48 protein-coding genes and 3 tRNA genes (1 of these 51 cut by a window edge) are annotated in these 52,247 nt (G+C 44.2%); 20 read left to right on the top strand and 31 right to left on the bottom strand.

Annotated elements, in window-relative coordinates; all coding sequences use genetic code 11:
- Positions 1-1,113 carry the 5' portion of an amino-acid N-acetyltransferase gene (argA, locus tag AACR09_RS00600; protein WP_193835876.1) on the bottom strand. It extends 225 nt beyond the left edge of the window, so the window shows 1,113 of its 1,338 coding nt (coding positions 1-1,113); it begins with the start codon at positions 1,111-1,113; its stop codon lies beyond the left edge, outside the window.
- 163 nt (positions 1,114-1,276) lie between these two features.
- Between argA and AACR09_RS00605 the strand changes: the two genes are divergently transcribed.
- The 4 genes from AACR09_RS00605 (at position 1,277) to csdE (ending at position 4,369) form a co-directional block, all read left to right on the top strand.
- Positions 1,277-1,750, top strand: a complete 474-nt coding sequence (locus AACR09_RS00605; protein ID WP_108086533.1) for a DUF2850 domain-containing protein — start codon at positions 1,277-1,279, stop codon at positions 1,748-1,750.
- A gap of 81 nt (positions 1,751-1,831) precedes the next feature.
- On the top strand, positions 1,832-2,944 hold the full coding sequence (gene mltA / locus AACR09_RS00610; RefSeq protein WP_017093429.1) for a murein transglycosylase A: 1,113 nt from the start codon (positions 1,832-1,834) through the stop codon (positions 2,942-2,944).
- 113 nt (positions 2,945-3,057) lie between these two features.
- On the top strand, positions 3,058-3,867 hold the full coding sequence (tcdA, locus tag AACR09_RS00615; RefSeq protein ID WP_193835877.1) for a tRNA cyclic N6-threonylcarbamoyladenosine(37) synthase TcdA: 810 nt from the start codon (positions 3,058-3,060) through the stop codon (positions 3,865-3,867).
- 73 nt (positions 3,868-3,940) lie between these two features.
- Positions 3,941-4,369 (top strand): cysteine desulfurase sulfur acceptor subunit CsdE, encoded by a 429-nt coding sequence (gene csdE, locus AACR09_RS00620; protein WP_017087709.1) that lies wholly within the window; start codon positions 3,941-3,943, stop codon positions 4,367-4,369.
- Between the two features lie 69 nt (positions 4,370-4,438).
- On the opposite strand, the gene csdA is transcribed toward csdE, so the two are convergent.
- From csdA to AACR09_RS00635, 3 genes are all read right to left on the bottom strand, one after another.
- Entirely contained in the window at positions 4,439-5,650 is a 1,212-nt protein-coding gene (gene csdA, locus AACR09_RS00625; RefSeq protein ID WP_193835878.1) for a cysteine desulfurase CsdA, read from the bottom strand.
- 87 nt (positions 5,651-5,737) lie between these two features.
- Positions 5,738-6,631 carry a 2-dehydropantoate 2-reductase gene (panE, locus tag AACR09_RS00630; protein WP_193835879.1) on the bottom strand — a complete coding sequence of 298 codons (894 nt, stop codon included), beginning with the start codon at positions 6,629-6,631 and terminating at the stop codon, positions 5,738-5,740.
- A 110-nt stretch (positions 6,632-6,741) separates the two neighbouring features.
- Complete coding sequence (locus AACR09_RS00635) at positions 6,742-7,668, bottom strand: nucleoside-specific channel-forming Tsx family protein (RefSeq protein WP_372209771.1); 927 nt, start codon at positions 7,666-7,668, stop codon at positions 6,742-6,744.
- Between the two features lie 513 nt (positions 7,669-8,181).
- Between AACR09_RS00635 and AACR09_RS00640 the strand changes: the two genes are divergently transcribed.
- Positions 8,182-9,528: a DUF4397 domain-containing protein gene (locus AACR09_RS00640; protein WP_193835880.1), complete on the top strand. Its 1,347-nt coding sequence runs from the start codon at positions 8,182-8,184 to the stop codon at positions 9,526-9,528.
- Positions 9,529-9,604: 76 nt separating this feature from the next.
- Here AACR09_RS00640 and AACR09_RS00645 read toward each other — a convergent pair whose 3' ends face one another.
- From AACR09_RS00645 to AACR09_RS00660, 4 genes are all read right to left on the bottom strand, one after another.
- Positions 9,605-10,963: an AmpG family muropeptide MFS transporter gene (locus AACR09_RS00645; RefSeq protein ID WP_017079927.1), complete on the bottom strand. Its 1,359-nt coding sequence runs from the start codon at positions 10,961-10,963 to the stop codon at positions 9,605-9,607.
- Positions 10,964-11,017: 54 nt separating this feature from the next.
- Positions 11,018-11,566, bottom strand: a complete 549-nt coding sequence (locus AACR09_RS00650) for a peptidylprolyl isomerase (protein WP_017092170.1) — start codon at positions 11,564-11,566, stop codon at positions 11,018-11,020.
- Complete coding sequence (locus AACR09_RS00655) at positions 11,566-12,135, bottom strand: YajG family lipoprotein (protein WP_004735204.1); 570 nt, start codon at positions 12,133-12,135, stop codon at positions 11,566-11,568. Before AACR09_RS00655 ends, AACR09_RS00650 begins: the two co-directional genes overlap by 1 nt.
- A 66-nt stretch (positions 12,136-12,201) precedes the next feature.
- A complete protein-coding gene (locus tag AACR09_RS00660; protein ID WP_193835881.1) occupies positions 12,202-13,353 on the bottom strand; it encodes a methyltransferase in 1,152 nt (383 codons plus the stop codon).
- Positions 13,354-13,528: 175 nt separating this feature from the next.
- Here AACR09_RS00660 and bolA point away from each other — a divergent pair, with 175 nt between their 5' ends.
- The 9 genes from bolA to nqrM all read left to right on the top strand — a co-directional run bounded on the left by bolA (position 13,529) and on the right by nqrM (position 21,648).
- Positions 13,529-13,837 carry a transcriptional regulator BolA gene (gene bolA, locus AACR09_RS00665; RefSeq protein ID WP_017079929.1) on the top strand — a complete coding sequence of 103 codons (309 nt, stop codon included), beginning with the start codon at positions 13,529-13,531 and terminating at the stop codon, positions 13,835-13,837.
- A gap of 521 nt (positions 13,838-14,358) precedes the next feature.
- A complete protein-coding gene (locus AACR09_RS00670) occupies positions 14,359-15,699 on the top strand; it encodes a Na(+)-translocating NADH-quinone reductase subunit A (RefSeq protein WP_017080319.1) in 1,341 nt (446 codons plus the stop codon).
- A 5-nt stretch (positions 15,700-15,704) separates the two neighbouring features.
- Positions 15,705-16,949 carry an NADH:ubiquinone reductase (Na(+)-transporting) subunit B gene (locus tag AACR09_RS00675; protein WP_004735208.1) on the top strand — a complete coding sequence of 415 codons (1,245 nt, stop codon included), beginning with the start codon at positions 15,705-15,707 and terminating at the stop codon, positions 16,947-16,949.
- A complete protein-coding gene (locus AACR09_RS00680; protein ID WP_004735209.1) occupies positions 16,939-17,706 on the top strand; it encodes a Na(+)-translocating NADH-quinone reductase subunit C in 768 nt (255 codons plus the stop codon). The genes AACR09_RS00675 and AACR09_RS00680 overlap by 11 nt, the downstream gene beginning before the upstream one ends.
- Positions 17,706-18,338, top strand: coding sequence for an NADH:ubiquinone reductase (Na(+)-transporting) subunit D (locus tag AACR09_RS00685; RefSeq protein WP_004735210.1), 633 nt, complete (start codon positions 17,706-17,708; stop codon positions 18,336-18,338). The genes AACR09_RS00680 and AACR09_RS00685 overlap by 1 nt, the downstream gene beginning before the upstream one ends.
- Before the next feature lie 7 nt (positions 18,339-18,345).
- On the top strand, positions 18,346-18,942 hold the full coding sequence (gene nqrE / locus AACR09_RS00690; protein WP_004735211.1) for an NADH:ubiquinone reductase (Na(+)-transporting) subunit E: 597 nt from the start codon (positions 18,346-18,348) through the stop codon (positions 18,940-18,942).
- 29 nt (positions 18,943-18,971) lie between these two features.
- Positions 18,972-20,198: an NADH:ubiquinone reductase (Na(+)-transporting) subunit F gene (nqrF, locus tag AACR09_RS00695; protein ID WP_004735212.1), complete on the top strand. Its 1,227-nt coding sequence runs from the start codon at positions 18,972-18,974 to the stop codon at positions 20,196-20,198.
- Positions 20,199-20,372: 174 nt separating this feature from the next.
- The gene (locus AACR09_RS00700) at positions 20,373-21,377 is read left to right on the top strand and encodes an FAD:protein FMN transferase (RefSeq protein WP_193835882.1); all 1,005 of its coding nucleotides are present in this window, start codon (positions 20,373-20,375) and stop codon (positions 21,375-21,377) included.
- A 16-nt stretch (positions 21,378-21,393) separates the two neighbouring features.
- A complete protein-coding gene (nqrM, locus tag AACR09_RS00705) occupies positions 21,394-21,648 on the top strand; it encodes a (Na+)-NQR maturation NqrM (protein WP_004735214.1) in 255 nt (84 codons plus the stop codon).
- A gap of 111 nt (positions 21,649-21,759) precedes the next feature.
- On the opposite strand, the gene AACR09_RS00710 is transcribed toward nqrM, so the two are convergent.
- Positions 21,760-23,001, bottom strand: coding sequence for a diguanylate cyclase (locus AACR09_RS00710; protein ID WP_017092172.1), 1,242 nt, complete (start codon positions 22,999-23,001; stop codon positions 21,760-21,762).
- Positions 23,002-23,164: 163 nt separating this feature from the next.
- Here AACR09_RS00710 and dinB point away from each other — a divergent pair, with 163 nt between their 5' ends.
- The gene (gene dinB, locus AACR09_RS00715; RefSeq protein WP_108338866.1) at positions 23,165-24,241 is read left to right on the top strand and encodes a DNA polymerase IV; all 1,077 of its coding nucleotides are present in this window, start codon (positions 23,165-23,167) and stop codon (positions 24,239-24,241) included.
- A 176-nt stretch (positions 24,242-24,417) separates the two neighbouring features.
- Here dinB and AACR09_RS00720 read toward each other — a convergent pair whose 3' ends face one another.
- Positions 24,418-26,352 carry a RecQ family ATP-dependent DNA helicase gene (locus tag AACR09_RS00720; protein WP_193835883.1) on the bottom strand — a complete coding sequence of 645 codons (1,935 nt, stop codon included), beginning with the start codon at positions 26,350-26,352 and terminating at the stop codon, positions 24,418-24,420.
- A gap of 145 nt (positions 26,353-26,497) precedes the next feature.
- On the opposite strand from AACR09_RS00720, the gene AACR09_RS00725 reads away from it, so the two are divergent.
- The 3 genes from AACR09_RS00725 (at position 26,498) to AACR09_RS00735 (ending at position 29,471) form a co-directional block, all read left to right on the top strand.
- A complete protein-coding gene (locus AACR09_RS00725; RefSeq protein ID WP_193835884.1) occupies positions 26,498-26,971 on the top strand; it encodes a GreA/GreB family elongation factor in 474 nt (157 codons plus the stop codon).
- Between the two features lie 86 nt (positions 26,972-27,057).
- Positions 27,058-27,834, top strand: coding sequence for a YggN family protein (locus tag AACR09_RS00730; protein WP_032546364.1), 777 nt, complete (start codon positions 27,058-27,060; stop codon positions 27,832-27,834).
- A 275-nt stretch (positions 27,835-28,109) separates the two neighbouring features.
- Positions 28,110-29,471 carry a sodium-dependent transporter gene (locus AACR09_RS00735; protein WP_193835885.1) on the top strand — a complete coding sequence of 454 codons (1,362 nt, stop codon included), beginning with the start codon at positions 28,110-28,112 and terminating at the stop codon, positions 29,469-29,471.
- A 159-nt stretch (positions 29,472-29,630) separates the two neighbouring features.
- Here the strand turns inward: AACR09_RS00735 and lipA are convergent, their stop codons facing one another.
- From lipA to leuS, 12 genes are all read right to left on the bottom strand, one after another.
- Complete coding sequence (lipA, locus tag AACR09_RS00740) at positions 29,631-30,596, bottom strand: lipoyl synthase (protein WP_004735240.1); 966 nt, start codon at positions 30,594-30,596, stop codon at positions 29,631-29,633.
- Between the two features lie 4 nt (positions 30,597-30,600).
- Complete coding sequence (gene lipB / locus AACR09_RS00745) at positions 30,601-31,260, bottom strand: lipoyl(octanoyl) transferase LipB (protein ID WP_193835886.1); 660 nt, start codon at positions 31,258-31,260, stop codon at positions 30,601-30,603.
- Positions 31,261-31,455: 195 nt separating this feature from the next.
- Positions 31,456-31,731 carry a DUF493 family protein YbeD gene (gene ybeD / locus AACR09_RS00750; RefSeq protein WP_017079938.1) on the bottom strand — a complete coding sequence of 92 codons (276 nt, stop codon included), beginning with the start codon at positions 31,729-31,731 and terminating at the stop codon, positions 31,456-31,458.
- 235 nt (positions 31,732-31,966) lie between these two features.
- A complete protein-coding gene (locus AACR09_RS00755; RefSeq protein ID WP_017079939.1) occupies positions 31,967-33,148 on the bottom strand; it encodes a serine hydrolase in 1,182 nt (393 codons plus the stop codon).
- A gap of 93 nt (positions 33,149-33,241) precedes the next feature.
- Positions 33,242-34,081 (bottom strand): septal ring lytic transglycosylase RlpA family protein, encoded by an 840-nt coding sequence (locus AACR09_RS00760; RefSeq protein WP_193835887.1) that lies wholly within the window; start codon positions 34,079-34,081, stop codon positions 33,242-33,244.
- Positions 34,082-34,084: 3 nt separating this feature from the next.
- Complete coding sequence (gene rodA, locus AACR09_RS00765) at positions 34,085-35,206, bottom strand: rod shape-determining protein RodA (RefSeq protein ID WP_004735244.1); 1,122 nt, start codon at positions 35,204-35,206, stop codon at positions 34,085-34,087.
- The gene (gene mrdA, locus AACR09_RS00770) at positions 35,206-37,098 is read right to left on the bottom strand and encodes a penicillin-binding protein 2 (RefSeq protein WP_193835888.1); all 1,893 of its coding nucleotides are present in this window, start codon (positions 37,096-37,098) and stop codon (positions 35,206-35,208) included. The genes rodA and mrdA overlap by 1 nt, the downstream gene beginning before the upstream one ends.
- 6 nt (positions 37,099-37,104) lie before the next feature.
- On the bottom strand, positions 37,105-37,575 hold the full coding sequence (gene rlmH / locus AACR09_RS00775; protein WP_004735246.1) for a 23S rRNA (pseudouridine(1915)-N(3))-methyltransferase RlmH: 471 nt from the start codon (positions 37,573-37,575) through the stop codon (positions 37,105-37,107).
- 3 nt (positions 37,576-37,578) lie between these two features.
- Positions 37,579-37,896 (bottom strand): ribosome silencing factor, encoded by a 318-nt coding sequence (rsfS, locus tag AACR09_RS00780; RefSeq protein WP_004735247.1) that lies wholly within the window; start codon positions 37,894-37,896, stop codon positions 37,579-37,581.
- 64 nt (positions 37,897-37,960) lie between these two features.
- The gene (gene holA, locus AACR09_RS00785; protein ID WP_054548033.1) at positions 37,961-38,986 is read right to left on the bottom strand and encodes a DNA polymerase III subunit delta; all 1,026 of its coding nucleotides are present in this window, start codon (positions 38,984-38,986) and stop codon (positions 37,961-37,963) included.
- Positions 38,987-38,995: 9 nt separating this feature from the next.
- Positions 38,996-39,637: an LPS-assembly lipoprotein LptE gene (locus AACR09_RS00790; RefSeq protein ID WP_193835889.1), complete on the bottom strand. Its 642-nt coding sequence runs from the start codon at positions 39,635-39,637 to the stop codon at positions 38,996-38,998.
- Positions 39,638-39,817: 180 nt separating this feature from the next.
- Positions 39,818-42,394 carry a leucine--tRNA ligase gene (leuS, locus tag AACR09_RS00795; RefSeq protein WP_004735250.1) on the bottom strand — a complete coding sequence of 859 codons (2,577 nt, stop codon included), beginning with the start codon at positions 42,392-42,394 and terminating at the stop codon, positions 39,818-39,820.
- 265 nt (positions 42,395-42,659) lie between these two features.
- Between leuS and AACR09_RS00800 the strand changes: the two genes are divergently transcribed.
- Positions 42,660-43,130 carry a zinc ribbon-containing protein gene (locus tag AACR09_RS00800; protein WP_004735251.1) on the top strand — a complete coding sequence of 157 codons (471 nt, stop codon included), beginning with the start codon at positions 42,660-42,662 and terminating at the stop codon, positions 43,128-43,130.
- A gap of 118 nt (positions 43,131-43,248) precedes the next feature.
- On the opposite strand, the gene lnt is transcribed toward AACR09_RS00800, so the two are convergent.
- The 5 genes from lnt to miaB all read right to left on the bottom strand — a co-directional run bounded on the left by lnt (position 43,249) and on the right by miaB (position 48,982).
- Positions 43,249-44,766 (bottom strand): apolipoprotein N-acyltransferase, encoded by a 1,518-nt coding sequence (gene lnt, locus AACR09_RS00805; protein ID WP_193835890.1) that lies wholly within the window; start codon positions 44,764-44,766, stop codon positions 43,249-43,251.
- Between the two features lie 32 nt (positions 44,767-44,798).
- A complete protein-coding gene (corC, locus tag AACR09_RS00810) occupies positions 44,799-45,689 on the bottom strand; it encodes a CNNM family magnesium/cobalt transport protein CorC (protein WP_004735253.1) in 891 nt (296 codons plus the stop codon).
- A gap of 120 nt (positions 45,690-45,809) precedes the next feature.
- A complete protein-coding gene (ybeY, locus tag AACR09_RS00815; protein WP_004735254.1) occupies positions 45,810-46,271 on the bottom strand; it encodes an rRNA maturation RNase YbeY in 462 nt (153 codons plus the stop codon).
- On the bottom strand, positions 46,272-47,393 hold the full coding sequence (locus tag AACR09_RS00820) for a PhoH family protein (RefSeq protein WP_193835891.1): 1,122 nt from the start codon (positions 47,391-47,393) through the stop codon (positions 46,272-46,274). It abuts the gene before it with no gap.
- A gap of 164 nt (positions 47,394-47,557) precedes the next feature.
- Entirely contained in the window at positions 47,558-48,982 is a 1,425-nt protein-coding gene (miaB, locus tag AACR09_RS00825; protein WP_004735256.1) for a tRNA (N6-isopentenyl adenosine(37)-C2)-methylthiotransferase MiaB, read from the bottom strand.
- A gap of 308 nt (positions 48,983-49,290) precedes the next feature.
- Between miaB and AACR09_RS00830 the strand changes: the two genes are divergently transcribed.
- On the top strand, positions 49,291-50,466 hold the full coding sequence (locus AACR09_RS00830; protein WP_102497394.1) for a 2-octaprenyl-3-methyl-6-methoxy-1,4-benzoquinol hydroxylase: 1,176 nt from the start codon (positions 49,291-49,293) through the stop codon (positions 50,464-50,466).
- 71 nt (positions 50,467-50,537) lie between these two features.
- Here the strand turns inward: AACR09_RS00830 and AACR09_RS00835 are convergent, their stop codons facing one another.
- From AACR09_RS00835 to AACR09_RS00850, 4 genes are all read right to left on the bottom strand, one after another.
- The gene (locus AACR09_RS00835; RefSeq protein WP_193835892.1) at positions 50,538-51,584 is read right to left on the bottom strand and encodes a lactonase family protein; all 1,047 of its coding nucleotides are present in this window, start codon (positions 51,582-51,584) and stop codon (positions 50,538-50,540) included.
- 157 nt (positions 51,585-51,741) lie between these two features.
- Positions 51,742-51,826 (bottom strand) — tRNA-Leu (locus AACR09_RS00840).
- A gap of 108 nt (positions 51,827-51,934) precedes the next feature.
- A tRNA-Gln gene (locus tag AACR09_RS00845) sits at positions 51,935-52,009 on the bottom strand.
- 29 nt (positions 52,010-52,038) lie between these two features.
- A tRNA-Leu gene (locus AACR09_RS00850) sits at positions 52,039-52,123 on the bottom strand.
- Between the last annotated feature and the right edge of the window lie 124 nt (positions 52,124-52,247).

Genomic DNA, 52,247 nt, shown 5'->3' on the forward strand with positions numbered 1-52,247 from the left:
GATAGCAACACAGGCCATCTCTGCCATGTGGTCTTCTGGATACGCGTATAGCGCAGCGCAACCAATAATTAGGCCGTCTTTTTCGATAATGGTAAAGCGATAGATCTCTTGCTCTAACTGCTCTCTTGAACGGCGAACTAAGATGCCTTGTTCTTCCAGTGGACGAATGAGGTCAAAGATGCCCCCGATATCATCAATCTGAGCTTGTCTTACTTGCTCGGCACTTGCCATGACCACTTGGGTGCCAATACCATCAAAAGAGAATAGCTCTTGGATTAATGCGCCATCCACTTTGTAGCTGATTAGATGACAACGAGGTACCCCAGCACGACAAGCAGAGATAGCACCTTTTAAGAAGCGTAATGTACCAGTGCTCATATCTTCTTTAGGGTTCTGAGATTCCGTTAAGCGTTCTAGAATTTGCTTGGCGTCTTTAGGGAAGAGTTCAGCGAGCACATTACCGCTTTCATCGGTTACCCCTTGCTCTGAGCAAAAACCAATCAGCTTGTCGGCCGTTAAACGAATAGCAACTTGGGTTGCGACCTCTTCAGAAAGCAGATTAAAGCTTTCGCCAGTCACGGAGCTAGCAATAGGCCCAAGAAGGACGATAGAACCTTGGTCAAGTGTGCGATTAATCCCTTCGATGTCTATTCTACGAATACGCCCGCTGTGGCAATAATCCGTACCATCATCGACACCTAGCGGCTGAGCGGTAATGAAGTTACCACTCATCACATTGAGTTGAGTGCCTGCCATCGGGGTGTTGTTTAGGCTCATTGAAAGTCGAGCTGTGATGGCAAGTTGTAGTTGGCCAGCAGCCTGCATCGCGACACCTAAAGAATATTCGTCAGTAACTCTAATATTCTTATGGTAAGGCGTGTGGCAATCTTGCCTTGCTAATAGTTGGTTGATCTGTGGTCTTGCTCCGTGAACGAGAACAATTTTTACCCCAAGGCTGTGGAGTAAGGCTATATCGCTAATTATGTTGCCAAAGTTTCTATCGGCAACGGCTTCGCCACCAAGCATAATAACCATGGTTTTGCCACGGTGAGCGTTCACGTAAGGGGTTGATTGTCTGAAACCTTTTACTAGCGCTGTACTTCTTAATTTCACAGAACAAGTCCATTTGTGTTTATTTATTCGCTAATTTAGCATTTAAATTCAAATATAAACAACACCTTTTTTGGAATAAAGCGCAAACTATTCTCATCTAGGGTTCATTATATAAACTGTCTCAGTGTAGAATGCATATAGCATCTTTATGAGTCGTAACCGAATGCAACAAGCTCCAGCAACAAAGAACAAAATCGATGAGATTACCCAAGGCCTCTACAGTGAAGTTGAGCAACGCAATCAATCTAAGTTGAAGCGTAAGATTATTGAACGCTGTTTAATGGTTTTAGCTTTGGTGGGATCGTTTGCTGTGGTTTCCTTGTTCGGTGATGTGCTTTCCCGAGTACAAGATGCGGCAACGCCCGACAATCTGATATACGGTACGTGGGTAGAGCAGGACGTTGCACATTATGCGACAGACGAATTTCGACTAAATACTAATGGCGTGTCAGTGCGTGGGTCTGTTGTTTCGACGAGTTTTGACTTTGATGGTAACTACTTCGAATATAAAGCGGGTGATAAAACCTATCGCTTCCGCATGACCAATTCTGACAACACAGAAATGGTGCTCGATTCTGATAATCACTACAATCCCGTCTTCCGCCTTAAAGGCCATATCGAGAACTCAGTCCGATAGGTTATCTTATTGTAAACTCTTACAATCTACGATTGTGTTATCTGACTGTTTTTGTCATCCTCGATGCATAGAATTTTTAGGATGACTCTTGTGATTAAAAAATGGCTTCCCCTTGTCGCTGCCTCTTTCTTATTTGGCTGTGCTCAACCGACTGATCTTGCTCAACAACACCTTGATGACGAATTTCCCCGCACCTTAAATAAGGTCGATCAGGTTGAATCCAATAAACCAAGAGACTACACCGCATTTGCAGAGCAAGCTGAAATGGTGGTTTCTAAATCCCCTTCGATGGCTAAAATCTATGAGCCGCTTTATCAGCAACTCAATGAGTGGGCGATGCAAAGTGGAGATCCAAGCGAGCTCGCTAACTTTGGCGTTCAAACTGCTCAATTGGGTGGTGGTGATAAGCAAGGCAACGTTTTGTTCACGGGGTACTTTTCTCCCGTAATGGAGCTACGCCACGAAGCGAGTGAAGAATACCGTTTCCCTGTTTATGGACTTCCAGAGTGCGATAAAGAGTGTCCAACCCGCGAAGAGATCTACAACGGTGCATTAGAAGGTCAGGGCCTTGAGTTAGGTTACTCGGCGAACCGTATCGATCCCTTTATGATGGAAGTGCAGGGCAGTGGATTCGTGCATTTCGGTGATGACGATACGTTGCAGTATTTCGCATACGCGGGTAAGAACAATAAAGCTTACGTGAGCATTGGCCGTGTTTTGATCGAGCGAGGCTTAGTTCCACGCGAAAAAATGTCACTGAAAGCAATCAAAGAGTGGGTATTGGCAAACGATCCTGAAGTAGTCAAAGAGCTGCTTGAGCAAAACCCATCTTTCGTGTTTTTTGAAGCGAGAGACGACCTATCAGTAATGGGCAGCGCGGGCATTCCTTTATTACCTATGGCGGCAGTCGCGGGCGATCGCTCTATATTGCCTATGGGGACGCCAATCCTGGCTGAGGTTCCATTATTGAATGCAGATGGTACTTGGAGCGGTGCGCACCAACTAAGACTGTTACTGGTTTTGGATACCGGTGGCGCAGTTAAGCAAAACCATTTAGATCTCTACCACGGTATGGGGCCAAGAGCGGGAACTGAAGCGGGTCATTACAAGCATTTTGGTCGTGTATGGAAGCTTGGCTTAGATGGCAGTGCAACCGAAGCGCCTTGGGCTTTGCCTCCTGAAAAGGTCGAGTAAACAACAATAAAATAGGGCATTGAAAGCGAATCGCTAATCCCCTAGACTTTTAATTCAAGAGTGCGTATAAAACGCACTCTTTTCTTTTTCTCAGAAATAAATTGGCGGCAACAATGCGTGAATTGACCACTCCAGCTTCAGAAAACTATGACCAACGATTTGGTGGCACTCGTCGCTTATATGGCAATAGTGAAGTCGACATACTTAGAGCAGCACACGTGTGTGTGATCGGTATTGGCGGTGTAGGTTCATGGGCTGTTGAAGCGCTTGCTCGTACCGGCTTAGGTGAGCTGACTTTGATCGATATGGATGACGTGTGTGTAACTAACATCAACCGTCAGATCCACGCAATGTCGGGTACCGTCGGTAAGAGTAAAATCGAAGTGATGGCCGAGCGCGTCAAACTGATTAACCCTGAGTGTAAAGTGAACCTGATTGACGACTTTATTGGCCCTGATAATCAGGCTGAATACCTATCGAAAGAGTTCGACTTTGTGTTAGATGCGATTGATAGTATGAAAGCTAAGGCTTCACTGTTGGCATATTGTCGTAGCAACAAAATCAAGGTGATCACCACCGGTGGTGCTGGTGGGCAAGTCGACCCGACTCAAATCAAAGTGGCCGATCTGACTAAGACGATTCAAGATCCGCTCGCGAAGAAGCTAAAAGATACCCTTCGTCGTCATCATAATTTCCCTATGAACCCTGCGCGTAAGTTTGGTATCGATTGTGTGTTCTCAACTGAACAGCTGAAATACCCTCAAGCCGATGGCAGTGTATGTGCTGTGAAAGCAACAGCGGAAGGTCCAAAACGCATGGACTGTGCGACGGGTTTTGGTGCGGCAACGGTTGTAACCGCGACGTTTGGTTTTGTGGCTGTTTCGCGTATTGTAGAAAAGCTGATTCAAAAGCACTCTAAGTAGTTCTCTATTATTTGCTTGAGAACACTAAACCATTGTCACCTGTACATTTAGTCATAATTTATTGGATATTAAAATGATGTCATTCCCAAGCTCTCCATTCGGCACTGAAATTACCAGTGATGATATTGTCGCGAAGATGCAGACATTCAGCGGCTGGGAAGATCGTTATCGCCAAGTGATTCAATGGGGTAAGAAATTACCTAGCATGCCTGATGAGCTGAAGAGTGAGCAGGTTGTAGTTTCTGGTTGTGAAAGCCAAGTCTGGCTAGTTTCTCAGAACATCGACGGTGTTTGGTATTTTTGTGCTGATTCTGATGCTCGTATCGTGCGTGGTCTGATTGCATTAGTGATGGCTGCGTATGATGGAAAAACATCAGAGCAGGTTCAAGCGTTCGATATTGATGGTTACTTTGAACAAATCGGTTTAATTACCCACCTTAGCCCATCTCGCGGTAATGGATTAAAAGCGATCGTTGCTCAAATCCAAGAGCTAAGTGCTTAATATCTCTTAGATACACAGAAAAGAAAAGGGTTGACGCTAAACGGCAACCCTAAATAATCTCGCCACTCCCTAAAGCATATCAACGGCTTTTTCTATCGCCGCTACGAGCTTTTCAACATCATCCATGTTGTTGTAAATACCAAATGAAATTCGAACCGTGCCTTTCACATTAAGCGCATCCATTAATGGATGAGCACAATGATGTCCTGCACGCACTGCAACACCTTGCTTATCCAGTAGGGTCGCTATATCTTGATGGTGAACACCATCCATCACAAAAGTAATCACGCTTGCGTTGGGCTGATACCCCAAAACCTGAATATCATCCAGTTTACTGAGTGCACGGTAGGTTTCGTGCTGAAGCTGGTGGATATGATTTTCGACATCTTGCTGTGTAAAACCACTCAACCATTCTATCGCGGTGCTTAATGCAATCGCGCCGGCCACATTTGGCGTACCCGCTTCAAACTTCCCAGGCAGCTGTGAAAAAGTAGTGCCAGAAAAAGAGACGCGATCAACCATTTTGCCACCACCGTGCCAAGGTGGCATCGCTTCGAGCAATTCAAGCTTGCCGTAAAGTACACCGATACCCGCAGGGGCATAGAGTTTGTGCCCAGAGAATACGTAGAAATCCGCACCTAAAGCAGCAACATCAATAGGCTCATGAACGATCCCTTGCGCGCCATCAACCACCACAACCGCATTCATCTTGTGTGCTTTCTTGATGACGGCTTCAATCGGCTGACGAGAACCCGTTACGTTGGTTATCTGAGCTAATGCAACAATCTTGGTTTGTTCATTTAAAAGTGCATCAAACGCTGTGGGGTCAAATTCGCAATCCGATGTCATCGGTACTTTAACGACTTTAGCGCCGGTTTGTTCTGCAACAATTTGCCAAGGCACAATGTTGGCGTGATGCTCCATTTCGCTAACCAAGATCTCATCGCCAGGCTGAAGGGTACTTCTTGCGTAGGTTTGAGCGATCAGGTTAAGTGCTTCGGTGGCACCGCGAGTCCAAATGATCTCTTTTGAAGATCTTGCACCAATAAACTGAGCGACCTTATCTCTTGCCGCTTCAAACTGACTGGTCGCGTTCGCTGTTAAGCTATGACTACCACGGTGAACATTGGCATTTTGTTTGGAGTAATATTGGCTAATGGCATCAATAACCACCTGAGGTTTTTGTGTCGTTGCCGCGCTGTCTAAATAAATCAACGGCTGTTGATTGATGATTTGTGATAGCGCAGGAAACTGCTCTCGGATGTGATTGATATCAAGCATCTATTCTTACCTAAAATCTTGGGAATTGGTGCTAGCGTTGTGCTTAGCGGTATTGTTATTTTATCGCGACTTGTTAACCGTTGCTGACTAATCTTGATGATTCCAGCGATTTTCTTGCTCTTTGACTTGAGCGAACAGTCTTTGGGTAACGGGAACGTCTATATGATGCTTGAGTGCAGTCTTAATAAGGTAGCCGTTAATGAAGTCGATCTCGGTCTTGCGCTGGTAAAACATATCCTGCTTCATGGATGAGTTGTTCTGCGCCGTGGCTTGGATAACCTGTTTGACGCTTGCTTCTAATTCATCGAATGAACAAACGATCCCTTCGGCTTGCATAACCTGCGTGAGCTCTTTAACGATAGAACTCAAAATATCCTCAAACCTTTTATCTGCAAGTTCGCCATTCTTGATCTGTTCAAGGCCCGTGAGTGGGTTGATCGCACAATTGATGGCGAGCTTAGTCCAAAGTGCGGTTTCTATTTGTGGGTTCCAACGCACAGCAGGGAGAGCATCATCTAAGACATCAACTAAAAACGTACACTGTTGGCCAGTTTGGTTGAAAGCACCCAACTGGGTTTGTCCGATTCCTGTGTGAGATACATTATTGCGGTCGGGTTTGAATGCAGCTTGAGTAGTCGTCGCCAATATTATTGGGTAAGCATCAATTTGAGTAGCTATCTCATCAACCGCGCCCATTCCGTTATGCATGAACATGAGAATGGTGTCGGGATCGAGATGTTGAAGTAACGGAGTAGTGGCTTCTGCCACTTGCCAAGCTTTGACCGTGAAAATAACCAAGTCACTCGCTGATAGCTTTTCGATATTGTTGTTACTGAAGGAAAGGGAAGCTTGTCCATCAAGTGATAAGTCAATTGAGTTATCAGTGGAACGACTCCACAACGACACATTATGACCAGCTTGAAGTAGTTTTATTGCCCATAAAGAGCCGATGGCCCCTGGCCCAACAATAGTGATGTTCACAGCAATACCGAGATAAGAAAGTGATGCTGCAAGGATAGCGAGGCATTAAATGAAAGCAATAAAAAATGGCACCCGAGGGTGCCATTTAGGAAACTTTCTTAGAAGTTCGATTAGAACTTGTAAGTAGCTGCTACGTAATGAGCAAAGCCAGAAGTTTTGCCAGCTAAACCGCCATCTTTAAGGCCGTATACGTCGTTGTAAGCTTTTAGACCGTAACCTAGAGCAAAACGATCGCTATGCCAGTAAAGACCGTTGTACATTTGACCACCATGAGAAGAGTTCAATGCAGCGAAATCATCGTTAACACCAAATTGGTAATCAATGTAACCTTGGTAAGATACAAATGAACCATTTTCGAAGAAGTAGAATGGTTTGAACCAGTTAGCTGAAATTTGGTAACCATTCCAGTCTTTAGCGTTTAGATCGTACATACCGTATAGGTTTAGACCAACTTTACCTAACCATGGCACTTCTACATCAGAACCAAGACCAATGAATGTTTGGTATAGAGGCTCATTGGACTTAACTACAGGATTACCGTCTTGGTCTAATTCAGTAGTCTCGAAAGAGTACTCAGCGCCGCCATTGATTACAGTTTGGTTCGCGATGTATAGCTCTTTTACTGGGCCAAAAGACAGGTCTTTACCTGTAAGGCCATCTAGAGACATACGAGGTGCAAATTTTGCAAAGATACGGTCAGAACCAGCTTTGTCACTGCTGTCATTATTTAGAACATTAAAGAAATCAACGTAACCATATAATTCCCAAATTCCTGAACGGCCACCAAACTCCATTTCAATGTAGTCGTGTGAAGATTCACCTGGTAGCTCGTCGAATGCGCCCATTAGGTTGAACTGCATCCATTTGTAATCGTTCTTGTGAGTATCGCCGTCAGTATAGTCAGCTGCCATTACTGGAGCAGATGCTGCTGCAAGTAGGCCAAGAGTTAAAAGTGATTTACGCATAATGGAACTCTCTATGTTTAAAATAAGTAACCCGCTAATCCGTGCGTGTTTGTATGTCCGAATGCCGAGCATAATAGCGATTTTGTTCTCAAATAAAAGTGAGACAGAGTGAAAACTATAATTATTATGGTGAGCTTGATCACACTAACGATCTAAATGATGGAACTTTAATGTGTCAATGCATCTTGATGCACCTCTAATTCTATTGATTTTGTGAAACTCGATTATTTTGTGGATAAATAGGTGAAATACTGTGCTAAGCAAACGATTCTACTAATTAGAGTGACATGCATATCAAAATCAACAGTATTCCTTTCTAAGCGTTTTCTCTTTAAAAATGACTCATTCAAACCTCCTTTCAATCTTGTCTTTGATCTATTTTTGACCAACTTCGTAATGATGTTGGAATCAATTGATGAACAACTCATGTGATAAGTGACTAGGAATTTGAACCTAGATACTTTTTGAATCACGGAGAATCAAAGACAGTTCACTGCACTAGATTTTGAGACAATTTTTAAAGGTTAGTTATTGGACTAATCATTTGTGTGACGAGCTGGTCTAACTTTTTTGGAGAGAAGACCGATGAAATATTCACCAATACTCGCGGTAACGATATCAGCCCTGTTCATTGTTGGGTGTGATGATGACGATGAACCAACAACTCAACTTCAAGCTGTACATGCATCGCCAGATGCCCCGTTGGCTAACGTTTTAGTAAATAGTCAGGCTCGTTGGGGCGGTGTCGATTATGCTCAAGCATCCGGATATGCCTCAGTAGATCAAGGCCAAACCACTCTGCAAGTCGATGTCCAACTCCCAGGTGATGCAGTAGCGACTGTGATTCCGCCAAGCCAATTCGATTTGAGCGGTAACCTAGATTACACCGTAATGGTGGTCGGCGATGCTGATGGTTCTAATAACCCGGTTGAGGCTTTAGTTGTTACAAGGCCTGCTGAGGGAACGGCAACAAGTTCAAGTTTAGATGTGCAAGTTGTTCACGCGGCAACAGGGGTTGGGGATGTGAACTTATATGTAACGGCACCGAATGATCCATTGGGCGCTCCGCTTGGTACTCTCGGTTATAAGGACTTTACTGACGTACTCAATATCCCAGAAGGGCAATACCGAGTGAGATTAGAAACCGTGAGCGGTAGTGCTATTGCTTTTGACTCTGGAGAAATCACTCTTTCTGGCGGTAGCGAGCTAACGATTGCGGCGGTGCCAAGAGCTGATTCAAACAGTGCATCTCCGGTGAAGTTGATGGTGATGGATGGTCAGGGTTCATCTTTAATCTACGATATGGCAGAAAAGGCAGAAGTGAGAGTGGGGCATTTGGTTGATGGTGCACCTGATGTCGATGTGTTCGTTAACTCTACTAAGTTTGCTCCTCTTGATGCTCTGATGTTTAAAGAGATTCGCGGCTTCCTAGACTTGGCTGCAGGTAGCTACGATATTGATATTTACGAAACTGCAACGACGACTCCAACATTTATCGATGTTGATGGTTTAGCTGTATTTGCTGGGATGGATTACAGCATTTATGCCGTGGGTATGGTAAGTCCACTCAATTTGGAACCACTCGTTGTCCCTGAAAACCGTCGCCCGGTTGCGACCAGTGCGGTGTTAAACATTACCCATGCTGCGGCAAACCCAGTTGCAGCATCGGTTGATATCTACTTGACTGAGAACGTGGGAATATCTGGTAGCACTCCGGCATTAAGTGATGTGAAGTTCAAAGATTACGCGAATGGTATTTATGTTGCAGCGGGATCTTACTACGTGACAATTACAGTAGCAGGAGACCCAACTACTGTTGCCATTGACTCTGCGCCTGCAACTTTGGCTGACGGTGTTGTTTATCAAGTCGTCGCGATTGATGACTCGACGGGAACTGGTTTTAACTTAATCGTAAGTGATACAACAGATTAGCGTTTAAGTCTCTGCTGGCAGAAAGTAAAAGAGGGTAGCACTGGGCTACCCTCTTCTCTTTTGTTTTCTTTTACTCTTATTCGTGGTTGTTTTTGGCTTTTTCTAATAAATCAGTGAAAAAGTGGCGTAACGAGTAGAGCATGATCAAACTTGGAATCACCATTAACGACGTTAGTATAAAGAAGGTTGACCAATCATTGAGGAAGTCGACCAGCTCACCGCTAAATGAAGCCAGAGTTGTACGACCGAAATTTCCAAGTGATGCTAGCAAGGCATATTGCGTTGCCGAGAAAGCTTGCCCGGTTAGTAGCGTTAAGAAGGAAACGAATGCCACTGTCGAAAAGGCGGTTGTGAAGTTATCGACAATAATCGTTGCAAGGAATAAGTTTTCATTGGGTCCTACTTGAGCAATCCATGCAAACATTAGGTTGCTAGCTGCCATGGCTACGCCGCCAATCATTAGCCCACGTACAATACCAAATTTCACATTGAAGACACTGCCTAGCAAGGTGAAAAATATGGTTGCACCCCAACCAATTAACTTGGAGTAGTGGCCGATTTGTTCATTGCTAAAGCCGATCTCTTTATAGAAGGGAATCGACATTCTGCCTAAGAAGGCCTCACCTATCTTAAACAGGAATACGAACAGCAGAAGCGTAATAGCAACTTGAACACCGTTTCTCTTAAAGAAATCGTAGAAAGGCTCCAACACTGTAACGCTTAGCCAGGCCACAACTTTAGAGCCCACAACTTTATTATGGCGCTGTTGTGCTTCTTTTTGTAATGCTTCACGTTGTGTTGTTGGTTCTCCGACAAACAGGGTGAATAGCATCAGAATGATGACGACACCGGCCATGCCGTAATAAACACCATTCCAACCTATTGTATCGGCATTGATAAATGCGAGGTAACCAGGAAGAGAGTAGCCAGTCCACCATCCCATCACTGCCATTGCGGATGCTTGCGGCAATTTGGTAGATTCAGATTTAGGAAATGAATCAATACGGAAGGCATCAATGGCTATATCTTGGGTTGCAGACGCAATCGCAATTCCGAGAGCCAGCATTGAGGTGAACATCAAGTCATTGGCAGGGTTAACTCCGGCAATGAACAGCGTGCAGATCAATACAAAGCTTTGGCATAGAAATATCCAACTGCGTCGTTGGCCCAATATCGCATGTAGAATCGGCAGTTTGACTCGGTCTACCAGTGGTGCCCAAAGAAAGTTAATGGCATAGACGGCGAACACACTACCGAAATAACCGATAGCAGCACGAGTTAATCCTGCATCTTTTAGCCAGCCTGACATGTTAGAGCCGATAAGAACCCAAGGAAAGCCACTCGAACAACCCAACATAAACACCCAAAGTAGACGTTTATCTAGGTAGCTACGGAAGGTCTGCATCCAAGAAAGAGAGGGAGTGCCAGATGACATGGGGCGTCCTTGTATAGAAAAACGCCCTTAAGAGGTTAAGGGCGCTGTATGAGATTACTTAAGAAGTGTTACTTTGTTGATGATGATAGGGTCGGTTGGGATATCTGACATGCGGCCCATTCGCTTAGTTGGAATGGTTGCCATCTTTTGTACGACATCAAACCCTTCAGTTACCGTGCCAAAAACAGCGTAGCCCGGGTTACCACCTTTTGCATTCAAGAAGTCGTTATCCGAAAAGTTGATAAAGAACTGACGAGTTGCAGAGTCTGGCGCGTTAGTGCGAGCCATTGCGATCGTTGCTGTATCATTCTTTAGACCGTTACTGCCTTCATTTTTGATTGGGGCATAAGTCGCTTGTTGATTCATGTCTTGATCGAAGCCGCCACCTTGCGCCATAAAGCCAGGAATAACACGGTGGAAGATAGTGCCTTCGTAGCTGCCGTCAGCTACGTATTTTAGGAAGTTTTCAGTACTAACCGGAGCTTGCTCTTGGTTTAGCTCAATCGTGAAGTCACCTAATGTTGTTTCAACGTTCACTTTAGGGCCTGCCCAAACGCTCACGCTCACCAGCATTAATGCAATAGAAGTTAGAATACGGCTCATTAGAAACGTTCCTTCATGTAGTTTTGTAGTTCAGGGTCGTTCGCAATTTCAGTAAGAACCAAGTTGATCACATCGTTAAGAACCATTGAGATGTCGTCGTTTGAAGCACTTAGCGCTCCAGTACGAGTTGCGGTACCGTTGAATGTTTTAACGAGCTTACCTTCAGGTGTCTCGGCCGTTACTTCAAGCGTTACTTTACCGTCCATTTTGTTTTCCATAATGGTGTGTTCTACGGTAACAAGTGCTTCTTGAATCTCTAAAACAATTGAGTTTTCACTGTTTACGCTTGCTCGGAAACCTTGAGACTCTAACTGTTGAGCTACTGCGTTCTCTAGCGAAATACGCATGTTTTGTTTAGCGTGAATTGGCTGAATGTTTGAACGGCCACTATCAACCAAGGCTACATATTGAGCGGCACGAACATCTTTACTGGTTAGTGTGTATGTTTTGCCTTGTACAAGGTTGCTTGAGCTTAGTGAAGCTTCTGGCATTACATTGATCTGTTCTTGCTGAGGGGCAGAACATGCTGTCAATGCCATAATAGAAGCAGCCAAAATCAGTTTTTTCATTCCTTTATCCTTTCTAAATTCACACCAGAAGCTCGGTATCTTAAATTCTTGTGAAGTCGTTTCTGCTTATTTATTAAAATTCGCAGGCTCTCTTGTTGCTTGTAATATCTCAAATTTTTGGTTTAGTTCAAGCGTTTCAACGTTAGCTTCACCAAATAGTCTTGCTAGTTTGACATCGTATCCGAGGTGTCGGTTGCCAATAACAATTAATTTGCCTCCGTTGCTAAGAACATGCTTTGCATCACAGAACATTTGCCATGCAATGTGGTCTGTAATCGCTTGTTGCTGGTGGAACGGAGGATTACACATAACTAAGTAAGTGCTGTTCTTCTTGAAGCCATCTAAACAGTTGTTGGCGATGAACTGGAAGTTGCCTTCTTTACCAAGGTTATCCTTGACGTTTTGGCGCGCCGATTCCACCGCCATAAAGCTTTCATCCACACAGGTGATACGAGCTTGTGGGTTCAATTGCCCTGCTTTTACACTCAATACACCGTTGCCACAGCCTAAGTCGATGATATGACGTAGTTCAGGATCTTGAGGGATGTGCTCTAGCATATAACGAGCGCCTTGATCGAGTGCTTCCCCTGAGTAAACATTTGGTAAATTTTTCAGGCGGATATCTTCACCGTCTACGTCCCATTCAACATAAGGCTCTACTGTTTGAATCGGTTGGCAGTTTGGAGAAGAGAACACAAGGCGGTGCTTTTTCTTAGCCAGAGAGGTTTTGGTTTCACCGAGATATTTTTCAAACAGGTTCAGTGTTGAAGTGTGAATCTCTTTTACTTTATTCACACCAATCACTTGGCAGCCTTCAGACAATGCTTGGCGCAACTGGCTCAATTGCCATATTAGGTGGCGGTTGGTTTTTGGCAATTGCATGATCACAAGGTCGATACCGTGTGGGATATCATCCATCGTGTTCAAGAAGTTCACTCGGTTACTTTGATTGCGCTGTAAGTTTTTTAGCGTTCCGCGATGAGAAATGAAAGAGTCACTCATCATGGTCACGTCATGATCTTTGGAGAACCAAGCGGATAGGGCACCAAAACTGTCGTTCATGATCAGGATGTGTTTACCAGGTTCAAGATTCATCTCTTCAACATGGCTAATCAGATATTCGTCGCCGGCATCCCAAGCTTGAAGGGTTTCATTTGAACGGTTGGGGAAACGATTTAGGGTTAAAGTTCTATCGTGAAGGGTAAGTTCAGTTTTCATTGCTTGAGATACTTATGTAAGAAATAACAAAGATATTGTCTCAAATGCAGCCTGAACAAGATATAAAAAACTCGACTAAACCCCTCGAGTCAGCGATGAAATACTCAGACAGTCGGTTAGTTAGGGTTTATACTGGAGCGACAGATAATGCCAATACGCTATTTAAGGAATCACAATGATCCAAGAAGTTATCGAAACAAAATTGCACAATGAGTTTTCACCAAGTCATTTAAACGTGGTGAATGAGAGCTATATGCACAATGTTCCGGCTGGTTCTGAGAGTCATTTTAAAGTGATTGTTGTCAGCGATGTGTTTGAAGGTTTGCGTCTTATTGCTCGTCATAGAGCGGTAAATAAAGCACTATCAGAAGAGTTAGCGAACAATATTCACGCACTATCCATTCACACTTATACAAAAGATGAATGGATGAAGCAGCTAAATAACGTGCCAGATAGCCCGATGTGTATGGGTGGTGGTAAGTAAGATAATTAACCCATATAGAAGAGGCGGCTAGACCGCCTCTTTTGTCTCAAAATCTATCTGTTTTCTGTTGTTATATCACTCAAGCTGATGGTAAGTTGACCGACCAAAAATACCTACAATGAGTAATGTTTTTATTAACAGTGTTTCAACATAACACGTAAAATATTAGTTTGTGACAGAGTATTAATCTCTTGTTTAAAACACGTTCTAAAAGCCATTCTATCTGTGCGGCTCGTCAAATTTATACATATTTGAGAGTCCATATGCTTCAAATCTCACCAAATAAAGGCCGTATTCAAGTTATTGGTCATGGCATCAAGTTGTCAAAAAATGCTAGAATATGGCACCTGATAAATCTCACATAATTCTTGTGATGAGTTTATTAATGTATTGTTGCGATTTTGGTATCTCAAATTTACCAAAACCGGACACTGTAATGTCGTGTCTAAGGGCGATTTTAAAACGTCCTGAATTTACGCAATTAAAAGAATCTTTTTCCCGATAAAGTAGTGCAAGTGCGTATGATTACAATAAAGAAGGGTTTGGATCTTCCTATCGCAGGAACTCCATCCCAGGTGATTAATGATGGTAAGTCCATCACTAAAGTCGCCTTGCTTGGCGAAGAGTACGTTGGTATGCGTCCTACGATGCATGCTCGCGTTGGTGATGAAGTGAAGAAAGGCCAAGTTCTTTTTGCAGATAAAAAGAACCCAGGTGTTGTATTTACTTCTCCAGCAAGCGGTAAAGTTATTGAAGTGAACCGTGGTGCTAAGCGTGTTCTTCAATCAGTAGTGATTGAAGTAGCAGGCAATGAGCAAATCACGTTCAATAGCTATGAAGCTAACCAACTAGTAGGCCTTGACCGTGAAACGGTTAAAGCTCAGTTAGTTGAGTCTGGCGCATGGACCGCTTTGCGAACTCGTCCGTTCAGCAAGGTTCCAGCAGTTGATTCTGAAACTCAGGCTATTTTTGTTACTGCTATGGATACTAATCCGCTAGCAGCTGAGCCAGAATTAATCATTAACGAGCAGTCTGATGCTTTCGTTGCTGGTTTAGATCTTCTTTCAACTCTGACTAACGGTAAAGTGTACGTTTGTAAAAAAGGTACTAGCTTACCTCGTTCAGCTCAGTCTAACGTTGAAGAACATGTTTTTGATGGCCCACACCCTGCAGGTCTTGCAGGCACGCATATGCATTACCTGTATCCGGTAAATGCACAAAATGTAGCGTGGAGCATTAACTACCAAGACGTGATCGCATTCGGTAAGCTTTTCCTTACTGGTGAGATTTACTCTGAGCGCGTTGTTTCTCTGGCTGGTCCAGTAGTTAACAACCCTCGTCTAGTTCGTACTCAAATTGGTGCTAGCCTTGAAGAGTTGACGGACAGCGAGTTGATGCCAGGTGAAGTTCGCCTGATCTCAGGTTCAGTGCTATCTGGTGTTCACGCTTCAGGTCCACATGCTTACCTTGGCCGTTACCATCAACAAGTTTCGGTTCTTCGTGAAGGTCGTGATAAAGAGCTATTCGGCTGGGCTATGCCTGGTAAGAACAAGTTCTCTGTTACTCGTTCATTCCTTGGTCACGTGTTTAAAGGTCAGTTGTTCAATATGACAACGACAACGAACGGTAGTGATCGCTCTATGGTTCCAATTGGTAACTACGAGAAAGTAATGCCATTAGATATGGAGCCTACTTTGCTGCTTCGCGATCTATGCGCTGGTGACGTTGATAGTGCACAAGCACTTGGTGCGCTAGAGCTAGATGAAGAAGATTTAGCACTGTGTACCTTTGTATGTCCTGGTAAGTACGAGTACGGTCAGTTACTTCGTGAATGCCTAGATACAATTGTGAAGGAAGGGTAATTTTCATGGGCCTTAAAAAGTTTATTGAAGACATCGAGCATCATTTTGAACCAGGTGGTAAACACGAAACGTGGTTTGCGCTTTACGAAGCAGCAGCAACACTTTTCTACACACCAGGTACTGTTACAAAGAAAAGCTCGCATGTCCGTGATAGCGTTGATTTAAAACGTATCATGATCATGGTTTGGCTTGCGGTATTCCCAGCAATGTTCTGGGGTATGTACAACGCAGGTGGTCAGGCTATCGCAGCACTAAACCACATGTATTCAGGTGCAGAACTAGTTTCTATCATTGATGGTAACTGGCACTACTGGCTAACCGAAATGCTTGGAGCCTCCTTAGGGGCCGATGCAGGTTGGGGCAGTAAGATGCTCTTGGGTGCGACTTACTTCTTACCTATCTACGCAACGGTATTTATCGTTGGTGGTTTCTGGGAAGTACTGTTCTGTATGGTGCGTAAGCACGAAGTCAACGAAGGTTTCTTTGTTACTTCTATCTTATTTGCGCTTATCGTTCCGCCAACGCTTCCTCTATGGCAAGCAGCACTAGGTATTACCTTTGGTGTTGTTGTTGCGAAAGAGATCTTCGGTGGTACGGGTCGTAACTTCTTGAACCCTGCTCTTGCTGGTCGTGCGTTCCTGTTCTTTGCATACCCTGCACAGATTTCAGGTGACGTAGTTTGGACTGCTGCAGATGGCTTCTCTGGTGCAACTGCTCTTAGCCAATGGGCTCAAGGCGGCGGTAGTGCACTAATGAACGTAACATCAGGTGAAGCAATCACTTGGATGGACGCATTCATTGGTAACATTCCAGGTTCTATCGGTGAAGTTTCAACGCTTGCACTTATGATTGGTGCAGCAATGATTGTTTACATGGGCATTGCTTCATGGCGCATCATTGCGGGTGTAATGATCGGTATGGTTGCAGTATCAACACTATTTAACGTGATTGGTTCTGACACTAATGCAATGTTCAGCATGCCTTGGCATTGGCACCTAGTTCTAGGTGGTTTCGCATTCGGTATGTTCTTCATGGCGACTGACCCGGTATCAGCTTCATTTACCAATAAAGGTAAGTGGTGGTACGGCATCCTAATCGGCGCAATGTGTGTAATGATTCGTGTAGTTAACCCTGCATACCCAGAAGGCATGATGCTTGCGATTCTATTCGCAAACCTATTTGCTCCTCTGTTTGACCACGTTGTAATCGAGAAGAACATTAAGCGGAGACTAGCGCGCTATGGCAAGTAATAACGATAGCATTAAAAAGACGCTGTTTGTTGTTATCGCATTGAGCCTAGTGTGCTCAATCATCGTTTCAACAGCTGCAGTTGTTCTTAAACCTAAGCAACAAGCTAACGCAGTTCTGGATCAGCAAACTAAGATCCTTGAAGTTGCGGGCATTGAACTTGCGGGTAATATCCCAGCACTGTACGCAGAGAACATCGAACCTCGTCTAGTTGATTTCGCTACTGGCGATTTCGTTGACGGCGACGCTGCTGCATACGACCAACGTAAAGCGGCAAAAGATCCGGCTCAGTCAATCAAGCTTTCAGCTGAAGATGACATCGCTAAGATCATTCGTCGTGCTAACACGGGTACGGTATACCTAGTGAAAGATGGCGCTGAAACTTCTAAAGTTATCATCCCTGTTCACGGTAACGGTCTATGGTCAATGATGTACGCATTCGTTGCGGTAGAAACTGATGGCAACACAGTTTCTGGTATCACTTACTACGAGCAAGGTGAAACTCCTGGACTTGGTGGTGAAGTTGAGAACCCAACTTGGCGCGCTCAATTCGTTGGTAAGAAATTATTCGACGAAAACCACAAACCTGCTATCCAGGTTGTTAAAGGTGGCGCTCCTCAAGGTTCTGAGCACGGTGTAGATGGCCTTTCTGGTGCAACACTGACCAGCGTTGGTGTTCAACATACATTTGACTTCTGGTTAGGTGATATGGGCTTTGGTCCGTTCCTAGCAAAAGTTCGTGACGGAGGTCTGAACTAATGTCTAGTGCAAAAGAAATTAAAAAGAGCATCTTAGCGCCTGTGTTGGATAACAACCCAATCGCGCTACAGGTTCTTGGTGTGTGTTCTGCTCTTGCGGTAACCACTAAGCTAGAAACTGCATTTGTTATGACTATCGCGGTAATGTTCGTTACTGCTCTGTCTAACTTCTTCGTTTCTTTGATCCGTAACCACATTCCTAACAGTGTGCGTATCATCGTTCAGATGGCAATTATCGCATCATTAGTAATCGTGGTAGACCAAGTGCTTAAAGCATACTTATACGATATCTCTAAGCAGCTATCTGTATTCGTTGGCCTAATCATTACTAACTGTATTGTAATGGGTCGTGCTGAAGCATTCGCAATGAAGTCTGCGCCAATCCCATCTTTCATCGATGGTCTTGGTAACGGTCTTGGTTACGGTTTCGTTCTTATCACTGTTGGTTTCTTCCGTGAGCTTCTAGGCTCTGGCAAACTATTTGGTATGGAAGTACTACCTCTAGTGAGCAACGGTGGTTGGTATCAGCCAAACGGCTTGATGCTTCTAGCACCTTCTGCATTCTTCCTAATTGGTTTCTTGATTTGGGCAATTCGTGTGTTCAAACCAGAACAAGTAGAAGCGAAGGGGTAAGGTAGTCATGGAACATTATATTAGTCTGCTAGTTAAATCGATTTTCATCGAAAACATGGCGCTTTCTTTCTTCCTAGGTATGTGTACATTCCTAGCGGTTTCTAAGAAAGTTAAAACTTCTTTTGGTCTTGGTGTTGCGGTAGTTGTAGTACTTACAATCGCTGTTCCTGTAAACAACCTTGTTTACACACACATCCTAAAAGAAAATGCACTTGTTGCCGGTGTCGATTTAAGTTTCCTTAACTTCATCGCATTCATCGGTGTTATCGCTGCACTTGTACAAATCCTAGAGATGGTTCTAGACCGTTTCTTCCCACCTTTGTACAACGCACTAGGTATCTTCCTTCCATTGATCACAGTTAACTGTGCAATCTTTGGTGGTGTATCTTTCATGGTAACTCGTGACTACAACTTTGCTGAATCTGTTGTTTACGGCTTCGGTTCTGGTGTGGGTTGGATGTTAGCTATCGTTGCTCTTGCGGGTATCCGTGAGAAGATGAAGTACTCTGACGTACCTCCAGGTCTACGTGGCCTTGGTATCACGTTCATTACTGTTGGTCTGATGGCGTTAGGCTTTATGTCTTTCTCTGGTGTTCAACTGTAGGGTAAGCACCCAGTAATAAGGAATAACAAATGCAAAGCATTATTCTTGGCGTAGCGATGTTTACCATTATTGTATTGGCTCTAGTACTAGTGATTCTTTTCGCTAAGTCTAAGCTAGTACCATCAGGTGACATCACTATTGCTGTAAACGGCGACCCTGAAAAGGCGATCGTTACTCAACCTGGTAGCAAGCTACTTGGCGCCCTAGCTGGCGCTGGTATCTTCGTATCGTCTGCTTGTGGTGGCGGTGGCTCTTGTGGTCAGTGTCGTGTAAAAGTTAAGTCTGGTGGTGGCGACATCCTACCAACTGAACTTGATCACATCACCAAAGGCGAAGCTCGCGAAGGCGAACGTCTTGCATGTCAAGTTGCTATGAAAACTGACATGGAGATTGAGCTAGACGAAGACATCTTTGGTGTTAAGAAGTGGGAATGTACAGTTATCTCTAATGATAACGAAGCTACTTTCATCAAAGAGCTAGCACTTGCTATCCCTGAAGGTGAAGAAGTTCCATTCCGCGCGGGTGGTTATATTCAGATTGAAGCTGAACCACATCACGTGAAATACGCAGATTACGATATTCCTGACGAATACCGTGGTGACTGGGATAAGTTCAACTTGTTCCGTTACGAATCTATCGTTAAAGAGCATTCGATTCGTGCTTACTCTATGGCTTCATACCCAGAAGAGAAAGGCATCATCAAGCTTAACGTGCGTATCGCAACTCCGCCGCCAAACAACCCTGACGTAGCTCCTGGTGTGATGTCTTCATACATCTGGTCTCTTAAAGAAGGCGACAAATGTACTATTTCTGGTCCATTTGGTGAGTTCTTTGCTAAAGACACAGACAATGAAATGGTATTCATCGGTGGTGGTGCAGGTATGGCGCCAATGCGTTCGCATATCTTCGACCAACTTAAGCGTCTTAACTCTACTCGTAAGATGTCTTACTGGTACGGTGCACGTTCTAAGCGTGAGATGTTCTACATTGAAGACTTCGACGGCCTAGCGGCTGCAAACGAGAACTTCGTGTGGCACTGTGCACTGTCTGATCCTCAACCAGAGGACAACTGGGACGGTTACACAGGTTTCATCCACAACGTATTGTACGAAAACTACCTGAAGGATCACGAAGCTCCTGAAGACTGTGAGTACTACATGTGTGGTCCACCAATGATGAACGCGGCTGTTATCGGCATGCTGAAAGATCTTGGTGTAGAAGATGAAAACATTCTACTAGATGACTTCGGTGGTTAATCCATTTAAGTGATTGATATTATGGCTGACTCTTACGAGTCAGCCATTTGTTTTTCTAAGACTACTCGTGACAACAAACTGGCTTATATAAGAAAGAGTAAGGCATTCAAAATACCTATTTTTTACTCTTATTTTTCCTTATATAAATCCTTAACCTTAAACAGGAGTAAGCAAGTGAGAATTTGGCTTGTTGCATTAACTTCTTTGATTTTTCTTGCGGGCTGTGATCAGGCAAGAGAGCAAGTGCATTTAAGTGGCCCTACAATGGGTACCAGTTACAATATTAAGTACATCAATGGTGATGAATTTCCTGAGTCTAACGAAGTTCATACCGAGATCGACCGTCTGCTTGAAGAAGTGAATGATCAAATGTCGACCTACCGTGAAGACTCAGAACTGAGCCGTTTTAACCAGCATAAAGGTGCCGATGCATTCGAAGTATCTGAACAAACAGCTACTGTTGTGAAAGAAGCGATTCGTTTGAACGGTCTTACTGAAGGTGCATTGGATGTTACGGTTGGACCATTAGTTAACCTTTGGGGTTTTGGTCCTGAAGCGCGTCCTGAAGTGGTTCCATCAGATGAAGAGCTTGCGGCTCGCAAGGCTAAGGTTGGTATTCATCACTTAAGCGTTGATGGTAATAAGCTAAGCAAAGACTTGCCTAACTTGTATGTTGACCTTTCAACTATCGCAAAAGGTTGGGGTGTGGATGTCGTTGCTGATTACCTTGATTCAATTGGTATTCATAATTACATGGTAGAAGTCGGCGGTGAAATCCGCTTGAAGGGTTTAAACCGTGAAAGTGTGGGTTGGCGCATCGCCATAGAGAAGCCAACTATCGACGAGCGCAACATTCAAGAGATCATCGAGCCGGGTGATATGGCGATCGCAACATCTGGTGACTACCGTAACTATTTTGAGCGTGATGGTGTTCGTTACTCACACATCATTAACCCTGAAACAGGCAAGCCGCTTCATCATAAAGTGGTTTCTGTAACCGTTTTAAACCCGTCTTCAATGACTGCAGATGGCTTATCTACAGGCCTTATGGTCTTAGGTGAAGAAAAAGGACTGGAAGTCGCGAACCAACATAACATCCCTGTGTTCATGGTGGTAAAAACAGCAGATGGCTTTAAAGAAATTGCTTCTGAAGCATTTAAGCCATACTTAGGTAAATAAGGTAAGCGAGATAATTATGAATACATTTCTGATTACATTTGGTGTTTTTCTTGCAGTAATCGCAGCGATGTCTATTGGCTATATTATCCAAAAGAAAGTTGTGAAGGGTAGCTGTGGTGGCTTAGGTGCTGTTGGTATTGATAAAGTATGTAACTGTCCTGAACCTTGTGATGCGCGCAAAAAGCGTGAAGCACGTGAAGCGTACCGCGAAGAGAAACTGGCTGAGCGTCAGCAAAAAGAAGCTTCTTGGAATAAAGATCGTATTGCTTAATTGCGATTAGCAGCGAAACCTGTTCCCCAAAAAACAAAGAGCCCAAGGTTAACACCTTGGGCTCTTTTCATTTTAAAGGCTGACTCGGCTCGTGCTCTAGGAAAGCAGGAGTTACTCATTAACGCGTTGAAGGTTATTACGAGCGCATATCAACTGGTTTCGACCTTGCTTTTTCGCGGTATAAAGTAGCTCGTCTGCTGCTTTGATTTGCTCGTCTAAAGAGCCTTCTTGGTCGGTCACGCCAATGCTCATGCTCACTTTAATCACATGTGAATCATACTGCACTTCATGATTTTCAATTGCGACTCTCATGGATTCCAAGGTCTCTATAAAATCTTCAAATGGTTCGCATGACTGAATGCAAAACTCTTCGCCACCGAAGCGAACTGCTAAATCATCTTTAAAGTGCTCTTTGATGATTTTACCAACCTCAATTAATACCGCGTCACCACCATCGTGGCCGTAGGTATCATTCACCTTTTTAAAAAAGTCGATATCCATCATAGCGATACTGCGATGTTCGCAGCCTTTGCATGTTTGATTGAAAAGGTAGCGACGGTTCCAAAGTCCGGTCAGAGCATCCTCGTTTGCATGACGAAACAGTTCGTTGGTTGCTTCTTTCATGTCGAGCAATTGGTGAATACGGCAGAAAAATTCTTCTTGGTTAAATGGCTTATAAAGGAAGTCGTTGGCGCCAGCTTTAAGGAAGCGAGCGGTCATTGTGCGATCATCACTGCCAGATAGGCCGAGAATAGCAAGTTGATTACGATCGTGTTGGACTCGAATATCACGGGTCATCGAAATGCCGTCTTTGTTCGGCATGTCATGGTCGGTAACGACAAAAGTGATATCAGGATCGTTTTGGAGGAGCTCTAGTGCTTGCTCTCCATCTACCGCTTGAATCGTTTGAATATATTGATGCTCAAGAAGTTGGACGACATATCGACGAACCACTGCAGAATCATCAACTACTAAGGCTTTATGGTATCGGTTATTCGAGATTCGATTAACCAGAGGAAGTAAGTAACTGACTGACGACATGCTGTCTTTGAGGATGTAATCAAGCACACCTTTTGCGAGTACTTGCTCTCGAAGTGTGTTGTTGAACATGCCCGTGAGCACAATGATTTTTTGTTGATAGCCGAGTACCAAATCAATGATCTCACCATCTTGGCCATCGGGTAAGCAGTAATCGAGCACCGCACACAAGAAATCCGTCTCTTGCTCTAAGATAGCTTTGGCTTCTGCTACAGATTCAGCCAGTGAAACATCATAGCCATCATTTTTAAATTGCTGGTACAGGTAGTTTCTGAATGCACGACTGTCTTCTACTACTAGTATTTTCTCACTCAAAAGCTATCCCTACTTATAGACTAAATACTCCTTAACAATACTATCAGAATAGTAGGCGGCTATTGAAGAGAAACCTGTTGAGCTGGACTCCAGATCATTTTAAATCTAGGAATAATTGATTATACTGTTCATAGATACAGTTGTAAGGTTGAGTTATTCCTAAATGTGTAGTGCGGGCGAAGAGAAAGTTAGAAAAATAATCCATGTTGATATGGATTGTTTTTACGCAGCTGTAGAAATGCGAGATAACCCATCTTATAGAAATCGACCGCTCGCAGTCGGTGGACACGAAAAACAGCGCGGGGTTTTGAGTACATGTAATTACGAAGCTCGCAAGTTTGGTATTCGTTCTGCAATGCCAACAGGAAAAGCGCTGCAGCTTTGCCCCAACCTGTTGGTTGTTCCTGGGAGAATGTCGGTCTACGTCGAAATATCGAAAAAGATCCGCGAAATTTTTTCTCGATACACATCCATCATTGAACCTCTTTCTTTGGATGAAGCTTTCCTTGATGTCACCGATTCCAAGCAATGTCATGGTTCGGCCACACTGATTGCAGAGGCGATTCGTCACGATATCTGGAATGAACTCAACTTGACCGCTTCGGCTGGCATCGCTCCAATAAAGTTTCTAGCGAAAGTAGCGTCGGATATGAACAAACCTAACGGACAGTTTGTGATTCCTCCGCAAGACGTACAAGCTGTGATTGATGAGCTCCCACTCGAAAAGATTCCCGGTGTTGGCAAGGTCAGTATCGAAAAACTGCATCAAGCAGGCTTCTTTACTTGTAAGGATATTAAGGAGTCTGACTATCGCGATCTATTGCTCAGGTTTGGCCGTCAAGGTGCATCACTATGGAAGCGTAGTCATGGGGTTGATGACCGAGAAGTTATCATCGAACGTGAACGAAAATCGGTAGGTGTGGAGCGCACCTTTACTCAAAATATTTCAACCTACGCTGAATGTTGGCAGGTGATCGAAGATAAGCTGTTTCCTGAACTCGAAATTCGCCTAGCAAAGGCTAGCCCAAGCAAAGCGATCATCAAGCAGGGCATTAAGCTTAAGTTCGCCGACTTTCAACAAACCACTATTGAACACATACACGCCTCTCTTGATCGCGAACACTTCAAAGAACTGTTAAGTGAAATACTGAAAAGACAACAAGGGCGAGAAATACGCCTGCTTGGTTTGAGCGTGATGCTACAGCCTAAAGACCAGATGCGTCAGTTGAGTTTCTTTTAGGCTGTCTTGTTTAGGGAGTAATAAGAATAGAGGGTAGGTGAGGATAGAGGGTAGGTGAGGATAGAGGGTAGGTGAGGATAGAGGGTAAGTGAGAATAGAGAGTAATGAGATGCACACAGATAAGTACCGACTAGATTTGATAACCTAGTCGGCTTTTTCTAAATATAGAAGTTGGCTTATCTAGGAAGTTGTTTAACTCGCGCTAAGGTATCACTGAATGGTTGCTGCTCTAACTTTCCGTAACCGACCATTTTGCTGGCTTTAAGCTTGGTTGAAAGCGGGGTTGCTATTCCGCATAGAAAACGCGTAATGGCTTCGTCAGTGATTAATTGTTGACTCTTAGATACAAATTCATGAATCCATGTTATTACGGTTTCGTCGTCAACGGGATCAACATCGACGGTTGGTAATATTGCTACCTCACCACGGCATACCGAGCAATGACCACAGTTTGTTGGTGCCTTATCATCGGCAAAGTAGCTCGCTAGGCGTGAGCTTAGGCAAGTGTCTGCCTCAAAGAAGCTCAGCATTTGGTTAAGACGGTTTATTTCACTGTTCTCTTTTTCTTTAAACAATTCAGTTAGACGTTCCGATAACTGCATCATGTCTTCAGAGGTGTTGTGGATAGCATACACATCTGTGATCTGCTTACTTTCCAATTCAATCCAACCTTGTTCATTGAAATAATCGATTGCCGCAATCACACGCTGACGATCAGTCTGGAAGTGTGTCCACAGCGCATCGAAATCAACTTGGCACCAGACTCTGGCTTGAGGCGAGCACTGGAAAATCGCTTCGACAAAATGACGACGTTCGCCTTGGAATTGTTCGGTGATCTGCTGTTTCGGGCGAACGAACTTAAATTTGTAGTCAGCGAAGTAGCTGTACTTCGGCTCAATCACGCCTTCAATTTCGAGATACACCAGTAGTGTTTTTAGCGGTAACTGACGAATATTGGATTCACGTGATAGCTGGTTAAGCATGATCTCCCATTGATTCGAGCCAGCAGCGACAATGTTCTGGTTTTCGTAGATCTCTTTTAATACCGCTTGGATCGATATGTTGTCTGGCGTATCGCCAAATACGAAGTTCTCTAGTGTACTGAGGCCGTACTTGTTGGCGAGAAGAATACATGCTGAAGGCTGGCCATCTCGGCCTGCTCGACCGATCTCTTGCGAGTAGTTCTCTATCGATTTTGGTAAATCAAAGTGAATGACTCGGCGAATGTTGGATTTATCGACGCCCATACCAAACGCAATGGTGGCCACGATACAGTTCACGTCATCATTCATGAATTGATGTTGAATTACATCTCTGTTTTCTGGCTTAAGACCTGCATGATAAGCCACAGCATTAACGCCAGCGTTACGAAGTTGCTGAGCCACCATCTCTGCTGTTTGTTGAAGGGTGACATAAACAATAGTCGGAGCAAGAGAAGCTTGATTAACGACGTTGCACAAGGTTTCTAGTTTGCTGGTTTGTTCGCAAGGTTGAATAGACAGATCGAGGTTTTGACGATAGAAACCCGTAACCACAACACGTTCCTCATCGATATCAAACTTAGACTTCATATCTTGGATAACTGATGTGGTCGCGGTGGCTGTCAGTAGCAGTACCTGAGGAATATTGAGCTGTTTTTGGTATTGGGGAAGCTTTAGGTAGTCTGGTCTAAAGTTATGTCCCCATTCTGAAATACAGTGCGCTTCATCGACCACCAGTAACGAGATCGGCACTTGGGAGATAAACTGGCGAAAGCGCTCGTTCTTCAAGCGTTCAACGGAGATCATGAGGATCTTGGTGTCTCCGCTACGTACCGACTGCATCACTTGTTGGGTGGTTTGTTTGTCTTGGCTTGATTCGATTGCAGCTGCGCTAATGCCTTTGCTGTGCAAGAAGCTGAGCTGGTCTTTCATTAAAGCTAACAGTGGCGATATTACTAAGGTTAAATGTGGCAATGCTAGCGCTGGCAATTGATAGCAAAGCGACTTACCTGAACCGGTTGGGAATATGGCCGCCGTCGAATGACCAGATAGAACATTATCAATGACTTGCTTTTGCCCATTACGCAGTGAGTCGAATCCGAATACTTGTTTTAACTTCTGCTCAATCATTTATGTTCTACCTGAATTATTAAGTGTCGTATTGATGATAAAGCGAGCGTCCATTCATGATAGCGTCGCTTGATGAATCAAATGTCTTGCACCTGATTGTACCTAATTCTATTCTGTAGCTCCTATAGAAAAGCACCCCAATAGTATGAATAAGTCTGAGCTTCGCCAAATAATCTTAGAGCAACTCGAATCCCGACTACGTATCGCCCAATCTGCGACTCAGCGTGCGATTGATGCTGCGACCGATGAAGAGACTGTGCCTGAACATAAGTACGATACATTGGCATTAGAAGCTTCGTATCTTGCTCATGGCCAAGCCGTAAGAGTGCAAGAGTGTGAAGACGACATTCAGTGTTATCGTAACTTAGTGTTGCGCGACAGTGAGCTAATTACGGTGAGCAGCTACGTTGTGGTCATTGACGAGCATGATCAATATAAACACTTTTTTATGGGGCCGAGAGTCGGCGGACTTTCTGTCACGTGGAATGATAATGAGATTGCCATCGTGACGGCAAATGCACCTTTTGGCCAGGCTCTAATGGGTAAAGAAGTCGGTGATGAAATTGAGTTTAAGGTCGCAGATAAACAGTTTTGCTATGAAGTAATATCTATCGACTAACTGAGTAACGTATATATAAAACGTTTCTCTGACAAAGAAGCATATACCAAGGGTATAGTAATTTGTCAGATTGATGAGAGGATGTTATGAAAAACAAAATATTTATTAAAAACAATGTATTAATCGCATCGTTAACAGCGGTAATCTCTTTTGTGAGCCTGCCAACGTTTGCTGCTCAGTGTCGAGTTGATTTGAAAAATGAATTGCGAATCGATGACCAAAAAGTCGAAATCCATCAAGTGAATGGTGATACTGCCGTTTTCGATGGCAACAACGACTTATATATCCATGGTGAGAAGGTTGAGCTTGATGCCGACCAACAAGCGGCGATTGAAAAATACCGCGAAAGCATGAGTGAGTACTTACCACGAGCGAAACAAATGGCGAACGATAGCCTAGCGTTAGCGAATGACGTGATTGATGATATTGCGGCTAGCCTAGATTCACCGGAATCATTTGATAATGTAAAAGAATCAATGAAAACCTACTTTGCTGAACTGGAAGCTCGTTACTACAAAGATGGCGAGTTAGTGTTACCAGCTGAAAGCTTTGATTCGATGGCCAACGGTTGGTCTGAAGATTTCGAGAAGGCGAAAGAAATCTTTAATCAAGAATTTATCTCCAGCGCTTTTAATGCGATGTCAGAAAAAATGAAACAAGACGGTGGTTTAAACCTTACCGAATTGGCTGATAGCATGGCTGAATTAAAGCTGAAAGTTGAAGAGCGAATGAAAGAACACTCTCAACAAGTGCAAGAGGAAGCGAATGAGTTCTGTGATTCTCTTGATGAGATGGCGGAACAAGAGCAAGAGCTGCATGAAATCATTCCGAACCTAAAAGACTATCAAGTATTCACGATCTAATCTGAATTGACTGATGAATCACAAGAGCACCGTTTGGTGCTCTTTTTTTATGGGTTAAATAAGCTAACAATTAACTTAGGAATGCCTCTCAGTAGGTGGATCAATCGTTGTCTTGATTTTATGTGGTCAGTTAGTCTGGGTAATTGTTAATAACTTGGTCTTAAATACTAAATGGATTGTAAAAATAAGATAATTGTTCATTTATTGGTTGTGCCTATCATTGCTTTTGATTACTGTACTTATCAACTAGTTCACTGATTTTTGATGCGGGCAATATGGACCAACAATCTTCCTCTTCAAGAGAGCACTTTAGCTCTCGTTTGGGTTTTATTTTAGCAGCGGCGGGTGCAGCGGTTGGCTTAGGTAATATTTGGGGTTTCCCAACTCAAGTTGCCAGTAACGGCGGTGGCGCTTTTCTCTTAGTCTATTTGATCATGATTTTCGTGGTCGCTTTCCCAATGCTGGTGGTTGAGATGGCTATTGGTCGTCACGGTCAAGCAAACCCTGTCGATAGCATGCGTTCATTGACGACAAACCCTTTGGGTAAGAAAGTCGGTGAGTTTGTCGGTTGGGTCGGATTGAGTGTGCCAAGCGCCGTGTTGGCATTTTATAGTATCGTTGGTGGTTGGTTGATCTGCTTCCTAATCGGCGCTGTTGCTGATCTGATTGGTCTTGAGGCTGTTGCTGATTGGTTTAAAGGCTTCAGTGTTGGGCGCAACGTATTTGGTACCGTCGCATTTTATGTACTGACTATCTTGATTGTGCAGGGCGGTGTTAAGCAAGGCATCGAGAAATGGTCGACTCGTTTGATGCCTGCGCTATTTGTTTTATTTGGCTTATTGTTTGTTTACATCATGACGCAATCTGGCGCGATGGAAGGCCTAAAACACTACTTGGTTCCGGATTTTGAAAAAGTTTGGGATAGAAAATTGATTTTGGCAGCAATGGGACAAGGCTTTTTCTCGCTAACCATTGGTGGTTGCTCGATGTTGGTTTATGGCTCTTACTTGAGTAAGAAAGAGAACCTGCCCAAAATGGCAATGAACGTTACCTTAGTTGATACCGCTGTCGCTTTTATTGCGGGTTTAGTCGTGATGCCTGCAATGTTTGTTGCGATGCAGAAAGGGGTACAAATCTATGCGGAAGATGGCTCACTATTAAGTTCTGATACGCTTGTATTTACAGTTCTGCCGTTGATGTTTGATAGCTTAGGCGTGCTTGGTCAGATCTTCGCGATTGTTTTCTTCTTATTGCTAACGATTGCGGCACTGACTTCATCGATTTCGATGCTTGAAGGCCCTGTAGCACTAGTGAGCGAGCGTTTCAATACCAGACGAACGCCTACGAGCTGGGTAATTGGTGGTGTTATCGCGTTGTTTAGTGTGGTGATTGTTTACAACTTTGCCGCGATGTTTGGCATGGTTGCGATGATAGCGACTCAGTACCTTCAACCGGTCGCAGCACTGATGTTCTGCGTGTTTGGTGGTTGGGTATGGAGTCGAGCTTCTAAGGTGAAAGAGCTTGAACATGGCTGCCCTGACTTCCAGCTTGGTTGGTTTGGTAAAGTGTGGCCAATGTATGTGAAGTTCGTGTGCCCAATATTGGTGGCAACAGTTATCTGGGCTTCATTTGGTTAGTAGATCATTTAGCATCTAGATGATTAGACTTGCAGTTCAAGGCCACTTTTAATGAGTGGCTTTGTTATTTTGTATTGAACAAGCTTGTTTTGCTCGATAGAAAAAAGGCGCTGAACATACAGTTCAGCGCCTTTTCAATTTTGGTTTAAGCAATCGTGATTACTTAATTTCCATACCTTGTGCCTGTAAGTCTGCATGGTAAGAAGAACGTACAAACGGACCACAAGCGGCGTGAGTGAAGCCTAGCTCTAGAGCAATCTCTTTCAGCTCATCGAACTCAGAAGGCGGCACGTAGCGTTCTACTGGTAAATGGTGACGGCTTGGTGCTAGGTATTGGCCTAGTGTCAGCATCGTTACACCATGTTCACGAAGGTCTTTCAGTACTTGAACGATCTCTTCTTTCGTCTCACCAAGGCCCATCATCACCCCTGATTTTGTTGGGATAGTTGGGTGCTGTTCTTTGAATTTCTTCAATAGATCAAGAGACCATTTGTAGTTCGCACCTGGACGCGCTTTACGGTATAGACGCGGCGCTGTCTCTAGGTTGTGGTTGAAAACGTCTGGCGGGTTGTCTTTCATTAGATCAAGCGCAACATCCATACGACCACGGAAGTCTGGTACCAGGGTTTCAATGCGAATGTTTGGATTCTGTTCGCGAATTTCACGGTTACAATCAGCAAAGTGTTGAGCACCGCCGTCACGCAAGTCATCACGGTCAACTGAAGTGATTACTACGTACTTCAGTTTCATGTCTTTAATCGTCTTAGCCAGTTTCTTCGGCTCTTCTGCTTCAGGAGCAACAGGGCGACCATGGGCAACATCACAGAACGGGCAGCGACGAGTACAGATAGCGCCAAGAATCATAAACGTTGCCGTGCCGTGGTTAAAACACTCGGCTAGGTTAGGGCAAGACGCTTCTTCACAAACTGAGTGCAGGTTGTTCTTGCGCATTGCTGATTTGATTTCTTGAATACGATGGCTGTCTGAAGGAAGTTTAATCTTCATCCATGCAGGCTTACGTAGAACTTCTTTCTGTTCAGCAGGCATATTCTTTACGGGAATTAATGCCATTTTGTCAGCGTCACGATATTTAACGCCTTTTTCCATTTGGATTGGTTTGCTCATGATTTTATGCTTCTGCTGTAATGTTACTGGTGGCTTGAATGTCTACTTGGTCATAGCCGAGTAGCTCTACGAGCTCTTGTATTAACTGTTGCTCAACGTTTTCTAGGTCACTTGGCCCGCCTAGCTGGCTTACTTGTGCCATTTCCATACCTTGATAACCACATGGGTTAATACGTAGGAATGGAGACAGGTCCATATCGACGTTGAGTGCTAACCCGTGGAACGAGCAGCCACGTCGAATACGTAATCCGAGTGAACAGATTTTCTTGCCATCGACATAAACACCAGGAGCGTCAGGTCGGGCAGTTGAATTTATATTGTAAGCTTTCAGAGTGTTGATTACGAGGTTCTCGATATGAGTCACCAAATCACGTACTCCGAATTTTTTGCGGCGGATGTTAATCAAAAAGTAAGCGACTAACTGACCTGGGCCATGGTAAGTCACTTGGCCACCGCGATCGCTTTGAATTACAGGGATGTCACCAGCATTTAATACATGCTCGGCTTTGCCTGCTTGTCCTTGAGTGAAGACAGGGTTGTGTTCAACCAACCAAACTTGGTCTACGTCTTCTTCTGTGCGTTCGTCTGTGAACTTATGCATGGCTTTCCATACAGGTTCGTAATCCTGACGGCCTAATTTTTTTACGATTAGCTTATTTTGCAAAGCTGCACTCCCTCAAGGATTAATAAAGTGAACGCATTATAAACGCGAAACAGGTTTCTAACTACAGACGGACTGCAAGGTTTTTCAACTTTCTTTGTATTTATTGAAAATTAAGTTGAATGAATTTGACCTAGATAGGGTGCTTCAAACAAAAACAGCGGCAATAAGCCGCTGTTTTTCATGTGTAATCGGAGATTACAGAACCATACGAACGATTTCGATCTCGCCCAGTTCTTTATATAGCGTTTCTACTTGCTCAATTGAAGTCGCTGTAATATTGATAGAAACAGAGTGGTAGTTACCTTTCGCACTCGGTTTTAGCGTTGGGCTGTAGTCACCAGGAGCATGACGCTGGATCACTTCTAGCACTAGCTCAGTAAGTTCTGGCTTAGCATAGCCCATTACTTTGTAAGTGAATGAACAAGGGAACTCTAAGAGATCTTTTAGTTTTGCATCAGAATTGATGTTCATGAATAGCTCCAAAAGGCTAGACTCTCGCAAATTGGCGAAATGTCGATAAAAAGCGTGTTCGGTCAACAGACACGAGTAATAGGGCGGAATATTACGTGTAAATATCGCTGAACTCAAGATCAACAAAAGCCGCACATGGCGGCTTTTGTGTCGTCAATGAGTAAATAATGAACTTACTCATTGAGTTAGCTTTGCACTGAGCTTGTGTATTGCTTAGAGCAAAGCTTTGACTGGTTTAGAATAAACCCTTAAACAGCAATACTAGGTAGTCCCATAGACGGCTAAATAAGCTGCCTTGGTCTACATCTTCAAGTGCAAGTAGTGGGTATTCAGCAACGTCTTCACCATCAACTTGGTAGAATAGTTTACCGACAACATCGCCTTTGCTAATTGGTGCTTCCAGTTCCTTTTCAAGAACGAAGCTTGCCTTTAGGTTCTTAGCTTGACCACGAGGTAGGGTAACGAAAGTATCTTCGTCGACACCTAGTGCAACTGTATCTTTGCTACCCATCCAGATCTTCTCTTCTACGAAGGTTTCACCGGCTGTGTGTGGCGCCACTGTTTCGAAGAAACGGAAGCCGTAGCTAAGCAGCTTTTTGCTTTCTGTTTTACGAGCGTTAGCATTCTTGGTGCCCATCACAACAGCAACTAGGCGCATTTTGCCTTCGGTTGCTGAGCTTACTAGGCTATAACCTGCCTTGCTTGTATGGCCCGTTTTGATGCCATCAACGTTCATGCTCTTATCCCATAACAGACCGTTACGGTTGTACTGGGTGATGCCGTTGTAAGTGAATTTTTTCTCTGAGTAGATACGGTACTCATCAGGAACATCGCGAATCAGCGCCTGACCAAGTAGCGCCATATCATAAGGTGTTGAGTATAGATTCGGGTTGTCTAGACCGTGCACGTTAGCAAAGTGCGTGTCTTTCATGCCGATAGAGCTTGCCCATGCGTTCATTAGGTCAACGAATGCATCTTCAGAACCAGCAATATGCTCAGCCATTGCAACAGTCGCATCGTTGCCTGATTGAATGATGATGCCACGGTTCAGTTCTTCAACTTTAACCGTTGTGCCCACTTCAATGAACATTTTCGATGAATCTGGGAAGTTTTTAGCCCAAGCATTTTCACTGATTACAACATCGTCGTTTAGATTGATGTTGCCACGTTCTAGCTCTTGGCCGATCACGTAACTGGTCATCATCTTGGTTAAACTTGCTGGAGAAAGTTGAGTGTTCATCTCTTTCTCTGCTAGTACTTTGCCTGAATGGTAATCCATCAGAACAAAACCTTTAGCGGCGATTTGCGGTGCATCAGGGACTACAATTGGAGCGGCGAATGACGATGTAGCTATCGTTGCAGAAAGAGCAACAGAAGTAGCAAAAATCGATTTAACAAGTTTATTAGATTTAATCATTTTGAATGCAATTATTTGGTGAACTATTCATATATTAACAGAATCACTCTGTCACACCAGAGCGCTGATTACCAGAAGTAACTGTTAGATTAATTAGCGGGTTAGTGTGTGTTTTTTTATATAAGCTGACGGGTAACCCATTAGCTTAACTTGTTCTAATTTTTCTTGAGTCAGAGCATAGTCATGAAATGGCCCTAGCATCAGACGGTAGTTATCGTCATTTGGCTGCAAGAACGTTGCTACAGCTAGCTTTTCGCCTAGATCTTTGGCTAACTTCTCGGTCCTATCTTCATGTGGAGAGGTGGCGACCTGAATAATAAATTGCGGCAAAGCGGCCTTTTTATTCGCGTCGGTTGGCATCGCCACGGTGATGACTTCTATCTCAACATTTGCGGTGCCAGCTCTCAAGACGTCGAGCTTGTAAGCTGCCGCATAACTAAGGTCAATGATTCGGCCTTCGTGGAATGGACCTCGGTCATTGATACGAACAATCGTCGTTTTATTGTTATCGGTATTCGTCACTTTTACATAGCTCGGAATCGGCAATGTTTTGTGTGCTGCAGACATCGAATACATGTCGTAGATCTCGCCATTTGAGGTTAAATGGCCATGAAATTTCTTACCGTACCAAGATGCTTTTCCTTTCTCGGTAAAACCTTCGGTCTTCTTTACGATCTTGTAGTCTTCGCCACGCAAAGTGTAATTAGTGTTACCACCTAAGCTGTAAGGTTCATACTGCGGGTGAGCGTCTTCTAGGTGCTCCACCGAGATAGGTGCATCCGGTGCAATATCTGAATCAATATCGTAGCGGCCTGTTGGTTGCTTTGAAGAACAACCATTGATTAAAATCGCTAGCCCTAAGATAGAGACTATTTTTTTGATTGGCAGCTCATCAACCAAGGATGCTTTTTTTGGAAACGTTGTAATAGACATCGATTAGGTCGCCTTTGAGAATGCTTTTCTGTGTGTATGGATCGACATTAAAATACCAAATCCAGCCATGAGGGTAACCATCGAGGTGCCGCCGTAACTGACTAGCGGAAGAGGGACCCCAACTACAGGTAGAATGCCACTTACCATGCCAATGTTTACAAAGATATAAACGAAGAAGCTCAGTACAATACTGCCGCCCATCATTCGACCAAATGCCGTTTGAGCTTGGCTCGCGAGCACTAAACCCCGTCCAATAATGAATAGGTAGATAGCAAGCAAGAACAAAATACCAATCATGCCCCATTCTTCGGCAATTACCGCAAAAATGAAGTCAGTGTGGCGCTCTGGAATGAATTCTAATTGAGATTGAGTACCTTGTAGCCAACCTTTTCCTGATACACCACCAGAACCTATCGCAATCTTACTTTGAATGATGTGGTAGCCCGCACCTAATGGATCTGATTCAGGATCAAAAAGGGTTCTTACTCGTACTTTTTGATATTCACGCATCAAGAAGAACCATAATATTGGGATAAATGCCCCTAACGCTATGGCGGCACTAGCAATGATTTTCCAACTTATACCAGCCAAGAATATTACGAAGATACCGGATGCGGCGATAAGAATGGATGTACCCAAGTCGGGTTGCTTAGCGATTAAAATGGTAGGTACAAACACCATCACTAGCGAGATCGCTAATGTTTGAAAGGTTGGCGGCAGTGATCGCTTACCGATAAATCGAGCCAGCATCAAAGGTACCGCAAGCTTTAATAGTTCAGAGGGTTGGAATCGAACAAAACCGAAATTTAACCAACGTTGGGCACCCTTAGATGCTTCACCAAAGAACAACACGCCCAAGAGTAAGATGACACCACCTGCAAATAACAGCGGGGCCAAGGTTTCATAGGTACGAGGCGAAAGTTGCGCTAGGAAGATCATGACACCTAAAGACAGCACCATACGCATTGCTTGGCGATCCATCATCGCAAGGCTTTGTCCGCTGGCGCTGTACATGATCAATAAGGCAAAGCCCATCAACACCAGAATACCGAGCAGTAATGGAAGATCGATATGGAGCCTTTCAAACAAGGCTCTATTTCGTCCAGTAGAAGGATCAAGTTTCATTATTTTGTTGCCTTACTTTCATCTTCTTCAGCGAGAATAATATGGTCTAATATTTTTCTAACGACAGGGCCGCCATTTGATGAGCCACCACCTGCGTTTTCTAATACGATAGTCACAACAGCTTCTGGATCTTCAAAAGGAGCATAACCAGTAAAGAGTGCATGATCGCGTAAATGCTCTGCGATTTCGTCCGCGTTGTATTCTTCGTCTTCTTTGAGACCGAATACTTGCGCAGTTCCTGATTTACCAGCGGTTTGGTAAGACATCTTTTGGAATGAACGTCTTGCAGTACCTTTCTTACCGTGGTTTACCAGTCTCATGCCTTCTTGCGCGATATCCCAGTATTTCTGCTTAACACCAGTGATTGGAGGATAAGTTTCGATCTCTGATACCGTTTGGTCATCGAATGGCTGACCATTATCGATCGTCGCACGTAATAGGTGAGGCGCTGTTACTTCACCTTCGTTGACCAATACAGACGTGGCTTTTGCGATTTGCATCGGTGTTGCCGTCCAATAGCCTTGTCCGATACCAACAGGGATGGTGTCACCTTGGTACCAAGGCACACGGTGTCTTGCCATTTTCCATTCGCGAGTTGGCATGTTGGCTTTACTTTCTTCGTAAATATCAATGCCTGTATAGTCACCAAAGCCGAATAGCATCATCCATTGAGACAAACGGTCGATACCTAGATCAAAGGAGATTTGGTAGAAGAAGGTATCAACTGATTCTTCAATCGCTTTCTCTATATCAACAACACCGTGTCCCCAACGTAACCAGTCGCGAAACGGCTTGGTTTTAGAGTTAGGTATTTTCCAATAGCCTGGATCATTACGCGTTGTATTTGGTGTAATCACACCTTCTTGTAGAGCAGCAACGGCGATAAACGGTTTGATCGTTGAAGCTGGTGGATAAATACCTAATGTGGCACGGTTAACCAAAGGTCGATCTTTATTTTGTAGTAGGGCGTTATAACCTTTAGAGGAGATACCATGCACAAATGCATTCGGGTCGTAGCTTGGGCTAGACACCATCGCTAACACGCCATTGTCTTTCGGGTCGAGAACGACGGCAGAGCCACGGCGTCCATCGAGCAGTTTGTGCACATATAGTTGAAGATTGATATCTAAGTTAAGTACGATATCTTTCCCTGGAACCGAAGGGACAAATTTTAGTGTGCGAATCACTCGTCCACGGCTGTTTACTTCAACTTCTTGATAACCCGCGGTGCCGTGCAGCATGTCTTCGTAGTAGCGCTCAATACCAAGTTTACCTATGTCACGTGTTGCTTTGTAATTGGCGTCTTTTTCTTCTCGTACTAAGCGCTGTATATCGCGATCGTTGATACGGGATACATAGCCAATAACGTGAGTCAGTACATCACCATACGGATAAAAACGTTTTAATGTGCCTGTTACCTCAACACCCGGAAATTTATGCTGGTTTACAGAGAATACTGCAACTTGCTCTTCGCTGAGCTGATTCAGAATAGGCACTGACTTGAAGCGTCGTGAATTGCGTCGATCACGATTAAAACGCTCGATACGTTCAGGTGGAATCTCGATTAACGTTTGTAGACGGACGAGCGTGTCATCCATATCTTTGATTTTTTCGGGCGTAATTTCTAGGTTGAAAACAGGGCGGTTTTCGGCAAGAAGTACACCGTTGCGATCGTAAATCAAACCACGGTTAGGCGCGATGGGAACGACCTTGATACGATTGTCGTTAGAGCGGGTTTTATAGTCTTGATATTGGTTGACCTGAATGTTGTACAGGTTAACAACCAACATCGACATCATGACTATGATCCCCGCAAACGCAACAAAAGCACGACTAGTAAATAGTCGTGCTTCTGCTTTGTAATCACGGATTTGGCTACGTTTACGTAACATTAACGCTTATTCTCGATGATAAGGGTGGTTAGCAGTGATGCTCCAAGCTCTATACAAGCTTTCAGCCATGATAACGCGTACTAATGGGTGAGGGAGAGTAAGCGCCGATAGAGACCAGCTTTGGTCTGCAGCCGCTTTACACGCAGGTGCTAATCCTTCAGGCCCGCCAATAAGGATAGAAACGTCGCGTCCATCCAACTTCCAACTTTCCAATTGTTCTGCCAGTTGTGGGGTATCCCACTTTTTACCTGGGATATCAAGCGTGACAATGCGGTTGCCTTTTGGCACTGCTGCCAACATTGCTTCGCCTTCTTTTTGAAGAATACGTGCAATATCCGCATTTTTACCACGTTTCCCCGCAGTGATCTCAATGAGTTCTAATGGCATATCATGAGGGAAGCGGCGTTTATATTCTTTAAAGCCTTCTTCGACCCACTTTGGCATTTTTGTACCAACTGCGATTAACTGGATCTTCAACGCTTAGCCCCAAAGTTTTTCTAGTTGGTACAGCTCACGATGTTCTTCTTGCATAACATGAAGCATGCTTGTTCCCATATCTAGAACAACCCATTCACCTTCTTGCTGGCCGTCCATGCCTAGTGGTTGCATACCAGCTTTACGCACTTCATCGGCAACATGTTGTGCGATAGAGGCAACATGGCGCTTAGAGGTGCCAGTACAAACAATCATGTAATCAGTAACACTTGATTTGCCTTCTACATCGATAGTCACAATCGACTCTGCTTTCATGTCGTCGGCTTTGTCTGCAAGAAAATCTTTTAGTTCTTCACGTAACACGGGGTGTTCCTTTAATCTGAATTTAGCTTTTTAGGATCTGTTGACCCTAGAATATACCACGCTTTTATGCGTGAAATGGGATTGAAGCTGAAGGGATACAAAACTCTACGCTTAACTGATGAATTAGTGGCCAAGGCGACTGTTCATATTGAGTTTTTGTCATCAATTCGGCTTGAGTCAGCAACGCAAACAACGAATGTAATTGAGAAATCGAAACTCTTGTTAGCGCAGCGTTATAAAGAGGCTTTTTAGATTGCCAGATACGGTGTTTTTCGAATACTTGGCCGATCGGCATCTGTTTCATTTGTTGCTGCATTTGTAATAGCAAGGCAAGTTCACGTTGTATGCTACGCAGTAAAATGACTGGCTCTACACCTTCAGCTTCCAGTTGTCTTAGAATTCGTTGTGCACGATTACCTTTTCCAGCCAGTAACGCGTCACTCCAATGGAATGGAGTAAAGTGGTTGTGGCGGCTTAGTGATTCTTCTAAGCGTACTAGGGTAAGTTTTCCGTCAGGGTACTGGAGCGCTAGCTTTTCTAGGCTTTGAGTGAGAGCAAATAGGTTACCCTCGTGCCACTGTGCCAGCATTTGAATCGCTTCAGGGTCTGGAGATAAGCCGATTTGACGGCAGCGCGCTTGGACAAACTGAGGCAATCTGCTGACATCTGGCGTTAGGCAACTGATCCAGTGACCCTGATTAGACAGTGCTTTAAACCATTTAGCACTTTCTTGAGCCTTGGTTAGCTTCGTACCAATCAAGACCAACAGAATATCGCTGTGGATATGCTCTGAGATTGCCAGTAGCTCTTTGGCTATCGCAGCATTGACTCCGGACTCTGGCAGTTCAAGTTCGATGATTTGACGGCTAGAGAACAGGCTTAATGCTTGAGTACAGTCATAGACTTGATTCCAGTCGAGACTGTTATCAATAGCAAAGCGGTGACGTTCATCAAAGCCTTGCTGTTTTGCAACCTTTTGAATCGCTTCTCGACTCTCTTGTAACAGCAGAGGCTCGTTACCGAAAATGAGGTAAACATTACTTAGCTGTTTAGCAAGTTGCTCTGATAAGCGGTCAGCAAAAATGCGCATCAAATAAACCTATTGTTCAGCCGATTCGACGGGCTCTGCCGTTTCCGTAGAGCTTGGATCTATTTCGACGTTCTTGATGTTGTATTGTTTCTCAAGCTCTTTCACTTGAACATGTTCTAGCGTATCCAGATCCATGCTATCAGCTGCGATGTTCGCTTTTAGTCGAGCCATCTGACGAAGAATTTGGCTTGTTGCAAGCTTACGCATTTCATCTTCAATCATGTCGCGCTCAACCGATTTCGCGAGTGCAGTTAACGGGTTGTCTAGGTAGCTACGGGTTACGCTAGTCGAGAATGTTTTTGAGCCGAGTTCAGGAATCGTGACGCGGTATGAAGCACGGAAAGTAAGCTCTTTTTCGGCTGCGCGAGTATTCTGGTAAAGAGACAGGGTACGTTCACCTACGCCCTCACTAATTATGTGCAGGTTAGGTGTGTTCTCAGCGGGTGGCACAATTTCTACATCATTCATACGTAGCTGACCTTTCATCATACGTGTAAACGTGCTGTATTGGTCGTAACTGGTCACAGAAATCTTGTTGAGTTCTTCTGGTACAGAATAGTCACCACGCAGGTGGAAACCACAGGCACTCAGTAGGCTAACGGTTAAAACAACAACAGTAACTTTCAATGAAGATAGTGAAATCAGGCGCATTATTTGATGGCTCTCATGAAGGTAGAATACTTATTTAAAGGCTTTAGAGCTTTCGAATCGTAGGGCTCTCGGTCTAAAGCACTTAAATAAGTAGACAGGACAATGTTGCACCCTGTCTAAAGACTGCTTTTGATGAATTAAGTTCGTTAATTCTTTAGCAATTGTACTGTGCTAAAGAAATTAGTTAGCAACGATGTTTAGAAGCTTGCCTGGTACGAAGATAACTTTACGGATAGTTAAGCCATCTAGGAATTTCTTAGCGTTCTCATCGTTTAGACCAAGCTCACGAACTTGCTCTTCTGTTGCATCAGCAGCAACGGTTAGTTTCGCACGTAGCTTACCGTTGATCATGACAACGATAGTTTTCTCGTCTTCAACTAGCGCTTTCTCGTCAAACGTTGGCCATGTTGCTGAGTCTACGTTTGATTCACCAAGAGCAATCCACATTTCGTAAGAGATGTGTGGAGTCATTGGGTAAAGCATGCGAACTACTGCTTTTAGCGCTTCATCAAGGATTGCACGATCTTGTACAGATTCTTGAGGTGCTTTCGCTAGCTTGTTCATCAGTTCCATGATTGCAGCGATGGCTGTGTTGAACGTTTGGCGACGGCCGATATCGTCCGTTACTTTCGCGATAGTCTTGTGGATATCACGACGAAGTGCTTTCTGGTCACCAGATAGCGCAGAAGCGTCAACAGCTTCAGCTGCACCCTTAGCAGAGTGAGCGTGAACCAGTTTCCAAACACGCTTAAGGAAGCGATTTGCGCCTTCAACGCCAGACTCTTGCCACTCAAGCGTCATGTCTGCAGGCGATGCAAACATCATGAATAGACGTACTGTATCAGCGCCGTACTTGTCTACCATCTCTTGTGGGTCGATACCGTTGTTCTTCGACTTAGACATTTTGATCATGCCTGAGTGTTCAACGTCGCGGCCTTGGTTGTCGACAGCTTTTTCAATGCGACCTTTCGCGTCACGGTCGATAGTCACGTCAGTTGGAGCAATCCACTCTTTCGTGCCTTTCTCGTTCGTGTGATAGAACGCGTCAGCCAGAACCATGCCTTGACATAGAAGCTGCTTGAACGGTTCATCAGATGTCACGTAACCCGCATCGCGAAGAAGCTTGTGGAAGAAACGAGAGTAAAGCAGGTGCATACAAGCGTGCTCGATACCACCAACGTATTGGTCAACTGGCAACCAGTAGTTTGCTTTCTCTGGATCTAGAATGTCATCAGCTTGTGGTGAACAGTAACGTGCGTAGTACCATGAAGACTCCATGAACGTATCGAACGTGTCAGTCTCACGTAGAGCTGGCTCGCCGTTGAATGTTGTTTCAGCCCAAGACTTATCTGCCTTGATTGGGCTAGTTACGCCATCCATTACCACGTCTTCTGGAAGAATGACTGGCAGCTGGTCCGCTGGTACTGGGTGAACTTCACCGTCTTCAGTGGTTACCATTGGGATTGGAGCACCCCAGTAACGCTGACGAGATACACCCCAGTCACGCAGACGGAAGTTTACAGTCTTCTTACCTTTGCCTTCAGCTTCAAGTTTCGCAGCGATTGCATCGAATGCTTCTTGGAACGCAAGACCATCGAATTCGCCAGAATCGAACAGTACACCTTTCTCAGTGTAAGCCGCTTCAGACACATCTAGCTCAGAACCGTCTTCAGGTTTGATTACTGGGATGATATCGATGCCGTACTTAGTTGCGAATTCGTAGTCACGTTGATCGTGAGCAGGAACCGCCATTACAGCACCTGTGCCGTAATCCATAAGAACGAAGTTAGCTACGTAAACAGGAACAACGCGACCGTTAAGAGGGTGGATAGCTGTTAGGCCAGTATCCATACCTTTCTTTTCCATCGTTGCAAGTTCAGCTTCAGCCACTTTGGTGTTACGACATTCTTCAACGAATGCTGCAAGCTCAGGGTTGTTCTGTGATGCTTTCTCTGCAAGAGGGTGACCTGCAGCGATACCAACGTAAGAAACACCCATTAGTGTGTCTGGACGTGTTGTGTACACTTCTAGCGGCGCTTCTTCACCGTTAACAGCGAAAGATAGTTCAACACCTTCAGAGCGACCGATCCAGTTGCGCTGCATGGTCTTAACCATTTCAGGCCAACCTTCAAGGTTGTCTAGATCGTCTAGCAGCTCTTGAGCGTACTCAGTGATCTTAATGAACCATTGTGGGATCTTCTTTTGTTCTACTGGAGTGTCACAACGCCAGCAGCAACCGTCTTCTACTTGCTCGTTCGCTAGTACAGTTTGGTCGTTTGGACACCAGTTAACAGAAGAGGTCTTCTTGTAAACTAGGCCTTGTTCGTAAAGCTTCGTGAAGAACTCTTGTTCCCAACGGTAGTACTCAGGCGTACACGTTGCGAATTCACGTTTCCAGTCGTAACCAAAGCCTAAAAGTTTAAGCTGGTTTTTCATGTATTCGATGTTTTCGTAAGTCCACGGAGCAGGCGCTGTGTTGTTTTTTACAGCTGCGTTTTCTGCAGGTAGGCCGAATGCATCCCAACCGATTGGCTGCATTACGTTTTTGCCTTGTAGACGTTGGAAACGAGATACCACATCACCGATGGTGTAGTTACGCACGTGACCCATGTGCAGTCGGCCACTTGGGTACGGGAACATAGAAAGACAGTAGAATTTTTCTTTATTTGGGTCTTCACTTACAACGAAAGTCTCGCTGTCATCCCAGTGTTGTTGAACCTTTTGTTCAATCTCTTGCGGGTTATATTGTTCTTGCATCGATGGTATCCGGTTATCTTGGAATTTGTGAGTTCGGTTAGAACAGAATCTTACAGATCGTCATAGAATACCTAAAGGAGCTTAGTACAACAATAGTTATACCCTTCATACTTGCAGTTGCTGCACGGTTGATTGCGTAAATTCAACCAAATTACTTAGGACAGCTATACTTAAGGGTATGAATTGCATTTGTTTGTTAGGAACTGGTCGCTTAACTACGGCCCCGTTCACTAAGATAAAGCTTGGTCATCTTAAGGAGGTCGTTATGCCGAAGAAAAAAGCACTCTATGAAGAAGTCGTCGAAGAGGTGATAGAAACGCTGAAGCATAGTCCTGAAGAGCTTAACAACAAAATCGAAACGTCAGGTAAGTATGCGAAAGCAGCCAATGACATGACCAAAGATGAGCTCTCATTAATCTCGGCCTATGTGAAGTCGGACTTAAAAGAGTTTTCCGAAAGTTATGAAGAGAGTAAAGGTGGTCCATTTTATTTGATGATCACAGACTCTATTTGGCAAGGATTGTTGGATATCACTGATCGCACTAAGGTGGAATGGGTTGAATTGTTCCAAGACTTAGAACATCAAGGGTTGTATCAAGCGGATGAGGTTATCGGGCTCGGGACGCTTGTCTGTGATGAGTGTGGACATCAAACCGAATACAACCACCCGACCAATATCATTCCATGTATCAAGTGTGGGGCGACAGGGTTTAGCCGTAAAGCACTTAAGCCGTAAACACGATAGCCATAGCACCATCAACTTTACACCGCAGTAATAAAAAAGGGTTGACCCAATCAGCCAACCCTCAAATCACTTTCTTCGAATCTCGAATCTCGAATCTCGAATCTCGAATCTAGCTCTTTGGCTTTCTAATTACCCAGCCAATCACCAAGCTGAGCATTGCCCAGATATACAGTGGCCAAGTACCAACTGCGTGAAAAGGCGTTTGCCCATCAGTTGAAATGAGATCAGCTTTTAATACGGCCGTTTCAAACTGAGGTATTTGCTTGATGATGTTGCCTTTGTAATCGGTTACTGCCGTCACACCATTGTTGGTCGAGCGAATAACGGGCTTACCAAGCTCTAGAGCACGCATCTGTGCGATTTCCATATGTTGCAGTGGGCCAATCGAACGACCAAACCACGCATCGTTAGAGAGGGTTAAAATAAAGTCCGTCTCATCAGTCACGCTTTGTCTAACTTGATCATTAAAGACGATCTCATAACACAACGCAGGCGCTAAGTGACGGCCATTTGCCACGATGTTTGGTTGAACAAAATCGCCACGGCTAAATGATGACATCGGCAAGTTGAAGAACGGTGCCAATGGGCGCAAGATATCTTCAAACGGCACAAACTCACCAAATGGCAATAGGTGATGTTTATGGTAGCGTTCGTCTGGATCGTAGCTGTATTCACCGTATGGATTGACACCTAGAGAAAGAACGCTGTTGTAGTACTTCTTATCTTCAGACTGATTGAGTACGCCAGTGATGATTGAGCTGTTGTTCATCTTCGCTGCGCTATCTAAGTTACGTAAGAAAGATGGAATCTCAACTTCGAATGCTGGAATAGCGGCTTCAGGCCAAATGATGATATCGGCATCCCAGTTTTCTCTACTTAGATCTGTGTACTTCATCATCGTAGGCCAGCGGTGGCTTGGTAGCCATTTACTGTCTTGATCTACATTGCCTTGAATCAATACCACTGAGGTTGTTTTTTCAGAGTTCGGTGTCACCCAATCGATATTTCGAATGCCAAAACCTGCACTGAATACGATCGCAGGGATGATGCCAACACTCCATGCTTTGTTGATAACCATATAAGCGAGTGCAGATGCAGAGACAATGACTGCCAGAGTAATTAACTCGACACCGCCAATCGGTGCAAACGAGCCTAGTGGAGAATCGATTTGGCTGTAGCCAAGCCAAAGCCAAGGAAAGCCCGTCATTACCCAACCACGCAGCCAATCACTGATTAACCACAATGCAGGAGCCGCGAGGAAAAAGCGACTTAGGTTATTAGCAGGGAAGTACTTGTTTAAGCTCCAGGTAAATAGGCCTGAATAAACCGCTAGGTAGCCAATGAGCAATGCCATCAAAAACAGGTTGGCTGCCAGTGGCATGCCGCCAAAATGATCGATGCTGACGTATACCCAGCTGATACCTGTTGCGAATTGGCCTAAACCCCATCCGTAGCCAATCCAAAGCGCACTTTTAGGAGAACGGTTGTGGATCAGTAACAGCAACAAAGCTGGGCTGATAATAGCAAGAGACCATATTGAATATGGAGCGAATGAAAGGGTTGTTATAGCGCCAACAAAAACGGCCGCAAGCGGCCGTAATAGGCGATGAATAAAGGTCTTAGTCATCTAATTTCTGTCATCTCTTTAGAGAGAAGTTGTTATTCTTCGATAGTCGGAAGAGGCTGCTCGTCAGGGATGGTTACCTGTAGCTGAATCACACGACGGTTATCTGCGGATGTTATTTTGAAATGGTAGTTTCCGATTTCTACAATTTCGCCACGCACAGGCAGATGACCGAGTGCTGTCATTACCATACCACCCACAGTATCAACTTCATCATCACTAAAGGAAGTGTTAAACGTATCGTTGAACTCTTCAATGGTGGTTAAAGCTTTAACCGAATAGGTATGCTTACTCAGCTTACGAATATCTAGCTCTTCTTCATCGTCGAACTCGTCTTCAATTTCACCAACGATTTCTTCGAGGATATCTTCAATGGTTACCAGGCCAGAAACACCGCCAAACTCATCGACAACGATAGACATGTGGTAACGCTCTTCTTGGAACTCCTTGAGCAGGCGATCAACTCGCTTACTTTCAGGAACAACCACGACAGGGCGAATCACTTGTTCGATATCAAATGGGGCACTTTCTGAACCCAAATACTTAAGTAGGTCCTTCGCTAATAGAATGCCTTCAACATGGTCTTTATCTTCACTGATCACTGGGTAGCGAGAGTGTTGAGCATCAGTAATAAGCGCAATCAATGTATCTAAATCATCGGTGCGTTCAACTGTAACCATTTGAGAGCGAGGCAGCATGATATCGCGTACTCGCATCTCTGAAATTTCCATAACACCCTCGAGCATGTCGCGCGTGTCGTGGTCAATTAGGTCATTAATTTCTGAGTCGCGGATTACATCTACGAGCTCTTGGCGATCTTTTACTTCACCTTGAAATAGTTGGCCTAGGCGTTCAAAGAAGGACTTTCTACTCGGACCTTCAGATTTTTTACTTCCCTCAGAAGTGGGGGGGTTACCTTCGTTCATGATTTCTCAAAAAATAACGCTATCAGAAGTGTGATAGCACACGTTACAACTCAGATTCCTGCGAAAATCACAGGTTCGATGAGTTATTGTTTCTCTGCAACCTACTTTACTAGAATCAATTTACTTTTCTAGAATATACGGGTCTTCAAACCCCATAGTTTGCATGATTTCTGTCTCGAGTGACTCCATCTCTTCAGCTTCATCATCTTCGATATGATCATAACCTAGCAGATGCAGACTGCCATGTACAACCATATGAGCCCAGTGTGCTAGCAGAGGCTTATTTTGCTCTTCTGCTTCTTTTTCGACAACTTGGCGGCAGATAATGAGGTCACCCAGTAGATCTAATTCCATTCCTGGTGGTACTTCAAATGGGAAAGACAGTACGTTAGTTGGCTTATCTTTTCCACGATAGTCATGATTGAGCTGGTGGCTCTCTTCTGTATCAACAATACGAACGGTGAGCTCGGCATTCTCTTGAAACTGAGGAATTGTTTTGTCCAACCAAAGCTGAATATCTTGCTCAGTTGGAAGCCCTTGCTCATTTTCGACCGCTATTTGCAGGTCTAGTTCAATAGACATCTATTTATCACCTTGTTCTGTAATTACAGAGCTATTTTGTGTTGCTAATTGTGTCGTAACGGCTTGCTGAGCTTCAAGAAGTTTTGCTTCACGCTCTTCACGTTTGCGCTTTTCAAACTCTTTGCGTTCTTTCTGGTCTTTTGCTTCCCACTTCTCGTACGCATTCACGATACGAGCAACGACAGGGTGGCGAACGACGTCTTCAGACATGAAGAAGTTAAAGCTAATGTCATCCACTTCGTTGAGTACTTCCGTTGCATGACGCAGACCTGACTTAGCTCCACGAGGTAAATCGATTTGCGTAATATCACCTGTGATCACGGCGCGTGAGTTAAAACCGATACGGGTTAAGAACATCTTCATCTGTTCTACCGTGGTGTTTTGGCTCTCATCAAGAATGATAAACGCATCATTTAATGTACGACCACGCATGTAAGCCAATGGCGCAACTTCAATTACGTTACGTTCAATCAACTTCTCAACTCGCTCAAAGCCAAGCATCTCAAATAGTGCATCGTAAAGTGGACGCAAATACGGGTCTACTTTTTGGCTTAAATCACCGGGTAGAAAACCAAGCTTCTCGCCAGCTTCAACAGCAGGGCGAGTCAGCAGAATTCGGCGAACCTCTTGGCGTTCAAGTGCATCGACCGCAGCCGCAACAGCTAAGTATGTTTTACCAGTACCAGCAGGTCCAATACCAAAGGTGATGTCATGAGTAACCATGTTCATTAGGTATTGAGCTTGATTCGGTGTGCGTGGTTTGATGACGCCTTTTTTAGTCTTAATGGTCACTTCTTTGCCGTAGTCGATTTCAGACTCGACCTGTTGCTCCAAAATACCAGACTCAGTGACCGCCAGATGCACTTGCTCTGGTTCGATATCGATTATGTTGCCTTTAACTGGAACCGTTTCAACATAGAGGTGTTTGATGATGTCTAAAGCTGCGGCAGTTGTGTGAGGCTTACCGACAATGGTGAAAAAGTTGCTACGGTAATTAATCTCTACACCAAGGCGACGCTCAAGGTGCTTGATGTTGTCGTCGAATGGTCCGCATAAACTTGCCAAGCGCTTGTTGTCTGCTGGCTCTAGATTTATCTCTAAGGTAACGATTTTATTGCTCAAATTAGCCTCTCATTTTGTGCCACTCACTCTTAAATAAAAAAAAGAGCAAGAAGCCCGATTTAGACCGGGCTTCTGGATGGTGATATCCCTATTTCTAAGATGGTCACTTAGTTAGGTAATTTCAAGCTTTGTGTTTGCGCTTTGTGCTCAAACAGTTGTATTGGCTATGGCGTAAATGTTGCTACACCTAGCTCGTCTTCACGTTTTGTTTTTTCCATCATTTCTGCTGGAGTCATTACAACGCGTAGACCCATGTCTTTTTCTGTGCGAACTAGCTCACCACGTAGTGAGTTGGTGTAAACCTCAGTGATCTTCACATCTACGAACTGTCCGATAAGATCAGCAGAACCTTCGAAGTTCACAACACGGCTGTTTTCAGTACGGCCACGCAGTTCCATTAGATTCTTTCTTGATGGACCTTCAACAAGGATACGCTGCTCTGTACCTAGCATTAGGCGAGAGAAACGCATAGCTTGTGTGTTGACTGTCTGTTGCAGCTCCCACAGGCGATCTTTCTTCTCTTGTGCTGGTACATCACATGGGTAATCTGCGGCAGGTGTACCTGGACGAGGAGAGAAAACAAAGCTGAAGCTCATATCGAAATCAACTTCTTTAATTAGCTTCATTGTATCTTGGAAGTCTTGCTTAGATTCACCAGGGAAACCAACAATAAAGTCTGAGCTGATTTGAATATCAGGACGAGCTTTACGCAGTTTGCGGATAATAGACTTGTACTCGATTGCCGTATGCGGGCGTTTCATCATCGTAAGAATACGGTCACTACCACTTTGTACAGGCAAGTGTAAGAAGCTCACTAGCTCTGGCGTATCTTTGTAAACTTCAATGATGTCATCACCAAATTCAAGCGGGTGGCTTGTAGTGAAACGAATACGGTCGATACCATCGATAGACGCAACTAGGCGAAGTAGTTCTGCAAATGTGCAGATGTCGCCTTCGTAAGTAGGGCCACGGAATGCGTTTACGTTTTGGCCTAGTAGGTTTACTTCGCGTACGCCTTGCTCTGCCAGTTGTGCAACTTCGTAGAGTACATCATCCATTGGACGGCTAACTTCTTCACCACGAGTATATGGCACAACACAGTAAGTACAGTACTTAGAGCAACCTTCCATGATAGAAACGTAGGCTGTTGCGCCGTCTGCTTTAGGTTCCGGCAAGTTATCGAACTTTTCGATCTCAGGGAATGAGATATCCATTACTGGCTTTTCGTTAGACAGTGATGACTTAATCATCTCTGGCAGACGGTGTAATGTTTGTGGGCCAAAGATAACGTCTACGTATGGTGCTCGTTGACGAATGTGGTCACCTTCCTGAGTTGCTACACAGCCACCCACACCGATCACCACACCTTCTTTTTTATCTTTAAGCGTTTTCCAACGACCAAGCTGGTGGAATACTTTTTCTTGCGCTTTTTCGCGGATAGAACAAGTATTCAATAGTAGTACGTCTGCTTCCTCAGGTACTTCAGTTAGCTCATAGCCATTTGCAGCGTTAAGCAGGTCGGCCATTTTTGATGAATCGTATTCATTCATCTGACAGCCCCAAGTTTTAATTAGCAGTTTCTTACTCATTATATGTTCGCTCGATCGTTAGTTTAATTTAAGGGAGCAAATCGCCCATTATTCATCCGCCAGCATTGTTTGTCATAATTAGGTATTCAATTTTATGACTGGCTCTAGCGGCAAGCGGCGTATTGTACTGGTTTCAAAACCGACTGACTAGTAGTCTGAACAAATCTCTTATGTAGTGGTTTTTATTATTGTTAACGCCATATACCATAAGGGATAACCCTTTTTTCGAATAAGGTTTTTGGTTACAAGTTAGTTATGAAAAAGTACAATCATAAACAGTCAAAGAATCAAACTGATAAGTACAAAATATGAACAGTTACGATATTGTGGTAGTCGGTGGCGGCATGGTTGGCGCAGCAACAGCGGTCGGCTTTGCAAAGCAAGGGCTGAGTGTTGCGGTGATCGAAGGTTTTGCCCCACAAGCTTTTGATGAGTCACAAGCGATGGATATTCGTGTGTCTGCGATTTCTCAAGCATCGGTCGATTTACTTGAAGATCTTGGTGCGTGGCAAAATATCGCAGCGATGCGCGTGTGTTCTTACAAGCGTTTAGAAACGTGGGAGCATCCAGAGTGTCGTACTCGATTTGATGCTGCATCACTGGATCTGCCCCGTCTAGGCTATATCGTTGAGAATAGGCTCATTCAACTAGGATTATGGTCTCAATTTGATGCCTACGACAATCTCGAACTGTTATGCCCAGAAAAGCTGGATGAGATTGAGTTTGGTGAAACCAATATCGTTAAGCTTCAATCTGGAGCTGAGTTATCAGCGAAGTGGGTGATTGGTGCTGATGGCGCGAATTCAGCCGTTCGTCAGCAAGCTGGGATTGGTATTACCGCTTGGGATTACCGACAGCACTGCATGCTTATCAATGTAGAAACAGAACTTCCCCAGCAAGATATTACTTGGCAGCAATTCCTACCAAGTGGTCCTCGTTCATTTTTGCCATTATGTTCTCTAACCTCGGACGGTCAAGAAGTCGGGCAGGGATCGTTGGTCTGGTATGACTCCCCATCTCGCATTAAGCAATTATCATCGATGACCCCTGAAAAGTTACGAAATGAAGTACTCGCTAACTTTCCTAAAGAGCTAGGTGATATCAAGGTATTGAATTCTGGATCTTTTCCTCTGACACGACGTCATGCTCAATCATACTCGAAGAATAATTGCATTTTAGTCGGTGATTCAGCGCATACGATTAACCCTTTAGCAGGGCAGGGCGTCAACTTGGGCTTTAAAGATGTTTCAGTACTATTGGATGTCACCAATGAAAAAGGCGAATTGAATCAATCTGTAGCAAGACGCTATGAAGTGATGAGAAGAAGTGACAACTTAGTGATGCAGAGTGGAATGGACTTCTTCTATAAAACCTTCAGTAATGACATTGGCCCTCTAAAGTTTGTCCGCAATGCTGCACTAAAATTAGCGGAAAGCTCAGGGCCGATTAAAGCTCAAGTATTGAAATATGCCTTGGGCCTTTAAAACGGCTAGATCAGGTTATTTATATAGAGAAGGAGAGCCGATGCTCTCCTTTTTTGTTTTTGCTGTAATGCTTATTGTTGCTGAGTGACACAAACTGGTGCATCAAGGTCTAACGAGTACCCTGTATAAACCAAAGACCCATCCTCATGATCTCGCTTGAATGAGGTGATGTTGTTGGAGTGCTGGTTGGCGGCGATAAGCCATTTCCCATCGTCAGTTATATGGAAGTCTCTTGGGAATTTACCTTCAGTGTCGTAGCTATCAATGAAAGTCAGCTTTTGAGTCTCAGAATCGACTTTGAAGCTGCTGATTCTTGATTGGTGTCGACATGACACATAAAGGAATTGCTCATCAGGGGATAGCTTAATCGCAGCTGCGGCTTCTCCCTTCTCCATATTAGGTAAGGCATCAACCTCATCCACTATATTCCAAATACCTAAAGACTTTTCCAAAATCAATATCGTTTCAGAGAGCTCACAGATTACATAGGCTGTATCTTCAGCTTTGTTGAAGATTAGGTGACGAGGTCCATTTCCTACAGGCGCTTTAATAGACTGCATTGGCTCATCAAGGAACTCTTCTTGCTCTTCGTCAAAGCAATAGAAGTTGATTCGATCGGTGCCGAGATCGACAGTCACAAACTGTGGTGAGTTTTGTAAGAACAAACATTGATGGGCGTGTGGGCTAGTTTGTCTCTCTTTGTTCGGCCCTGAGCCAACCATCTTGATTGTTTTGAGTCGTTTATCGATGTTGCCATTGATACTTAAGCTAAAGATATCAAATGTACCTGACGAGTATTGGGAAGTGATAGCAAATTTATTGTGTGGATCTATCGCAACGTGGCAGGGGTGATCTCCCGAGATTAGGCCTGTATTGGACGCGATTTGTGAATCAACATTAGGTATATGAATGAGTTTCGGTAGTTTCTTTTGCTCAACCTCAGATGCTGTATAGATTCCAGACTTTGTCGCGGTGATAAAAGAGGGGTTATGACATTCGGCAATAAGCTCTAGAGGTAATAGTTTTCCTGTTTCTAGATCTAACTGAGTTTGATAGACACCTTGGCTTTTACTTGGCGTATCCGTGTAGCAACCGATCGTTAATGGGAGGGTTTTCATAGGCAGTCATACTCAATTAGAAAGTGGAGCAGACATTGTCTTATAAAATCGTATTAAAAGTGAGGTTATAGGAGAGAATACTTGGTGACTTGGCTAGCAGAATTGCATATTCCAGATAAAACAAAACCCAGCTAAAAAGCTGGGGTTTATTCAATGATGGTGCGGTCGGAGAGACTTGAACTCTCACACCTCTCGGCGCCAGAACCTAAATCTGGTGCGTCTACCAATTCCGCCACGACCGCAGCAAATCTTTATAGTTATATCGACATTGGTGATTCGATGTAACGTTGTGCTCTTAGTTTGCTATTTAGCTTAAAAACAAGCCAAGTAAAAACAAAGAGTTTAAATAGTGGCTGGGCTACCTGGATTCGAACCAGGGAATGCTGGCATCAAAAGCCAGTGCCTTACCGCTTGGCGATAGCCCAACAGGATATCAATTAAGATATCTAAATAATGGTGCGGTCGGAGAGACTTGAACTCTCACACCTCTCGGCGCCAGAACCTAAATCTGGTGCGTCTACCAATTCCGCCACGACCGCAGCAAAGCTTTTACTCTAGCGAAGAGTATAGTTAAGAAGACTTATGGTTTGTCTAAGTAACGTTGTAATGGCTGGGCTACCTGGATTCGAACCAGGGAATGCTGGCATCAAAAGCCAGTGCCTT

The sequence above is a fragment of the Vibrio sp. OPT20 genome, from assembly GCF_963889365.1.
GTDB lineage: Bacteria > Pseudomonadota > Gammaproteobacteria > Enterobacterales > Vibrionaceae > Vibrio > Vibrio splendidus.

What these genes read in the sequence shown, in the direction of transcription:
- AACR09_RS00605 (WP_108086533.1), top strand. Translation starts at nt 1,277, where the DNA reads ATGCAACAAGCTCCAGCAACAAAGAACAAAATCGATGAGATTACCCAA.
- mltA (WP_017093429.1), top strand. Translation starts at nt 1,832, where the DNA reads ATGACTCTTGTGATTAAAAAATGGCTTCCCCTTGTCGCTGCCTCTTTC.
- tcdA (WP_193835877.1), top strand. Translation starts at nt 3,058, where the DNA reads ATGCGTGAATTGACCACTCCAGCTTCAGAAAACTATGACCAACGATTT.
- csdE (WP_017087709.1), top strand. Translation starts at nt 3,941, where the DNA reads ATGATGTCATTCCCAAGCTCTCCATTCGGCACTGAAATTACCAGTGAT.
- csdA (WP_193835878.1), bottom strand. Translation starts at nt 5,650, where the DNA reads ATGCTTGATATCAATCACATCCGAGAGCAGTTTCCTGCGCTATCACAA.
- AACR09_RS00635 (WP_372209771.1), bottom strand. Translation starts at nt 7,668, where the DNA reads ATGCTCGGCATTCGGACATACAAACACGCACGGATTAGCGGGTTACTT.
- AACR09_RS00640 (WP_193835880.1), top strand. Translation starts at nt 8,182, where the DNA reads ATGAAATATTCACCAATACTCGCGGTAACGATATCAGCCCTGTTCATT.
- AACR09_RS00645 (WP_017079927.1), bottom strand. Translation starts at nt 10,963, where the DNA reads ATGTCATCTGGCACTCCCTCTCTTTCTTGGATGCAGACCTTCCGTAGC.
- AACR09_RS00650 (WP_017092170.1), bottom strand. Translation starts at nt 11,566, where the DNA reads ATGAGCCGTATTCTAACTTCTATTGCATTAATGCTGGTGAGCGTGAGC.
- AACR09_RS00655 (WP_004735204.1), bottom strand. Translation starts at nt 12,135, where the DNA reads ATGAAAAAACTGATTTTGGCTGCTTCTATTATGGCATTGACAGCATGT.
- AACR09_RS00660 (WP_193835881.1), bottom strand. Translation starts at nt 13,353, where the DNA reads ATGAAAACTGAACTTACCCTTCACGATAGAACTTTAACCCTAAATCGT.
- bolA (WP_017079929.1), top strand. Translation starts at nt 13,529, where the DNA reads ATGATCCAAGAAGTTATCGAAACAAAATTGCACAATGAGTTTTCACCA.
- AACR09_RS00670 (WP_017080319.1), top strand. Translation starts at nt 14,359, where the DNA reads ATGATTACAATAAAGAAGGGTTTGGATCTTCCTATCGCAGGAACTCCA.
- AACR09_RS00675 (WP_004735208.1), top strand. Translation starts at nt 15,705, where the DNA reads ATGGGCCTTAAAAAGTTTATTGAAGACATCGAGCATCATTTTGAACCA.
- AACR09_RS00680 (WP_004735209.1), top strand. Translation starts at nt 16,939, where the DNA reads ATGGCAAGTAATAACGATAGCATTAAAAAGACGCTGTTTGTTGTTATC.
- AACR09_RS00685 (WP_004735210.1), top strand. Translation starts at nt 17,706, where the DNA reads ATGTCTAGTGCAAAAGAAATTAAAAAGAGCATCTTAGCGCCTGTGTTG.
- nqrE (WP_004735211.1), top strand. Translation starts at nt 18,346, where the DNA reads ATGGAACATTATATTAGTCTGCTAGTTAAATCGATTTTCATCGAAAAC.
- nqrF (WP_004735212.1), top strand. Translation starts at nt 18,972, where the DNA reads ATGCAAAGCATTATTCTTGGCGTAGCGATGTTTACCATTATTGTATTG.
- nqrM (WP_004735214.1), top strand. Translation starts at nt 21,394, where the DNA reads ATGAATACATTTCTGATTACATTTGGTGTTTTTCTTGCAGTAATCGCA.
- dinB (WP_108338866.1), top strand. Translation starts at nt 23,165, where the DNA reads ATGTGTAGTGCGGGCGAAGAGAAAGTTAGAAAAATAATCCATGTTGAT.
- AACR09_RS00720 (WP_193835883.1), bottom strand. Translation starts at nt 26,352, where the DNA reads ATGATTGAGCAGAAGTTAAAACAAGTATTCGGATTCGACTCACTGCGT.
- AACR09_RS00725 (WP_193835884.1), top strand. Translation starts at nt 26,498, where the DNA reads ATGAATAAGTCTGAGCTTCGCCAAATAATCTTAGAGCAACTCGAATCC.
- AACR09_RS00730 (WP_032546364.1), top strand. Translation starts at nt 27,058, where the DNA reads ATGAAAAACAAAATATTTATTAAAAACAATGTATTAATCGCATCGTTA.
- AACR09_RS00735 (WP_193835885.1), top strand. Translation starts at nt 28,110, where the DNA reads ATGGACCAACAATCTTCCTCTTCAAGAGAGCACTTTAGCTCTCGTTTG.
- lipA (WP_004735240.1), bottom strand. Translation starts at nt 30,596, where the DNA reads ATGAGCAAACCAATCCAAATGGAAAAAGGCGTTAAATATCGTGACGCT.
- ybeD (WP_017079938.1), bottom strand. Translation starts at nt 31,731, where the DNA reads ATGAACATCAATTCTGATGCAAAACTAAAAGATCTCTTAGAGTTCCCT.
- AACR09_RS00755 (WP_017079939.1), bottom strand. Translation starts at nt 33,148, where the DNA reads ATGATTAAATCTAATAAACTTGTTAAATCGATTTTTGCTACTTCTGTT.
- AACR09_RS00760 (WP_193835887.1), bottom strand. Translation starts at nt 34,081, where the DNA reads ATGTCTATTACAACGTTTCCAAAAAAAGCATCCTTGGTTGATGAGCTG.
- rodA (WP_004735244.1), bottom strand. Translation starts at nt 35,206, where the DNA reads ATGAAACTTGATCCTTCTACTGGACGAAATAGAGCCTTGTTTGAAAGG.
- mrdA (WP_193835888.1), bottom strand. Translation starts at nt 37,098, where the DNA reads ATGTTACGTAAACGTAGCCAAATCCGTGATTACAAAGCAGAAGCACGA.
- holA (WP_054548033.1), bottom strand. Translation starts at nt 38,986, where the DNA reads ATGCGCATTTTTGCTGACCGCTTATCAGAGCAACTTGCTAAACAGCTA.
- AACR09_RS00790 (WP_193835889.1), bottom strand. Translation starts at nt 39,637, where the DNA reads ATGCGCCTGATTTCACTATCTTCATTGAAAGTTACTGTTGTTGTTTTA.
- leuS (WP_004735250.1), bottom strand. Translation starts at nt 42,394, where the DNA reads ATGCAAGAACAATATAACCCGCAAGAGATTGAACAAAAGGTTCAACAA.
- AACR09_RS00800 (WP_004735251.1), top strand. Translation starts at nt 42,660, where the DNA reads ATGCCGAAGAAAAAAGCACTCTATGAAGAAGTCGTCGAAGAGGTGATA.
- lnt (WP_193835890.1), bottom strand. Translation starts at nt 44,766, where the DNA reads ATGACTAAGACCTTTATTCATCGCCTATTACGGCCGCTTGCGGCCGTT.
- corC (WP_004735253.1), bottom strand. Translation starts at nt 45,689, where the DNA reads ATGAACGAAGGTAACCCCCCCACTTCTGAGGGAAGTAAAAAATCTGAA.
- ybeY (WP_004735254.1), bottom strand. Translation starts at nt 46,271, where the DNA reads ATGTCTATTGAACTAGACCTGCAAATAGCGGTCGAAAATGAGCAAGGG.
- miaB (WP_004735256.1), bottom strand. Translation starts at nt 48,982, where the DNA reads ATGAGTAAGAAACTGCTAATTAAAACTTGGGGCTGTCAGATGAATGAA.
- AACR09_RS00830 (WP_102497394.1), top strand. Translation starts at nt 49,291, where the DNA reads ATGAACAGTTACGATATTGTGGTAGTCGGTGGCGGCATGGTTGGCGCA.
- AACR09_RS00835 (WP_193835892.1), bottom strand. Translation starts at nt 51,584, where the DNA reads ATGAAAACCCTCCCATTAACGATCGGTTGCTACACGGATACGCCAAGT.